The sequence below is a fragment of the Shinella sp. 838 genome, assembly GCF_029623935.1.
GTDB lineage: Bacteria > Pseudomonadota > Alphaproteobacteria > Rhizobiales > Rhizobiaceae > Shinella.
The window spans coordinates 226,135-279,336 of the sequence record NZ_JARSBQ010000007.1; the positions used below are offsets into that span (position 1 = coordinate 226,135).

Genomic DNA, 53,202 nt, shown 5'->3' on the forward strand with positions numbered 1-53,202 from the left:
AGCATTCATCACGCCGCGCAGCGATTCATTCAGACGCTTCACATCCTCATTGGTGTGGGCAAGCACCAGCATCTCGTCGCCCCGCAGCCGGCCGTCGTGACCTGCCGCGCGCGACCGCGCGATGACCTGCTCGCGCGCCGCGCTCCAATCCGCCACGATCCGCTCGACGACTTCGACGCGCTGCTCGGTCTCGACGATCCGGCCTCGCTGGGCATAGGCATCCAGCCCCTCCTCGACCTTGCCACGCGCGAAGAGACGCGAGGCATCGCGCGCCCAAGCTTCTTGCTGCCGGCGGACACCGGCAAGTTCGGCGGACCCGATCCGCTCCGATATCGCCCGGAAAGCGGCACCCGCCTGGATCGGCTGAAGCTGCATGGCGTCGCCGACCAGGACCGCCTTCGCGCCAGCGTCCTCGACCGCCTTCAACACACGCGCCATCTGCTGCGAGGGCACCATGCCGGCCTCATCGATAACGAAGACATTGCCGCGTTCCAGGAGATCGCGCCCGTTCTCCCAGGCCAATTCCCACGATGCGAGCGTCCGCGACTTGATGCCGGAGCTGTCCTCCAGCCCTTCGGCCGCCTTGCCCGAAAGGGCTGCACCAAACACGCGATGACCCTCGCCTTCCCAGGCAACTCGCGCGGCGGCAAGCAGCGTCGACTTACCCGCCCCTGCAAGCCCGACGATAGCCGCGATCGCACTGTCACCAGTGACGTGACGGACGGCGTCGACCTGCTCCTGTTCGAGCTTGAAGGGTTTTTCCGGATCGGCGGTTTCGACCTGACGCACGGCTGCGGCAACCTTCGCTTCCGCGATACCGAAACCGGTTCGCTTCGACAGGACTTCCGCCGACTGCGCCATGTCATATTCGATGCGCAGGATCTCGCGCGTGGTGAAGATTGCCGGCTCCGCCACCTTGCCGGTCTGGCGGTCCACCTGCTGCGGCTTCAACAGAACCAGATCGTCGGACGCCATCAGACGTGCGCGAATGTTTGCGAAATCCTCGGGGTCATCGACATAGCGATGCAGCGCTTTGGCAATATCCTTCTCGTCGAAGGTAGACCGTTCGTTGGCGAGTTGCTTCAGCAGAAGCGCGGGTTCGGCGAGCAGCCGGTCGGCCATGTCCTGCCGCCGCGCCAGATCGGCCGGCGCGAAATACATCTCGACGCCCTTGCGCGCGAGCGCGGCTTTTTCCGGGCCGAGATGTTTCTGGGCAATGCCATCGAGGCCCTGCTCGGCATAGGAGCGCCCGTCCAGACGGATGTCATGGCCGGCGAGCGCAAGGTGCCGATTGGCCGTTTCCGCCCAACCGATCTTCCAGGCCTTCATCGTGTCCTTGTCGCCGGCCCAGAGCTTGTAGACGATCTTGCCGTTCGGCCGGTCCGGCGTGACGACGCGCAGCGGCTCACCGTCTTCGCCGAGCACCGGCACCTTCTTCGGCCCGAAACCCTCGTCCGTCAGGGGTCGCAGCGCCGTCATCAGATGGATGTGGGGATTGCCGTCCTTATCGTGATAGACCCAGTCGGCGATCATGCCTTGCGAGGTCAGATTGTCCCGGACGAATTCCTGCACGAGGGCGATGTTCTCCGCCCGCGTCAGCTCCTCGGGGAGCGCAATGATCAACTCGCGGGCAAGCTGTGCGTCCGCTCGCACCTCGAAGGCCTCCACGGCATTCCACAGCGCCTCGCTCGCGCCCGCGACGCTCTTTCCTTCGATCGCGATCCGCAGCCAGGCCGGAACCTTGTCCGGTAGCGCCAACTCCTCATGCTTCAATTCGGCCGCGCCGCCGCGACAGCTGAAGGAGGTGCCGGCCTGTTCGTCCATCATGCGAGCGCGATGACGGTAAGCGGCGGCCGAGACGATGCTGCGTCCCGCTCCCCTGCTGATTACCTGCGCTCTGACGAACATGATCGCCACTGCCGTCTCCTGATCTCCCAAGCACGTCGCGCCAGCGACGTATATTGCGCCCTCAAACCGATCGGACCTCAGGTCCGATGCCGCTTTTCCGGAAGACGGCCCAGGCCGGAATTCCGGCATCGACATTTTGGGGACTTGCGCAAGGTAGCGCATTTTACTATCGTTTTCTAGTCAGTATAAATAAACAACAGCGATATTGCTTGAAGAGAGGGAACCGGGTAAATGGCCGCCAAATCGTCAATTCTGGATATCGATACGCAGATCGAGAAGCTTCGAGAGCGTCGAAAAACGCTGATAGTTAAATCAGCTGATCGCTTCTCCCGCGCGGCAATGAAGTCGGGTCTGGCGGAGATGGAGATCGACGACGAGGAGGTCGATCGCATCGTCGAAGAGATCGCCGCGCGATTTCGCAAAGCGGAGAAGAAAGGGGCTGGTGACGCAGCTGCTTCGCCGCGTGGACAGCCAGGTGGCGGGGCTGGAGCGACGACGGAGATTCCTCATGACGGCTGATCGCAAGAAGGAAACTCGCGAGAAATTCCTGCTGGGCGGGATCGTCGTCCGGGCCGGACTGTCGAAGGTCGACCGGGCGTTTCTGCTCGGCGGGCTCATCGAACTGGCGCGCGTCGGGTCCGGTTCGCCGGAATATCGTCGGCTGCGGGATGTCGGCGAGGAAGCCTTCAAGGCTCCCGTGCTCGATGGCGGCCGACCGATGCTGGAGGCAGCCGAATGACGACGATGGCCAAACCACATCCAAGCCTCTTGCTCGTCATGGTGCCGATCGTCGTCACGGCCTTCGCTGTCTATGTCGTTGGATGGCGATGGCCGTCGCTCGCCGTCGGCATGTCGGAGAAAACGGCATACTGGTTCTTGCGCGCCGAGCCGCTGCCGGCGTTTTTGCTCGGGCCGCTCGCCGGTCTTTTAACCGTCTGGGCATTGCCACTTCATCTGCGAAGGCCGATTGCCGTGGCGAGCCTCCTCAGCTTTCTGATCGTTGCAGGCTTCTACGGCCTGCGGGAATTCGCGCGGCTTTCGCCTTTCGTGAAGAGCGGCGTGCTGTCCTGGGATGGGGCGCTTTCCTATCTCGATAGGATCGCAGTGGGCGCGGGCATTGTCGGCTTCATTGCGGTAGCGGTCTCGGCGCGCATCTCAACGGTCGTGCCCGAACAGGTGAAGCGCGCCAAGCGCGGGATCTTCGGCGGCGCGAACTGGCTATCGATGGCCGCGGCCGGAAAACTCTTCCCACCCGATGGCGAGATCGTCATCGGCGAACGTTATCGGGTCGACAAGGACATCGTCTGCGATGTGCCTTTCGATCCCTATGATCGGTCGACATGGGGCAAGGGCGGAACCGCGCCGCTCCTCACCTACAAGCTGAACTTCGACTCCACCCATATGCTGTTCTTCTCGGGCTCAGGCGGGTTCAAGACCGTGAGCAACGTGGTCCCGACCACATTGCTTTACAGCGGCCCACTGATCTGCCTCGATCCTTCCACCGAGATCGCGCCGATGGTGGTGGAGCATCGCACCCGTGCACTCGGCCGGAAGGTCATGGTGCTCGATCCCATGAACCCGGTCATGGGGTTCAATGTGCTCAATTTCATCGAAACGTCGCGCAAGAAGGAAGAGGATATCGTCGGTGTCGCGCATATGTTGCTGTCGGAGAGCGTGCGCATCGACACATCCACCGGCTCCTATTTCCAGAACCAGGCGCACAATCTTCTAACGGGCCTGCTCGCCCATGTCATGCTGTCGCCGGAATACGAGGGGCGACGCAATCTGCGCAGCTTGCGGCAGATCGTTTCCGAGCCGGAGCCCTCCGTGCTCGCCATGCTCCGCGACATTCAGGAGCATTCCACCTCCGCCTTCATCCGCGAAACCTTGGGCGTCTTCACCAACATGACCGAGCAGACCTTCTCGGGCGTCTACTCGACGGCATCGAAGGATACGCAGTGGCTGTCCCTCGATGGATATGCCGCGCTCGTTTGCGGCAACGCCTTCAAGCCGAGCGATCTCGTTAGCGGCGAGAAGGACGTTTTCCTGAACCTGCCTGGTGACATCCTGCAGTCCTATCCTGGCATCGGCCGTGTAATCATAGGCGCACTGCTCAAGGCGATGGTTCAGGCCGACGGCGGGTTCACGCGACGTGCGCTTTTCATGCTCGACGAGGTGGACCTACTCGGCTACATGCGGGCGCTCGAGGAAGCGCGCGATCGCGGCCGCAAGCATGGCATCACCATGATGCTGCTCTACCAATCGGTCGGCCAATTGGAGCATCACTTCGGCAAGAACGGTGCGACATCGTGGATTGAGGGATGTGCTTTTGCGAGCTATGCCGCCATCAAGTCGATTGAAACGGCAAAGAACGTTTCGGCGTTGTGCGGCGTGATGACCATAGAGGTCAAAGGAGATTCGCGTGACGTCAGCTTCGCCACGAAGAACGGCTCGCCGCGAAAGTCAGAAAACATAACCTATCAGGCGCGACCCTTGATCCTGCCGCACGAAGTCACGCAGACCATGCGCCAGGATGAGCAGATCATCATCGTTCAGGGCCATAGCCCGATCCGCTGCGGCCGGGCGATGTATTTCCGTCGGAAAGACATGAACAAGGCGGCGAAGCCCAATCGATTTGCCAAGCGTTATCGCTGATCACAACAACGCACCGGTGCGCCGGTTCGGAACTGCGTTATCGACCGAGAGGGCGATAGCGCTCAGCCGGGTCCGTTTCGCCCGGAGGTGTGATCCAGTCGACGAACTTCGAATACACCATGGAAACGCCGACGAAGCCGGCGGCCATCAGGAGGAAAACCCAAAATGGCATTCCGTTGGCTGCCTCGGGTTTGACGAAAGCGACGAAGGCGACCAGCGGCATGATGAGGCCGCCCAGCATCAGCACGTTGACGACCGGCCGGAGCAGGCAGAGGACGGAATAGGCGAGACACCCGGCGCAATAGAGCACGCCGCGGACGATTGTGATGGCCAGCGTGGCGATCAACAGAACGGCGTGTCGCAGTAAACGAAACAGCGGGTTGCTTTTCGCAGCCTGTGCACTCGCTTCGTCGATGGGTTGCTCTTCGATCATCATGCCGACATCCTCACGCTGGAAGGGCGCGGCAAGCAAAGATCGGCGGGGAGCGTGAGGGACAGCCCCTTGCGGCAAGGCGGCCGGTCGATCCGGCCGTTTCGCCCCGCTAGAGTGAGCGTCACCGAAGGCCGGGCCGGCTCGGGGGAGCCACTTTAGAAGATAAGCGCCTGTTATCGTTGAGCAATCCGATGAGAGGCGCTTTCTTCGCCAGAAATCCTCTCCGCTTTTGAAGTCCGCTACATCTGAATGTGGAGTCGAACTCAATGCGTCCGCTTCGCCGCAGCAGCTAGGCCGACGACATCAACCTGATCTCGGCTCGCCTCTCCCGCTTCGTCCTTTTCTTGTATCTCCCGTTCTGCCTGGAGCCAGTGCCCAAGCGATCGGCCATCCAACGACCCTTCGCACTGCCAGAGTTCGAAGGCTCGCTCCTGGATGCGTCTCTCGCGTTCGTCGTCCATGATCAGCCGAGCCCAAAGAAGGACAGGACGGCGATCACGACTACGACCAGACCGACAAGATAAATAATATTATTCATAATGCGTCTCCTTTTCTGTTCGGGGTCAAACGTGCCCGCCGCCGTTCTTGTTCCCGTCGACTGGAACCACCGCGATCCGTAGTCGTTCCTCATGCCCCACAGGAGGACGCACAATGGCAATTGAGAACGCACCGAGGAGAAGGGCAAGGAAGGCGCCCGTGGCCTCCACAAGGCCGCACGAGCCGAAGAGCGCGAGGTTGAAGCTGAAAAGGGATCGGAGCTCGCAAAGGGCGCGGATCGCGTTGAGGAGCGCTCCAGGAGCTCTGACGGCAAGAGTGCTGGCGAGAAGCAGCGGTAAGTAGATGGGGCCGCCCAACAGCTGCCGGGCGGCCCTCTCAATGCGACTTACCAGGTCTGGCGATTATACCAGTCGTCAACGTCCCGCGTCGCACGATCCTTTTCGTAGCCGTAGCGCTCCTGGATCTTGCCCTCGAGCTGGTCGCGCTTACCTTCGATGACGTCCAGATCGTCGTCAGTGAGTTTACCCCACTGCTCCTTGATCTTGCCCTTGACCTGCTTCCAGTTTCCTTCGACACGGTTCCAGTCCATCTTGCTCTCCTCGTTTAGGATAGTGATGGATAGGAAACGCGCAGCCGGCGGAATTGATCCCTGATCAAGCATTCATTAATGGCGGCGTAGAGGGGCCGGAGCGGTGCCAAAGAGGCGAAAGCGCCTGTACGGGCATTCCTGCCTCAAGGCACGCCGAGACGAATGCCTCGCGTGCAACCGTCGCCGGCGTCCGGAACTGAAGGGCGGCACGGCATCTTTCACAGGCACGCTTGTAGCGATCGCCGGAGCGTAGTGGCCATTCATTTTCTAGGAAGTCGAGAGCGTCATGGACGCCTTGGAACAAACGGCTCGTCCCATTCGTGAACGTGACGGAGATAGGGGTCGCAAAGTAGATTTCTGCCAGCATCGATAATCCTCCTTCCAAAAGCTACCCTGGCGCCGAACGATATCGAAATCGCGTGCGGATTTTTCAAGGGTGCCGTTGGCTGCCGTACGAACTGCGATCCGGATCAAAGGTTCCGCGCGGCCGAGACGAATAAGAACGACCTAAATAAGAGAAGCGCTAGATGATCCGCTCGACTTGCAATTGTCGCATTGCGAGAGCACACTTCCTCGTACTGGCAGCCGATTATCAGGGCGCTGTCGGCTGTGAGGTGGCACCTTTCGCCCCGAACGAGAAAGGGAGTTCGCTATGGATCTCCCAAAAACCTTATCTCAGGCAGGAATATTCGAACCCGACGATCTCGCGATCATGCGAGATGTAATTGCGCGCTTGAAAAAGAATATGGACCGCGACCTCGATGCGGTTGCTCTTACTGTCATCCGGCTCTTTCAGGAAGAGCCGGGCGACGCTGAGCACCTTTGGAAACGCTGTCAGCCCCTCGTGGGCTGACGCATTGGGAGTTTAGGGTTGGCGCGGGAATGGGCCGACCCGATAGCCGCCGACCTTGTGCCGGCTGCGGAATTGTTCCTTGGGAAGAGGCGGTAGCCGTCACTCGTCCGGTGGCGCAACACCGCCCTCTACAATACGAACCCCGTCCGGAGAGATGAACTCCGCGAACCGCCACCGGCCGTTCTCGTCCGGAGCACCTTGCTCAAGTGCCGCCTGAATAGCATCCATTGTAGATTTTTTTGCGTCGGCGCCGTTTTCGATCCGGGTGATCGTGTTTGCGGTAACTCCGGCCCGCTCTGCTAGCTCCCGAACGCCCCACCCAAGGCCAGCCCGCGCCATCTTCATGGTAGTTGCGCGCATCATTTTTTGTACCTCGTCGCAATCAATGTTAACACTGTACAAACACAGTACGACAAACGCAACAGGAAGGACCACCAGCAATGGCCACCACGACGCACGACACAACTACGGACAGAAGGCTCGAACCGCGCAGGTTGCGTCCGAGAAGACAACCGCCGCACTTCCCCTATGACCGGGCCGGCGCCACCGAGATTCCACGCATGGCAGCTCTCGCTGAACAACTGCAGCCCATCATGCTCGAACTGCAGCCCATGCCCGATGAGGCTATGGACGGCATCAACAACGCACATACGGCCGTCGTGGAGGCGCTCGCCGTCGCGCCGGTCACTAAGTCCAGTGAGCTTGCCGATAAGCTGCGTGTGCTCGCCTACCTCGTCGAGAGCGACAAGGGCGGTGTGCTGAACCTCGAGACCCTGATGCTGCAGGCCGTACTGCACGACCTCGGCGCATTCCCGATCCGCAAGGCGATCGCTGAAGGGTTCGGCATCGTCGAAACGATTTATGGCGATCTGCTCCAATTGCGGGCTGGCTACTACACCAAGATCGATCGACCCAACTAAAATTTCCTGCCAGCCGTTTCCGCATGTTCCGGCAGGCCTTTGCCGGTGGCGCTTTGTAGCTGCCCCGGCCCTTTATTCGTAGACACCGGGGCGCGACCAGCACCACCTGCGACCACACCAGCAGGGGCGCTCCCGCACGGTCTTTGGCCGGCCGATCGCCATGCGAAAACCTTGAAACATCCGCCGGCTCAGCCGCCCGCCCCGTAAGAGACGGGCGGTTTTGTGTTTGTGAGGCCGTGACAAACTTCCCACGGTGGGAGGTCCATGCGCATCGCTAGAGAGATCGGAGACAAATTGCCAAGTATTGGCAATTTGGGGGCCACCGCCCTCTACGCACTCGCCGCCCCTCCACTCCCGAACCTGTTTGCGCCATCCCCTTGATTTCCCATCATAACTCAAAATTGCGTCACGAGGTCTCCCCAGTTTTGGGGACATCCCTCGACAACCCTGCATCGCGGTGCGACACTCAGCACGCGTTGCTTGGGAGGCTTTCATGGCTAAATGGATCGTTCTCGCAGTCGGGCTGCTACTCATGGCTAATGGCTTCTACACACGGACCTATGACTTCCCGAACGAAACGCCTGTCAGATATTGCTTCAACATGGATTACGTCGGCATCGATGGCTGCTTTCATAACGCCGCTGTCCCAACGCTAATGGCTTGGGTTCCGTTCTTGATCGGCGTCGGACTTGTTATCTGGTCAATCTTCCGGGCGATGGGAAGTTCCCGCCAGCGCAGTGATGCTCGGTGATTCTCGTCCAATGACCAGGTCACGTAAGAAAGTCCCCATCACCGGCATCACGACCGCAGACAGCGACAAGGCGTTCAAGAAGCGCGAACATCGCCGCGAGCGATCCGCGGTACGCGACGCCCTGGCCACCGGTTCGAAGCCGCCACACCCGAAAGGGTTCGGTGATCCGTGGGATGGCGACAAGGACGGGAAGCGTTACGTGACGGGCGATCAAGCAACCGTCTTGCGGAAATGAGGCGCCGCCCCTCGATATCCCAGGTAAATCATGTCCGCCAAGCCCATCCTCATCTACCGCCTCACGCCAGCCCAGATTGACCTCATCGATCGCTTGGCCTCCAGCGACGACGTCCATATGGACAGACTCGCCTACCCGGACTTGGTGGCGTATCAGGAATTGGAGAAACTCGGTTTCGTCGAAATGCGCGTTGAGCCCCGAAAGAAGATCAAGATTGCGATCACCGCCCAAGGGCGTCAGGTGCGGGCGGCCAGGTACATCTCCAGCAAGCCGGTCGTTCGCCTTACTGGACCGCAATTCCTTGCAATGTGCCTCCTCGCTGAAAGGCCGCGGTCCTACAACGATATCCCCGCCTCCATGAAAGACACTGTGCGCCGACTGCGGCTGCGCGGCTGGGCAACCGTGGAGGAGGATGCCGAGGGGCGGTTCTGGACCGCGTTGTCTGCTGAAGGATGGGAGATTGTGGATCTGCTGGACTAGGAACGCCTCGTATTGCCATGACGCAGATCAAACAACAGTGCCCTCAAAACGTGTATCTTTGGGTCTTACCACCGTGGGACCGGGAATGCGCGATTTGTCGATTGATGTCTTTGCCGCCGGGGAGAAGCGTCTCCTGGCGATCGTTCCAGTGAAGGTTCGGGCTTCGGGCCAAGGCGGCCAGCCGGCAAGCGACGCTGAAATAATCGCAGAAGCAATGTGCGCCCTCCGCGAAACTCGGCGATTTTCGAACAGGGAAATCGAATCGTTCCGCTACAAGATTAATAGGACTACGCCTGCGGCCGGTGACCCAGCCGATACCGACGCCCGGACAGATGCGGTGGTGAATTTGCCCAAAGAACGTGAGCCGGTCGAGGTTTATAGTCAGCGGCCTGCCCCCCACGCGGATCATGATGTTCATCGGGATCGATGAGGGCGGGCCGACTGGCCGGAGTAACATCGGTCCCCGAATACCCCCTCAGGCGCCGTCCGATTTTCCCCAGCCCAACTTACGGCACAGCTCTTCACCCGCGCCGATCGCTTCCTTTTGGGTCTTAAAGGGGCCGGCCAAGTAGTGCGACATGCCGCGGAATTCGACTTGGGCGCCCTTATTCAGCACGTCATAGACAATGTGCATTCCAATCTCATACTTCATCAAATCACCTCCTACCCTCAATACGGCCGGCGGCGTAATCGGATCAAATCAATCAGCTCGTTAACCCAATGAATTGAGGTTAATCAGGAAGAAAATGGGGCCTCTCCCGGCTTCACCTTGACCCCTCCTGAAGTGAGAACACAATAGGAACAAAGCCCACCGAGCGGACACTATTCCTATGAGGTGACGCATGTCGACCAAAGCCGCCCCACAACAAAAAGTAGACGCCGTCATTGAGGAAGACGCTGTCGCGCTGTTTCTCGACTGGCTGCCAGAGAGGCGTGCCCATGGATACCGGGTGAAGCGCGTTGAGGCACTGGCGCGAGGTGATGTTCGTCGATGATGGGATTGGGGACGCGGGCGTGAGGCGAAGCCTCGGGTCGGAGCGCCGGTCGACCCGGCGCATCGGCCCCATCGTGCAAGGCAAAAGCCTCCCTCAGTGGGGAGGCTCGGCGTCTTCGGCGGCGATGGGCGCGGCCAGTTCGGTGCGGGCCTGTTTCAGCTCGGCCTCGATCTGAGCGCGCTCGGCGGGGTCGCAGTGGTTCGCTTCGCGGCGCAGTTCTTCGATGTGGTTTTCGAGGGTCATCGTCATCGTCGTCATCTCCTTGATGATGTGAAAGATGACGCCCGGGGTCGTGAGGGTCGGGCCGGGTCAAGGATCGCCGCAGGCGACCGGCGGAGCCGGCGAGCGGAGGAACCAATTTTCTGACGGCGCCCTTCAGGGCGGCGGCTGAAAATTGGAGGTGCCGCGAAGTGCTTGAGGCGGCGCGGGCGTCACGGCATGATTGGCGTTCTGAGCAGACAGACCTTCCTCTCGTGGGGCACCCGTCAGGTGGGGATGCGGTTCGACGCCCGTTTTCGCGTCTTTGTCGCTAAGGCCGCTGAACTGGCCTGACGATGCCGGCCCCGATTGCTCGGGGCCGCTCGCTCATCGTTCAGTTCGGGTTGTTCCAGAGGATGACCTTCTTGGTCGGATCGCCGCCCGGAGCCTGGGCTACGTTTCCGAAGATCACGCCGATCTCGGGGGCTTCCAGTTTGACGGAGAGGTATTCCTCGCCGGTCTGGCGGGCCGTGCGGGCCCACGCGGCGCCGATCTCGAAACCCGTCTTGCGGTGGATGACGCGGAAGTCGGGGGCTTCTTCGCTCGACTTCTGGGCATTCGGGACGATGGCGATCGGGGCGTTGACCCGGATGGTGGCGAAGACGCCTTCGAGGATGCCGTCGTTCTTCTGGGTCAGGGTTGCGATCGTGGTGGCCATGGTGCTGTCTCCTTCGGTTCCATCGGGACCGTTCCCGATGGCGGCAAAGGAGAGGGCTGATCTGCTGCGGTCAGCTCGGCGGAAAATTTTGCAAAATTCGATTTGCCGCCAAAGCGGACAAACCGAAATCGAATTTTGCAAAAATTTCTGTCGAGTCTTACCCCTTCAGGGGTTGGCCGCAAAAGCAGGCAGTCCTCTACAAAGTCGGCATCAATGGGAACGGGCCGGATGGAACCGGAGCCGATGCCTGCCGTGGCGTCCCGACTTGCAGCCTCTCCGCCAGAGTCCAGTCCTGCTCGTGGATGCGCCTTTGCCTGTCGGTCTGCCGGCCATTACCTTCGCCGCTCTTCCCGCACGACCACCCCGCGAGGGCGCTCCGGGGTGCCGACGTCATCGCAAGCGCCCGGCGTTCGACGGCGTGGCTTGGGACTGGGGTGAGACGTGCAGCGGGTCCGATATGCCGCGTCTCGACCCGGATGGAGGTCTTCGAGACAGGCATTATCTTCCGCATCGGTCCAGGCCAGCGCCCCGGCCGCGAAGACGGCACGAAGACGATCTTTCTGCACACGACACCGGAGAGGCCGAGCGGACTGGCCGCGCAAGGGGTCGGCTTCCTTACGGGCGGCGGGAAGCCACCGGGATCATCGCGGCAAACGTCGGCGTGCTGTCGGCCGGCCGCGGGCGGGCACGACGTCCGCCGAACCGTCGCGTCATCGCCCATTGGCGAGATGGCGTTCCTCGTCGGTCATGCGCGCCTCGATCCGCCCCACGAGATCCCGGCCGGCGTTGCGCAGCATCTCCTGCCAATCGGAAACTTTTCGAAGCGTGAACTTCGCGCTGCGCATCGTGTCGTAGACGACGCAGGGCGAGCCGGCCGCCGCAAGGCGCAGCATGTTGAGGCAGGTTCCCGGCGAAGCGCCATCTCAGACCATCAGCCCGTAATCGGCGCGCCACGCCATCTCGCGGTCTTTCTCGGCATGGAAGGCGTAGCCATGCGCGCCTCCCGGCGCGGGCCGGTGATAGACCGCCCAGTCGCCGAGATTGTTGGGCGGCTCGCTGCCGGCATGGAAGACGCCGACATGCTCATAGCCATAGCCGGCGAGCAGGCTCTGCGCCTCCGCCTCGGCTCCGGGCGCATCGCCAACCAACACGCCATGCTCGGCGGCGATCATCGCACCGATGCGCGCGATCACCGGTTCCGGCAGTTCGAATATGTCGCGTGATCCGCCTACAAATATCATCGCCATGGTCGCTCTCCTTTTTCTACCAAAAGGCCTCCCCCTCCAGGCCCACCTCTCCCTCTAGGCCAGCGCATCGTCTCGAAGGAGCGGAACGGCGAAGCCGTTCCGCGGGCCGGCAGCACTAGGCCGATGTCAAATATTGACATTGAGGTGCTGGTGCGGGAAAATCCGCCTCGACAATTCCAACCGGGAGGGCGCTGCCATGACCAGCAGCCTGCATGTAAGTTTGCCCGATGAAATGCGCGCCTTCGTCGACATGCGCGCAAACGGCAAGAACCAGTACACGACGCCGAGTGAATATGTGCGCGCGCTGATCCGCGAAGACATGGCGCGCGAGGAAGACCGCCGTTATGCAGTTCGCTCCTTGCTGAAAGCGGAGGAAGAGTTCCGGCGCGGGCAGGTGCGGCCCCTGTCCGCCCTGGATGCCGTCGACGCGGAACTGGACGAAGAGCTGCGGTAGTGGCTCCCCACATCCTTATCCTGCCGACGGCGTTGGAAAACTACCGTCTGGCGATCCGCGAGACGGCGCGGATCTGGTCGCCGCAGCAGGCGAAAGCCTATGGACGCCTGCTTCGGAAAGGCTTCGAGGAGATCCCTGAAGCCTATGCCCGTGTGCGCATGAAGAAGGACGAGCGGGTGGGCCATTCCCTGTTCCGCCTCCACAAGATCGAGCATCACTATGCTGCCTATATCGTGGTGGAAGACGCGACCTTTGTCGTCGCCGCCGTTCTCCACGAACGGATGGACATTCCCGCGCAGCTGCGCATCGTCGAACGATTGACGGACCGCGAATACGAGGCCCTGATGGGGCACCCTCGCCCGAAACTTTAAAGCCGCTTCGACGCCGGGCTGAATGCCCGTCGGAAAGGAGCCTGAAGAGAGAGAGAGAGAGAGAGAAAGGGCGCTCACGCGCCCTCTCCCTTCAGTTCCCAGACGGTGATACCGAAGCGGCGGGCCTTGTCGCGCAGGTTTTCGGTGATCCCCGAGCCGGGGAAGATGATGACGCCGGCCGGCATCATGGAGAGCATCTCGTCGTTGCGGCGGAACGGGGCGGCCTTCGCGTGTTTGCTCCAGTTTGGCTTGAAGGCGATCTGAGTGACACCGCGAGATTCGGCCCAGCCCCCGCCGCGATGCGTTCAGCGGGCAACGTAAACTTAACGGAACGTGGAGCTTGATTGGCGATGAAGAGGCATGACAAACCGTGACCCGCTCTACCGCCGCCACCGCTTTCCTGCTGAAATCATCGCCCACGCGGTGTGGCTCTATTTCCGCTTGTTTCGTCACCGTTAAATTTACGATGCCGCCGATAGGCCTCTCGTCGATCGTGGCCCATGAATTGTACTTCGGGGCGCATAAGAGTGCGAAGGTCCAGCACAATCTGGAAACCCTACGTTTGCTGTTTGCGGATTTTCCGATCCTTGATTTCGATCAGCGCGACGCCTTTACAGCTGGGGAGGTCCGGGCAGTTCTCGCGGTAAAGGGAACCCCGATCGGCCCCTACAACGCCTTGATCGCCGGCCAGGCCAAGGCCCGCGGCCTGGTGCTGGTCACCAACAATCTCGACGAGTTCAACCGGGTGGATGGCCTGCGTGTGGAAGACTGGTCCGTCGATCAAGGGGCGCCCAGCTAAAATCGGCATCGACGGCGCGAACCTGCTGCAATTGACGTGCGCAATGTGCAACGCTGGCCTGCGCACAAAGGGACTTCTGCAGGGCGGAAGCGATTGGCATATTGAGCCCATGAGGTTCGCACCTCCTCCCGCGAGCCTCACAGCGCCGGCGATCCACTCCTCCTCCCGGGATCGCTTGCATCGGATCGGCGGCACTCCTCCTCCCAGTCGCCGGTCACAGTTTGAGAAGCCTGCCGCACCTCCTCCCGCGGCAGGCTTTTCTGTTTCCGGTTGTCGATTGGGGTTGGCAGGCGCAGCCATTGGCAGCCTGAACTCAGTCTAGCCTGCTGACGTGGCGGCTGGACGTGCGCGCACCTGCAAAGGCTGTTGCGATCTTCATCATGAACGTCTTGCTGAACCGGCCGATGGTGTTGCCATGAAACTGGTCAGGTCGCAGGGTCCGAGCAGGTGAAGAATGGAACACCGTAGAGGGGCACGTTCTGATCTTCGGAAACGAAATGCGCATCCCGGCGAGCGCCTGCGCCAGGAGGAGGTGATCGAACGGATCGCGATGATGAACCGGCAGTCCCGCCAGCGCAACCAAATGGGCGTCGGAAATATCGAGGCGCTGAAACCCTTGGCCCGGGAGAATGCCGAGAATCTCCTCGATGTCCGCATCGAGCTTGCCGATGCGCAGCTTCACGGTGATCTCCCAGAGCGAAACGGCACTGACAAGAACGTCGTTCGCGGGATCGCCGATCAGGCCGCGGGCGCGACCGCCCAGCTTCTCGTCGTCATTCAACCACCACAGCAGCGTGTGGGTATCGAGCAGAAGCCTCACGCTCCGTCTTCCATCGCCGTCAAGACGTCCGCAGGCAGACTGTCAAAATCATCGGCAAGCTTGATTTTGCCGCGCAAAGCACCCGGCTTGCGGATTGCAACATCGGAGGACGGCGGTCCAATCTCCGCAACTACCTTGTGATGGGACGTCAGGACAAAGCGCTGCCCTTCTTCGACCTGCCGCAGGAAGGATGTCAGGTTGCCGCGAAACTCCCGCACGCCGACGCGCCGCGGAGACGATGTGATGTGTCGAGGTTCAGCCATTGCGTCGCTCCATTTCCGAGGAAATGTGTACACAATTCCTCGGAAATGCAAGGCTTGAGATTTGCCAGCAGGAGGAAAACGGCGCTCACGCGCCGTCTCCTTGCAGATCCCAGACGGTGATGCCGAAGCGGCGGGCCTTGTCGCGAAGGTTTTCGGTGATGCCGGAGCCCGGGAAGATGATGACGCCGGCCGGCATCACGGAGAGCATATCGTCGTTTCGGCGGAACGGGGCGGCTTTCGCGTGCTTGCTCCAGTTCGGCTTGAAGGCGACCTGCGTCACGCCGCGGGATTCGGCCCAGCACGCCGCGATGCGTTCAGCGCCCTTCGGCGAGCCACCGTGCAGCAGCACCATGTCGGCGTGCCTGGCGAGCGCCTTGTCGAGTGCGGCCCAGATCCGGTCATGATCGTTGTAGTCCAGGCCGCCCCCGAAGGCGATCTTGGTACCGGCCGGGATCAGAATCTCGGTCTCGGCGCGGCGGCGGGCGGAAAGGAAGTCCCTGCTATCGATCATCGCCGCGGTCATGTTGGCGTGATTGACCTTGGAGCCGGTGCGCGGCCGCCATGTCGAACCGGTCTGCGCCTCGAAGAGGTCAGAGGCGAAATCGCGCATGAACTCGAAGGCGTTGCGGCGCTCGAGGAGCGTGATGCCCTCCATGATGTGCCGTTCGAGCTCGACGCTCTTGACCTCCGAGCCGTCCTGCTCGCGCTGCCCGTTTCGCTGGGCGTCCTCGTTGCGCTGCAGCTCGCGCTGGATACGCTCCCCCGCACGGTGGAAGAGATTGACGGTCGACCAGAGCATATCTTCGAGATCGGGTTCGAGCCGGGTGTCACCGAGCATCTCTACGAAGGCATCGAACATCGCGGTCAGTGCAGACTGGACGACCACCTCCTCCGGCAAGGGGCGCGGGTCCGGCTCGTCCTGGAAGGGACGATAACCATAGACCTGCATCTCGTAGATGATCCGGTCGGTCGGGGACGATGCGTGGTGGAGGTCGGTAGCGGCGTCGATGGGAAGCTGGACGTTCATGATGGTCTCCGTCGGTTGGGGCCGCGCCTCTCGCGGCCTGACGCCGATCCCTTCCATCCGGCGAGCGGACCGGAACCGCGGCGCTCGCGCCGCGGCCCAGCGCAGCGCCGGGCCGCCCGGGACAGGTTTTTTGCTCCGCGAGGAGCGCCGGCTCCGCCGGCGCGGGGAAAAAACCGGGCCTCCGGCGGTTGGAGGCCCGAACGCCTGATGGTAAGGGTCGCCTCTCGGCAGGCCCGCAGGCGCGCGCTTCTCCGTGCGGCGACCGGCATGGCCGCCCTCCCCTCCGACGCTCCCGCCCCGCCGCATCTCCCCATCACGGCCTCATCACGACGGCAGGAAGACGGTTGCGTCCTCCGGGGCGAGTTGTGCCCGGAGACTGGCGATGAGCCGGCTCGAGTCCAGCCGCAGATCGTCGTTGAAGTCGCCAAGATCAGGGGCGAGCACCAGCGGCAGGATCCCGCGAGCCTGCGCCCGGCGGCTCAATCGCTCGATGCCGTTCCGGCCGGCGGCATCTGCGTCCGCGGCGATGTAGAGACGCACGCAACCGGGCGGCAGCTCGAAGGCGGCGAGGTGATTGGCCGTCAGCGCAGAGACCATCGGCATGGCGGGCATGACGTGCGACAGAGACAGGATGCTTTCGACACCTTCGCCGGCTGCCATGACCGATACGGGACTGTGGACAGGAAAGGCGAAGCGAACGGCATTGCCGAGCAGACCACCGAGCGCGCGGCGCGGATCCTCGACCTGCGCCTTGCCGCCACCGTCGGGGTCGAGCCAGGTGCGATGAACGCCGGAAATCGTGCCGCCGGGATCGGTCACGGCCGCGATCAGCGCGGGGAAGCTGCTCGTCCGGCCCGTCACGAGATCGCGATAGTAGCAGGACGGATGATAGCGAAGCGCGGGGTGCAGGGATGCGCGCAGGATACCGCGCTTGCGCAGATAGCTGTCCGCCAAAGTCCCCGCCAGCGGCTGCGACATGCGAAACAGGCGCTGCGCGCGCTCATCTGCCGGTCTGTCGACCGGCGGATCGGTTCGATCGTCGCCCCTGCGGGACGCCGCCGGATCGGGACGGGGCTCGTTAAGGAAACGCCGAGCTTCGTCGGTAACGTCGCGGAAATCGACCAGCCCGCAGGTCTCGCGCACGAGATCGAGCAGGTCGCCATATTCAGCCGTTGCGGCATCGGCCCAGCGCCCGGCACGTGGACCGGACAGATGGACGTAGAGCGACTTGCCCTTGCTGTTGGCGGTGTCGCCGACGATCCAGTAATTGCCGGCCCTGCGGCCGGCGGAGAGGTAATGCCGGCAGACCGCCTCGGCATCGCGCGCGAGACGGTTCGCCAGTTCGGAAGCTGAGAGCATGGCGGTCCTCCTTCACTGCCGGCTGACGACATCGAGCAAGCGATGACGCTGCATCAGGCACGAAAGGATCGCAGCACCGTCATCGGTGACCGGAATGAAGAAGCGCAGCTTCCATGCGATCATCTCCGAGAACAGCCCGATGGAGCGCAACCAGTCGCGCATCCCGTCCGTGAAGCCGGTCAGTTCGACGCGGTTGTTGTTCATGACCCGGACGCGGCGCACCGTCATCTCGCCGGCAAGGCTGATGATGGAGGAGCCATCGACCACCGATTTCCACGCCTGCTCCGGGTTGAGCACATCGCTCCGGTCGATCCCGAAATTGTTGCACAGCCGAGAGAGGCCGGCCAGTGCGATCACCCGGCCGACGATACGCTCGCCATCGTCGGTTTGCAGGCGGTAGACCCGGCAATAGTCCTGCGGCAGCAGCTTCCAGATCGGCAGCAACAACCCACTGACGACGTGCAGCGTTGACGTCGAGAACTCGGGAACGCTGGCCACTTCGGTATTCCAGGCCGCTTCGAACACCTGTTCGTCCGCCTCCTCCCAGTTCGTCTCTTCGAGATGGCTGATCTCGAAGCGCAGTTCGTCCATCGGCCGGATCAGCGTCACACGCGGCTGGAGCGAGCCGTCTTCAAGCATGATGGAGCGCGTCGGGGCCATGACCGCGGCGCGTTCGGACTTTCCGTTTATCATCAGCTTTGCACGCGGGTCCTGCGCCACCAGACGGAGGGCATCCTCGATGAGCATCGGTCGATTGCGGTCCATGCGCTCGATCGTCAGGAGGTGCGACTGCGCGCCCGTGACCGGATGGGTGTAGACCAGCTTGCGATCCTTGAGCGTCATGCGATCGGCGGTCAGCGTTTCCAGGCCCTTGTCGTAGACGCCGGCGGCGATCGCCCCCTCTATACGGGCAGCCAGCAGTTCCTCGAAGGACTCGAAAAGGAGGTTTTGCATGGCGATGGTTAGCGCCAACATCCGATTGAGGAAGGTATGGATCGGCGGCAATTCATCCCTCAACCCACCATCCTCGTCTGAAAGGGAAAGCCCTGTGATCGCCTCGAAGGTCTCCAGCGAGCAGCCGGCGACCGCGCCGCTATGGACGCGCCTGTAGAATTGCCGCAGCGCATCGCGCGCGTATTGGGATTCGAGGTTATCCTCACTCCTGAACATGCCCTGACCACCGGTCTGGCGCTGGCCGCGGGTGATCGCGCCGAGCGTGTCGAGCCGACGAGCGATCGTCGACAAGAAGCGCCGTTCGGCCTTGACGTCGGTCGCCACCATCCGGAAGCGCGGCGGCTGGGCCTGGTTCGTGCGATGGCTGCGTCCGAGGCCCTGGATCGCCACATCGGCGCGCCAGCCGGCTTCGAGCAGGTTGTGCAGGCGCTGGCGCTGGTTCTTCGCGCCGAGATCGGCATGGTAGGAGCGCCCGGTTCCACCGGCTTCCGAGAAGATCAGGATCGGCTTCTGGTCGTCCATGAACGCGCGCGTTTCGTCGAGATTGGCGCTGCCAGGACGGCTCTCGACGGCAAAGCGTGCAAAGGCACCATCACCATCCCGGCGAACGATACGACGGGAGCGCCCGGTGATTTCGGCGACCTTCTCCGTCCCGAAATGCTGGACGATTTGGTCGAGTGCGGTCGGGATAGCCGGCAGGCTGCCGAGTTTTTCGAGCAATTCGTCACGACGGGCAGCGGCCTCGCGGCAAAGGACGGCATTGCCGTCGGCGTCATAGACCGGCCGGGATAAAAGCGTGCCTTCGCTGTCCGTGTATTCCTCGAAGAGCTGGGTCGGGAAGGAGTTCATCAGGTACTCCGCAACGATCTCGCGCGGGGTGACGTCGACCTGGATGTCGTTCCATTCCTCTGTCGGGATTTCCGCAAGCCGCCGTTCGGTTATCGCTTGTCCCGTCGAGATCAGCTGGACGATGGCGGCATGGCCGTCCGCAACGTCCTGGTTGATCGTGCCGATCAGCGTCGGCGTCTTCATCGATGTCAGGAGGTGATTGAAGAAACGCTGCTTCGTGCTCTCGAAGGCGGAACGCGCCGCGGCTTTGGCGTTCTTATTGAGCGTGCCGGTCGGCGAGGTGATGCTGCAAGCTTCCAACGCCTGATCCAGGCGATTGTGGATCACCTGATAAGCCTCGGCATAGGAGTCGTAGATGCGGACTTGCTCTTCTGTCAGCGTATGCTGGAGAAACTCATATTCAACGCCCTCGAACGACAACGAGCGGGAGGCATAGAGGCCCATCGCCTTGAGGTCGCAGGCGAGCACCTCCATGGTCGCAACGCCGCCATCCTCGATGGCGGCGATGAATTCGCTGCGGGTCGCGAAGGGGAAGTCGGTGCTGCCCCAAAGACCGAGCCGCTCCGCATAGGCGAGCGACTCGACCTCGGATGCCCCGGTTGCCGAGACATAGACGACGCGTGCATCGGGCAAGGCGCGCTGAAGGCGAAGGCCGGCGCGGCCCTGCTGCGAGGCGGCCTTGTCGCCACGGTCGGACTTGCCGCCGGCGGCATTGGCCATGGAATGCCCCTCATCGAAGATGACGACGCCATCGAAGATCCTGGCTTCATCGACCACGCCATCATGATCCTCGCCCTCGCAGAGCCAGTCGACGATCTGCTGGACGCGGGAGCGCTTGCCCTCGCGTTCGTCCGTGCGGAGCGTCGCGAAGGTCACGAACAGGATGCCCTCATCCAGCTTGATCGGCTTGCCCTGCCGGAAGCGCGACAGAGGCGTGACCAGCAGCTTCTCCTGACCAAGCGCGCTCCAGTCACGTTGGGCATCCTCGATCAGGGTCTCAGACTTGGAGATCCATACGTGCCGCCGGCGTCCCTTCAGCCAATTGTCGAGAATGATGCCCGCGGCCTGCCGACCCTTCCCGGCTCCCGTGCCGTCGCCCAAAAACCAGCCACGGCGATATCGCACCGCGCCTTCGGTTTCCGGGGTGACGGCCGTCAGATTGTCGAAGGAGGCATCGACTTTCCAAGAACCGGCGAGATGGCCCAAATGGGCTTCGCCGGCATAGATCACGCTTTCGAGCTGGGCGTCCGAAAGATCGCCGGCGGTGATCACGTTCCTGGGGAGATGGGGCCGGTAGCTCGGCTTGGGCGGGGCAACCGACGCCATGGCGACGGACTCGACCAGCTTGTCAGGATGCGGCTTGGCGTCCGGGATGTGGATCGCCCGGAGCTCGTAGGGTTCGTAGATGCCATCGGCGGCATCCAGCCGCGTCGACGGCGGCGCGTCTCGTAGCTCGTAGGCGAGTTCGACGATCTCGTCATGGGTAGGCGCGGGGGCCAATGACGCCCGGTTCGGTGAGCGGGGAGAGAGCGCGGGGCTCGGCCGCAATCCCGTGACGGCGGCGGGACGTAGCGTCTCGGCGGCCTTGCGGGCAGCCATTTTCGCGGCGCAGGCGCGAAGAAGGCCGTTGGACAGCGCGCCTATGGAGTTCGCTGCGGTCGACGGCGAGCGCGGCGGCAGGCCGGAGATCCAGGACAGCAATGTGGTGAGATCGGGTGCGACACCCGCGCTTGCGACCAGCTTCGTCGGATCGGCAGCCGCAATCTTGTCGATGACTGTCAGGCGGGTTTCCATCGTCGTGCCGTGGCGGGCGAAGACGCTGCCGGCGATCGCTGCGCTGAACGCGACCGTGCCGCGCTCCTGCAAGCGAATGAAGGCGTCACGCCACTTCGGGGTGTCGGGAGAAAGGCTGGAGCCGGTGATGGCGATAAGGCGGCCACCCGGAGCAAGACGGGCGAAAGCCGAGGTGAGATGCCGCCATGCTGCATCGGTCATACGGCCCTCGACATGCACCCCGGCGGAGAACGGTGGGTTCATCAACACGACGGTGGGGCGAGCGGCGCGATCGAGATAGTCGTCGATATGGGCCGCGTCGTGGTGCGTGACCGGTGCTCCGGGAAACAGATGCTCAAGGAGGGAATGGCGGACCGGAGCGTATTCGTTGAGTATAAGGCGCGCGCGGGCGATCTCGCCGAAGATCGCCATGAGGCCGGTCCCGGCGGAAGGTTCGAGGACGACGTCATCCGCCATGATGCCGGCGGCCCGGGCCGCGACATAGCCGAGCGGTACGGGCGTGGAAAACTGCTGGAGCCTCTGGCTTTCCTCGGATCGGCACGTGTGTGTCGGAATGAGCGCGGCGAGCCTGGTCAGGATGGAAAGGGCCGCCGCGGGTGTATTCGTCCGGGTTGAAATGGCCGAGCCGAACTTGCGAAGGAAAAGAACCTGGGCCGCTTCGGCCGCCTCGTAGGCGTCCTTCCACGACCAGTAACCTTCGGCATCCGAGCCGCCGAATTCAGTGGTAAGGATGGCACGCAGATGGCCGGATGTGATCGTATCGCCAGATTCGAGAAGCGGCAGGAGCACACCTCCGGCCGCAAGGATGCCGCTCGCACGGCTGCGTTCTTCTGGCGAGCGCGGCGCAACGGCGATCGCGTTCGCGCCGCGGGAGGATAAAGCGTTCATGGGAAACCTCATCGAGAGCGGGAAAGAGCCGGCCGCCGGGGCGCTCTCCAATCCCGCCAGGCCACCCCTTTCCGGCCTCTCTCTCCCTCTCGGCGGCAGAGGCGGCGGCGTCCGGCCTTCAGCCGGGCGCGAGCTTGAGGTTTCCGAAAGCCCCGACGCCGGCGACCGAGACTTCGTGCAGGACGGCGTTGCGGCCGGCGGCGATCCATGCGGCCGCCTGCTCAGCGGATAGCTCATGCACATGAACAAGGTTGCGCTCGGCGGCCGCGCGCTGGCGTTCGAACGCTTCCCCGTCCTCGAAGGCGTAGAGCGTGTCGCCCGGGCCGTCCCAGAAGACGATGGCGAATCGGGTCGGCTCGACGACTTCCGAACGAAAGTTCAGGAAGACTGGCGTTGCGGCGTAGGGCAAGGCGAGGATGAACAGGCTCATGTTGCTCTCCTGAATGCAGAAAGGCCGATGCTCCTTTCGGAGCACCGGCCTGATTGGGAGGATGGAAGGTGAAATGCTGGCTCCACCTGCGGCTATCGGGTCGAGACGACGGAAACCGCCTCGACGAAAAGATCGTCGATATCGACGAAGAGATGCGTCAGAATTCGGCCGTCAACGGCAACACGCTCGTTGATCCAGTTCCGGTCGAGCTTAGAGTGTCGGCCGAAGCTGTCAGCCAGCACATCCGCGCACGCCTACGGGATCTTCTGAGGCGCGGTCTGCGGATGTCGATATGGCGTCCTGCTTGAGTTCCGTTGAGGGATCGATGGAATCTTCGGTTCCGATCAGACGCCAAAGAGCGCGCGCCGCGGGGTCGTCGCACTGCGGCGCGCCAGTGTCGAATCCGACGTCATAGTATCCGGCTGAGGATCGATCAAACAAAGTGCCCAAGCGATCATAGACCTGCGATTTCCTTGCGATATCGGCGAGTTCGGTTGGAACCGTCTTCGCGATGTGAGCGTCGGCGAGCGCACGCAAAGCGGCCTGGGTGCGCAAAAGGCGATTGCCGTGGATCCAGGCAAGGGCTGCATAGAACCGCTGCATCGGCGTGTTGGTCGAGCGTTCTGCTAAGCTGGCTTCGATCTCGCACTCCATTTCGTCCGCCAAACCGCGTAGTTTCGTGGAAATGGAGGGGACCGGCTCAGGGGCGGTATCGGTTTCTTCTTTGTCGTCCGGGCCTGCGGGCTCGGCAAATCGTTCGGCCGCGGCACGATTCTTGAATGCGAAACCGCCCGGCATGCTTTTCCAGGGACGGGAGTACCATCCACCCTGCTTGCGCGCCTGAATTCGGAGTGCGTCGAATTCGGGGCGGTCGGCTTGGTCGCCAATAGCGCAAATGAAGATTGGGATGCCCCTCGAACTGTGCATATGCTCCTCAATGGTGAAGCGAGGGCGAGTCCTGAGTACGTTTGTCGCGATCTGCTGCATTGTTGAGTTCCTTTTTTAAGGAGGGGAATGCGAGAAGACCCGCTGTGCATCGGTACAAAATCCGGCGGCCGGACAGCGGGACCGGAGATGCGAAGCATCTCGCGGTTGTGAGGCGTCAAAGTCGGAAGGCATTGACGAGCTCGCGCCGGTCGAGCCGATGCTCTGCGAGCATCGAGCGCTAGAAGCGCTTGCGCGCGAAGCGGAAGGCAGGACCGTGCCGGATCCTGCGATCGAGTTCGCAGGCGGCGGCGCGCACGATGGCGCGCCAGTTCGCATCCGCGCAGATGCGAAGGCGTGGGTAGCCAGGATCATTCACGGCGATATTCCGTGGAGCGCGAGGGGATAAGCCCAAGCGACCGTGCACTCTCTCCACCTCAGCCGGGCCGCCCGGCCCGCAGCCGCCCTCTCCCTCGCGTCCAGATCTAGAGGGAGGAGCCCCGGCGCCGGATTATCCGAACTGGCGACCGGACGCAGTGAAGGTGTAGGCATTGGCCTCGATGGTCTCGTCGACCATTTCGTCGGAGGTCAGCGCGTTGTATTCGTTCTCGAGCTGGCGGTAGAGCCATCGGGCGAGATCGCGAAGAGCCTCGATGACCGTATCCTCAGCGTCAGCGGTCATGTCCTGATAGTTGAGACTTTCTCTCCTGACGGAGATCGCCATGCAATATTCGTGATAGTAGTTCCCGCGATGGCTGACATCGGCCCGAAGCTGGTAGAAGTTGCGGCGCTGGATTGCCTGCAGGCCGTCGGCAATCCCGTGCAGCGTCGTACCCTTCGGCGCATAGTCCCGGATCGCACTGGGCGCTCCCTTTCGCTAGGAATAGAGTGCCTGGAAAGACGCACCGTCTCCCTGAGACCAGAAACCCGTGAAATGTATTCTTGGCTCATCCCGTGTGCCGCCGCCAACAAGATGAACCGGCGACGTTTTAAGGCGAACGCCAAGGCATTCACATATTCGGCCGAAATCCTCGAAGACAAACTCGTACCACTCATAGTCAAAGCCGCCCTCTCGATACCAGGCGCGAGCGGTCTCCCTTGCTCTTACCGACAATTCCTCGAATTTGTAGACCGTGGTTTCAATGACTTCGGACATACGAACTTCCTGAATTACAGAAGCCCCGCGCGGGGCCGGGCTCGAGGGGAGTGGACAATGCCGGCGATTGCCAGCGGCTGGAATGGATGGCGGCCCGAAAGGGGCAGCGGAGAAACTTCTCCCAGCGGTGTGCGGCCGCGCAACAGCGCCAATCTCTTTCCCGCGGGACGTTCCTGCATGCGGACGGTCGCGCCGCGTCCATCATTCGGCCGATCAGATAAGCCTACGATGGAAGTTTTACTATACGGATTTTTGATAGTATAACGCAACCACGCCGCGCAGGATTGGGACCGAGATGGGGAGAGCGACAGTGCGAACATTCACGATCGGCGATGCGGTATACTCGGAAAATTCCCCGGAATTCCGCGCGCTTCTTCCGCGAGCCTATGAAGAGCGGCTCCGCCCAATGTGCATGTGCAGGCAGCCGGCTGTTGCGATGTACATCGCCCGAACGGACGACCAGTATCTTGTAAAACGCATGCCGCTAACCGGACGCGAGCACGATCCGGCCTGTCCTTCCTATGAACCGCCATATGAGCTTTCCGGCCTCGGGCCGCTCATCGGCAGCGCCATCCAGATCGACGCCAGCGGCAAAGCCGACCTGAAGCTCGATTTTTCCCTGACGAAACGGGGGCCCCGCGCTGCGGACGGTACGGCGGCGGAACAGTCGGAACCAGCTATTCGCAGCGAGCCGCGCAAGCTGTCGCTCAAGGCGATGCTTCACTATCTCTGGGAGGCGGGCGAGCTGACCGAATGGCGTTCTGTCTGGGCCGGACGGCGCGGCTGGGGCCGTGTGCGCATCAGCTTGATCAACGCGGCGTCGCAAATGACGGCAAGAGGTGGATCACTCAGCGACATGCTGTATGTGCCGGAGGTCTACCAGGCAGACGACAAGGACGGCATCGCCGCCCGGCGCGCCACCGCGCTGAAACCCGTGCAGGCTGCTGGTTCGGGACCGCGCAAGCTGATGATGATCGTCGCCGAGGTGAAGGAGTTTTCACCGGCCCGCGAGGGACAGAGAATCGTAGTGCGGCACATGCCGTTCCCCCTGATGATCGAGGATCGGGCCTGGCGGCGGCTGGCAGCCCGCTACGAAACAGAACTCGAATTGTGGCGCTCCAGCGAGACGTTCCACCTGATCGTCATCGCCACCTTCGGCATCTCGACCTCCGGCATCACATCGGTCGAGGAGATCGCGTTGATGGTGGTGAACGAGCACTGGCTGCCCTTCGAGGACATCAATGAATTGCGCCTGCTGGAGAAGCTCAGCCATCTCAAGAGGAAAAGCGTGAAGGGCCTGCGCTTCAACCTTCCGCGCGATGCGCCGATCGTGTCGGTGACGTTGCCGGAACAAAAGCCAGCGCCGGTGGCAATGTTCATCGTGCCGGCAAGCGCTGGCGACGACTACGAGCACGCACTTGCCGACATGATCGAAACGAGACCCGAGATCACACCTTGGGTCTGGCGTGTCGGGGATGGCGAAATCCCCCGGATTCCCTGATCGTGGACTTCACGACGCAGGCCGTTGACACGCTCCCGCGAATAAGAGCAGCTGATGGAAGACAGCCATCTGCCACATTCAGCCGGAGCATCATGAAGCCTGAGAAAAAGCCTTTCGTCGTCGAGTTCAAGAATCGGCAGCGCCTCCCCCGGAAAGAAACGCCGATCTGAGGGCGTATCGACCTGAAGGCCGCCAGCGACGTGGTCGAGGTCGAACAGATGGGCACCGAAGCTGTGTCGATGATCCACGGGCAGACGCCGGAATCCGAGGCGACGCCGGCCCCCGGCCGGGATCAGCGCCTGATCGCGTCATAGACTGGCGAAGTCCATGCATCAGGATTTTCGCGCGAGACGGTTCTCGCCGGAGAGTGCTTCAGCCGCAACGTCACGTCGGCGGCCAGCGACCGACGCCATGACGGTCTCGAGAAATTCCTCGGGTTCGCCATCCCGATGCGGCCCGTATTCAGACCAGTCCAACGCACCGACGACAGCGGGAATGAAATCGAAGGTAAATCCGCCTTCCTCCAAAGCGTCGGAGAGATCGGTGTAAGCTTGCTCTACAAGAGGCACGATCGCCAGGACATGAGCCCGCATCGCCTGCCAGCCGGTCGCGTCCCACAATTCGGACATGCGGACAACGCCATCGGGAACCGGGTGGTGGTCCTCGTGAAGGCCGCGGAAATAGAGCATCGCCTCCCAGATGCAGAGAGCCGTTTCCATCTCGCCAACGGTGAAAGATCGAGGCGCAACGACTGGAGCAGCGTCTAGCAGCGCAGGCGGCGAGACCGGCGGCATCAGCGCACGATCCTGTAAACGGAACCGCTTCAGCAGATCCTCGCTGGTCGCGTGATGGATTCCCTTGTCGGTGATGAGGGACACGCTGGCGCCATAAGTCTCCAGCCGCTGCGAGGGATGATTCATCCATTGGATCACCGTGACCTCCGGCAGGCCCGGTGACCGCGCGACAATATCCTGTACGACAAACTGCCAAGGGAATTCGCTCAGATCGATTTCCGCAGCGATATCACCACCGTCCGGCGAGGTCGGAATCAGCGCGAGAATGCGGCTGCCGATGAAGGCATTGAGTGCACTGTCTGCCTGTGGGGCAGAGGCGCCAAAGGCGTCGAGCAGCACCCGCCGTTTCACATTGATGGGGTTGATCGGGCCGACGTCGGTGAACAGGACAAGCCCAGCTTCGGTCTCGCTGCATTCGAGAACGTGGGTCAGCACGAGCTTTTCGAGCGGCGTGACATCGGCAAGCGGGATTGGCGGATAGGTGTAGATTCGGGTTTCGAGATTGGCCATGGGACTGCCTTTCAGTCGATACGACAAACCCGGCGCGATGGCCGGGTTGACGGGAGGAATGCTCGTTCGTTTCTTGATGGGGGCTATGTCGTTGCGCGCGGCGCCGACGACACACCGACAGGCGGGGAAAGACCTTCGACCGAGATCTTTCGATGTTCGATCCTGATCAGAATCGCGTCTTCGCGCGGCACGCGCCAAATCAGTTCGCGTTCGACGACACGCACGATCGCATTCAGATCGGCAGCGTGGGCCGTTTCCAGCAAAGCGATGCTCAGATCCTCTGCTTCGTCGGAAAACCACCGCTCTTGCTGCTCGTCGGAGCCGGCTTCCGCATCGTCCGAGGGAGAATAAAGCGCATCGACAAGGAAGGCCGTCAGCCCCGACGGGGTGATAGCCGACCGCTTGGTGACGAGAATCTCCACCTCGTCCAAAGCACCATGATCAGGTCCCTGGACAATCAGGTCGGTCTCCAGCACCCATTCCGTCTCTTCCGAGCCCGAAACGTCCAGAACGACTTCCAGGCGATCCGGCCGCCCGTTTGCGCCGAAGAGATCGAAGGGCTGATTTTCTTCGGTCGCGCCATCGATCTCCATTCTATAGGATCGGATCTGGATGCGCCGAAGCGCGTCGTACCAGGCATAGCCGGCAAAAGCCTGGTGCGGGTCGAAGAGCGCCGGAGCACTGTCTAGCCGCGCGATTGCCCGGGCAAACGTCTGATCTTCGAGCGGCCCCTCTCCTTCGAAGACAAACGCGTCTCTCTCGACCGACGCAGGCGCGAGGACAACACTCCGGTCCGTGTCTGCGCACGAAGGCGAATAGGGCCGCAATAGAGGCGCCGCCTCTTTCAGATCGATGCCCAGCGTCCGGCCAAGCTGGTAGTCCTTGAACCTCAAGCTGTGCGCACCGCCAGCCGCGATCATGCGAAAGAACAGGCGAGTGATCTCTTCGAGGAGCGCGACATATATCGCATCGCGCACGACATCCTTGCGGGCCGGAAGCACGAGCTTCAGATGGGCACAATCGACCACGTCGATGCGCGCGAAGTAGCTGCGATGCCAGGATTGCTGAAGCTCAGGCAAGGGAATCTTCAGCGTCACGCCATGGAAATTGGCGTTGTCATCGTGGTAGCGGGAGACATCCCGGCCAAAAAATGCCGATCCGAATTCCTCGCCACTCCTCGATATGATCCGCGCTCTCGAGGAAGTCACTGGACGGCATTTCCTCGCCGTTGAAGATGACGGGAACGGGGAAAAAGCGAGCAGCACGGCGGACCGCAGTCGTAAAATGCTCGCCCTTCTTCTCCGGGAAGATCAGGGTCAAGCGTTGATGCCCCTCCGGACCGACGTCGACCGTGACCGGTTCCTTGCCGTGAAAGGCATCCGGTGTCGCCGCGATGGCCCAGGCCTGGTCCGTGCCCTTCTGGCCGGCGACGATCATCGCTCCGCGATTGGCGAGGGAAAAGAAGCCCATGCCGGCAGCGTCTTCGGACAGAGACAGAGACTTCGACCATTCGCTCCTTCCGAGAGAAAAGAGCGAGCGGGGGTCGGCGAGGCCCGCGCCGTCATCGGCGATGCGGATTGCCTGCCCGAACCGCGAATCGTCGATCTGGTCGATCAAGATCTTCGTAGCACCGGCGCGCCGTGCGTTCTGGAGGAGTTCGTTGAGAATATCGTCGATCGAGGCGTTGAAAAGGCGGCCGCCTTTTCGATAGCCTCCGCGGCGACCTGTGCGTGAAAGGAAAAGCTGGTCATTCTGAGTTCTCCAAAATGGCGAACGCCCGGCACGGTGGCCGGGCGCCGATGGGACAGAGGGGTTGCGTTTGCGGGAGCGAAAAGCGGTTAGGCCGCGCTTTCGAGCAGCTTGCGCGCTTTGCCCTCCAGTTCCAGGCGGGTGTCCTGATGCGCTTTTCCACGCGCGAGGGCGGTGATGCCCTGCACGAAATCGAAGATGGACTCCGGCGGCCGCCCCTCCTCCGAGAGGACCGTGTCGATGATTTTGCCGGTTTCCGCCTTGGAGAATCCACGCTTGCGCAGGAAGCTGGACCGGTCCTCTTCGTTGCGGGCGACGATCTTCTCGCGGGCAGCACGGATGCCGTTGATAAACGGCGCGGGCGATGAGTTCGCAAAATTCATCAGTGCCGGGGCGGCCTCGTGTGCGAAGCGCTTTGCGGCGAATTTCGAGTGCCGAATGGTGATCTCCTCGAAATTTTCGCATCCCCAGAGGTTTCGATTCATGCACACTGCCCTCAGGTAAAAGCTTGCAATTCCAAGGGTTTTCGAGCCGACCTCCGAGTTCCAGGCATAAAATCCGCGGAAGTAGAGGTCCGGCTCGCCGTTCGGGAGACGGCCTGCCTCAATAGGGTGCGTATCGTCGACGAGAAACAGGAAAACGTCCCGGTCGCTGGCGTAGAGCGTCGTCGTGTCCTTGGTGATATCGACGAAGGGATTGTGGGTCATTGTCGACCAGTCGAGGACGCCAGGCACCTTCCAGATCGTGTCGCCGGTCCCATTGCCGGCAATGCTCATCACCGCCGCAACAAGTTCTTTATCCCAGATGCGGCCGTATTCGGGGCCGGTCACCGCGCGCAGCTCGACCCGCCCGTCGTCCATTTCCAAGGTCTTGACCAGTTCGGCGCTGTGGTTCAGCAGCCCATGCTGGAGATTGATCGCGGCAAGCGGCGCGGGAAGCTGGCGCATGTAGCTCGCCGGCGCGCCGACAAGGCTGCACAATTGCCCGTAGCTCCAATGGGTCGGCGCCAACGGCACACGGCTGCCGGGTACGACAAGGGAAAGGCGCTCGGCGTTGTCGCGTGTCGCCTCGACCCGGATGTCGGCACTCTCGACGGTGCGGACACGGGCGCGTTCCGTGCGCTCGCTGACCGCGCGATGGAGGTCGGAGAGCGAGAGGTAACGCTCGTCGTCCGGGCGAGAGAACCACTCGGAGGATACACGGCCGATGCGCTCGCCGCGCGAGATGTCGACCTTGAAGCCGGACGATACGGCGGACGGGCTGGAAACCATGGTATTCATAAGTCGTCTCCTGAAACGTGAAAGCCCGGCGCCAGGGCCGGGTCGGTGGAAAGAAAAGGGATGAGGCTCAGCGCGCTGGCGCCGGGTGGATGCGGTCGTCGTCAAACTCGACATTTTCGATGACGGGTTCCATCCCATCCGCTGTGACGCGATCGATGTAGATGATGGTGCCTTCACGCCGTTGATCGATCTCGATGTGTTCCGGCTGATCGGAGGCCTCTATGGCCACCGCGGCGGCTGCCTCGGCTTTCTCGATCGCCTCGGCATCGCTATCGGCCTCGAGAGCGAACCCGTCATAGGCACTCAGCCAGAATCCGATTTTGACTTTGTATTGGGTCATAGCCGCTCTCCCTCGGCGGGATCGTCAGGATCGCGAGCGCTTGCGAGTATCGCCTCGCCGCGCGCGACGGCAGAGATGGCACGCTCGATCCAGTCGTCCGATGCCGCCCGGCCGGCCTGGACGTCAGCGAGGAGAAGCTTCAGCAGGCCGAGCAGGATTTCGAAGTGCCTGACCTTTCGCTCGTTCGCTTCCGAAAAGTGCGAGGGAATAGGGATTGCCGGGCCGGAATAGGCAGCATCGGCCCCGTTCCATATGCCGGAAACGTAGGTCTCGCCGGCATCTTCGTAGCTCAGCTTCTCGCCGGACCAGTCATCGTCCTCAATGGCCTGCCGGCAGGCGAGCGCAGCGGTGTCGGCCTGGTAGGTGCGATGACGGTAGGCTGGCAGGCGGTAGCTTGTCTCAATGGTGTAGGCGGGCATCTCAAGCTCCTGAAACGAAAGAGCCCGGTCGTCGATATCGCGCCAACCGGGCCGGTGAAGTGGGAATGGTTTTGTGGGGCGCAGCTCACTGCGGAACGCCCGCGACCAGCAGTCATGCGAGTGGGCCTCAGTCGACTGCCTGGAAGATCTCCGAGGCCTCGGGATGATCCGCCGAATAGGCGTAGAGGCGCTCATAGCCTTCGACGAGTCGTTCGGTCTCAAACTGGAATGACAGGTGCGAGAAGGCGAACATCGTGGCGATGATGCCAGCCGCCTCGGCGGAGACCTCGCCCTGGAAGCAGGTGACATCGCCAGTAATCCGGAAACGTGTCCTGGATCTGGGTGCGAGGAAAAGCGGCTTGCTCTCGTGCTCGAAGAAGTCCCAGGAACCGCCACGATAGTCGAGAGGGCTAAGCCTTTCCATCCAGGCATAGACGGCATTCTCGGTGACGATCAGGTGCGAACGGCCGAAGAGGGTTGGCAGGAAATCCTGACGGGCTTCATCGGGGACGATCACCGCGCGCGGGGTATCGTTCAACATCACGCCACCCTCCCTTCGACAGCGTCCGCGCAGATTTCCTCGACGCAAACCTCCTCGAGGCGGATATTGATGTGACCGCTTTCCTCGACCCAGCGACGGGCGTCGGCCATGTTTGCGGCAAGGTAGAGCAGGATGCTGTGGGCGCCGTATTCCTGAAGGACACGGACTTCGCCGGCGACGGGGCGATGGACAACCTCGAACGAGAGATCGCTATCGAGTGGGAAGGCTTCGCGCGCGGCGATCGCAGCATCGAGGTCCATCTGAAACTCGCCCGGTAGAAGCGTGATCGCGCCTGCCGTCGACCAGATGATGCTGGAACGAGGCGGCGTGCATCGCACGAGCCAACCGGCGCCATTGCATTTCTTCCAGGCGGCGAGGGCTTCGGCGTCCTCGTCGGATGGCCGCGGAACCGAATTGCGAAAGGAGATCATTGCGCCGATCGGCGCGCATTCGTAGATGGTCATGACGGACATGTTCGTCTCCGAGTTTCGAGAAACAGAAAGGCCCGGCGCGAGGGCCGGGCCTTGGATCGATCGTTGTTGGTCCGAGGATTTATTCCGCGGCCTCGAGATGCCCGCCGTGATCGTCATCAGCGTCGGCGGCAGTCTGCTCGCCATCCAGCTCGTCAGTCAGGAAGGCCGGCAGCACGACGTCGCCGGCTCCGACGTCCTCGTCGTCGACGGTCACCGCATCGTTCGTCTCGGCAGTCCCGACCTCCTCAGCGACTTCGTCGGCGGGATAGCGCAACACTTCGGGGAGCCATCCGCTACCGTCGAGCAGCCGGGCTGCTTCGCGCGCCATGTCCTGCTTCTTCAGGTGATCGATAAGCTGGACCGACTGATCGCCCTTTGCTTCGCGAACGGCCTGCAGGATGTGCGCCTTGGTCACGCGGCCCAGATAGTTCTCGACCGTCGGCGTCCAGCCCGCACCCACCATGCCGAACCCGATCGTCTGGGCCAGCTGCACGGCATGCTGGTTTTCCCTGGTCCGGCGGTTCCATTGCTGGATCGTGGCGTTCAGCGACGTCGACGCGCAATGCGCAAACAGCGCCATCCGGCTGTCATGATCGAGGGCGATCAGATAGGCCCAAACCGCATCGGCGTCGCCAGGGAGATCGTGTCCCCAGTTCTCCTGGCGCTGTTCGATCTCCTTCGCCCAGACCGTGTCGGAAAGGCCCTGCGTCTTGGTCGAGACCGAATGCTGCACCGTGATTTCCAGGCAAGATGCCGTGCGGAAGTGATAGAAGGTGTTCAGCACGAGCAGGTGCAGCACGGTGATGAAGGCCATCATCGGCTCATTGGCGAGCGCATTCCTGAGCGCAAGCGTGCGGGCGGCGGTCAGGTCCTCGATGAGGCGTTCAGACAGCGGCCGGATCTTGCCGTCGTCCTCGTCCGGTTCCTCGACACCAACGGGCTTGCCGTTGATCGTCACACCACTACCTTCCGCGGCGGCCTCGTCGCCATCATCGCCATCGTCACCATCCTGCTCGTCACTATCGCCTTCTTCCGCGTCGACGACGGGTTCGTCTTCCGGCCGGACGAAGCCGCGCTCGATTCTGACTTCGCCGTTGCCGGCCAGCGAGATGAAGGCGCCGCCGCGAGCGACATCCTCGGGATCGAGGATAAAGGGTCGCTCCTTCAGCGCCGTCAGCTGGGCGCCGAGATCCTCGAGATGCGCTTCCGTCTCCGCCGAATAGTCGTCGGCAGCTTCGTATTCTGCGTTGAGCTTTTCGAATTCTGCCGTCAGGGCGTCATGAAGCGTCAGCTCCTCCTCGGTGAGCTCCGGCTGCTTTCCGTAAAAGCGGCGAAGGCCGGCTGCGTGGCCGAAATGGAAGTCGATGGCGGAGTCGACCCACTTCCAGCCCTCGTCGGTCTTCAGCGCTTCGGCATCAGCCGTCAGCTTCTCCAATACGAGCTGTTCGAGCAGCGCCGGATCCTGGAGCCATCCGCCGTTGTCCTGCTCGAAGAGATCACGCATGACAATGCCGCCGGCGGCCTCATAGGCTTCGATGCCGACATAGACCGCACGGCGATCGCTCGCGCGGATCGCCGTTTCGGTGAGCAGCCGGCGGATATAAAAGGGGTCGGTGTTTTGCGTGCGCGAAACCGTCTCCCAGACCTGCTCCTGCCGGGCATGATCCTTGGTGATCGAAAACGCCATGACTTGGCCGAGTTTCATCTGGTCATCGCCATAGAGTTCGAGCAGGCGGGGCGACACCGAGGCCAGGCGGAGGCGCTGCTTCACCGTTGCAACCGAGATGTGGAAGCGAGCGGCGATCTCCTCCTCGTCGAGCCCCTGCTCGCGCAAAACCATCATCGCGCGAAACTCGTCCAGCGGATGAAGTTCGGTGCGCTTGACGTTTTCGGCGAGCGAATCCTCGGCTTCGAGCGTTGCGCCTTCGCTAACGATGCAGGGAACGCCCGTGGTCTTCGTCATTTGCTTCCGATCGACCAGCAGCTTCAGCGCACGGTAACGACGGCCGCCGGCAGGAATGCGATAGATGCCGGTCTCCTTGCCCTCGGCGTCAAGTTCCGCGCGCACGTTGATGCTGGTCAGCAGCCCGCGGCGAGCGATGTCGTCGGCAAGTTCCTCGATAGAGACGCCGGCCTTGGTCTTGCGCACGTTCTGCTGGCTGAGGACGAGCTTGTTGAAGGGGATATCGCGCCCGACGTTGAGCACGATTTTCTGAATGGCCTGTGCCATGTCAATTCTCCGCGGCGGACCGGCCGGAGCCTCTCTCCAGCCACCTCAATCCGCCACGAACGCCCCTTCCCACCTCTCCCTCTTTTTCCGGCCCGCCACCCTCACCGTCTGCCGCCAGCGCCCACGTCGCTGCTGGCGTCTCGCATGGACCTGTTCAGCCAGATCGCCATCTGCTGCCGCGTGATGGCGGTCGGCGCATGGACTTCCGTGATCGACGCACTGGCTGTGTCCTTGCCGCCCGAAACGCCGATGGCGGCGGTTGCGCCTTGCTCAAGACGTGCTGAAATCGAATGAAGGATGGAGATCGACGGGAAAGCGCGGGCAATCGATATCGCCGGCTACGTCTTTGGGTGCAATTCGTTGACGCACGGCATCCACATTCGGATTGTGACGCTTGGTGCGGCTCCATGGCGAGCGACCGGAGCCTCTCTCCAGCCTCTCAACACGCCGCCGCCCCTCCGCCCCTCTCTCCCTCTTCCGTCGCCGCTCCCCTTTCCCATTCCCGACGCCCGCGCCATCGACACGGTTCGGAAAATGGCGCGTTACGCACGGGGCTATTGAGGATATGAAAATAGGATATTATAGTATCCTCAAAAGGATATGCTCCATGCCGCTCTATATCAAAGACCCCGAGGTCGACCGGCTCACGCAAGAGCTTATCAGCATCACCAAATCCAGCAAGGTCGATGCGGTCAAAGATGCTCTGAAACACGAGATTGCAAGACGCCGTGCCGCTTTGCCGCTCCGTGACCGGCTTGCAAAGTCCCTTGCCATGGCCCGCGAAGCTGGACCCTTTGCACCCGGGGATCACAAACGGGAAACCGATGAGATGTGGGGCGAAGACTGATGCTCTTTATTGATGCCTCCGTTGTCGTGGCGATTCTCTCCGAGGAAGAAGATGCCGCTGCCTTGATCGATCGGCTTGAGCACGACGGCGGCCCCTACTACGTCTCGGCCGTCGTGCGCATGGAGGCGACCTTGTCACTTGCGCGTCGGCTTTCTGAGGCTTCTGGACGAGACAAACCGGCTACCTCCGAAATGATGGGAAACGCACGTCGCCTTGTCGAGCAGTTCATAGCCGACCTGGACTGCAAGGAAGCAATGATTTCCGATGACGTGGGCACCATGGCCCTCGATGCCGCGCAGCAGTTCGGTAAGATCCTAAACCATCCTGCCAAGTTGAACATTGGCGACTGTTTCACCTACGCCTGCGCACGGGCTTATCGAGCTCGAATTGCCTACAAGGGCGACGATTTCACCTACACCGATCTTGGCTGGCACAACCATTAGGCTGGAGGCGTACCCCAGCCTAAGATGAGGTTCGCCGCCTCTACAAACTACATCGGCTAATGAGAATTCCGGCCTTCACCTTCATCCGGTTGATTAGGAGGTCGGGCACTTATCCCGAGCCTGAGACTATGCCGAGCCCGTTCCCCAAAGCCCGGGATTTCCGGTAGGTCGGGATCGTAGTCTCGGCATAATAGCATAGCCCCCGCGACAGCAAGATAGCGGAGGTATCCATGACTGCCACTCTACTGAAGAAGACCAGCCTCAGATGGCCGATCGAAGACTGGGCGCATCGAGCGTGTGTTGCATCCCTGATCGAGGCGATGAAGACGGAGGGATATGCTGCCAGAAGCATATGCTCTGCCCTTCGGGTGATCAGCGCATTCCTCCTTTGGAAGGATCACGGCGCCGAAGGCAATCCGAAGCGCCTCGACGATCGTGTCCCATGGAGTGGTGTAGCTGGAATTCATAGCCATCGGTGATTTCCGGTAGGGTCGGGTTGCTTAGAGCCAACCTGAGGGACACCACCGATGACCGACGACATGATGAACTTGCGCTCACTCGTTGAGAAGAGCGCCGACGCCGATTTGCTGCGGGAGATGATCGGCTTTGCTGCGGAGAAGTTGATGGCGCTGGAGGTCGGCACAAAGACGGGCGCGGGTTATGGCGAGAAGAACGGCTTCCGACTTGCCCAGCGCAACGGTTACCGCGATCGGGACTGGGAGACACGGGCTGGCACCGTCGAGCTGCGCATTCCGAAGCTTCGCACCGGCAGCTATTTCCCGAGCTTTCTCGAACCACGCCGCATGGCAGAGAAGGCCCTGACGGCGGTGATCCAGGAGGCCTACATCCAAGGTGTGTCAACCCGATCCGTCGATGATCTCGTCAAGGCCATGGGCATGTCGGGCATCTCCAAGAGCCAGGTGTCGCGGCTCTGCGAGGAGATCGACGAGAAGGTGAAGGCCTTTCTCGACAGGCCCATCGAAGGGGAATGGCCCTACCTTTGGATCGATGCGACCTACCTCAAGGTCCGGCGCGGCGGGCGCATCGTCTCTGTCGCTGTCATCATCGCAGTAGGTGTGAACACCGACGGCCGACGCGAGGTGCTCGGCATGGAAATCGGCACGTCCGAGGCCGAGGCGATCTGGACTGAGTTTCTTCGAAAGCTGACCAGACGGGGACTGCGCGGCGTCAAGCTCGTCGTCTCCGATGCGCATGAGGGCTTCAAGGCCGCAGTATCGAAGGTGCTCTGCGCGACCTGGCAGAGGTGCCGTGTTCACTTCATGCGCAATGCGCTCGCCCATGCCGGAAAGAGCGGTCGGCGCGTCGTCTCCGCCTTCATCGCCACGGCCTTCGCCCAAGACACAGAGGAGGCTGCCAGCACTCAGTGGCGCAATGTCGCCGACCAGATCAGGCCGAAGGTGCCGAAACTCGCCACGCTGATGGATAGCGCCGAACAGGATGTGCTCGCCTACATGACCTTTCCCAAACAGCATTGGGCCAAGCTTCATTCGACGGATGACATCGACAAGCGTTTCTTCAAATCATCTGCTATTTTTCTCCTGCACGGACGACCACGTGGCCAAGAGCGGCACTCGAGGATGCAAGTGCCGCCACGCCGCCATCATTGTCGTTCCTCGCTTTTGGCGTCCGTGCGCCCTTTTGGCCTTGTCCCCTGTGTGCGCCAGTGCCGCACCATTTGCTCATAGGCTTTCTCTGCCCGCTCCGATCCCTCCCGTTCTCGGGTTCTCAGGTCCTTGAGATTGTAGGCGTAGGCCGCGCCACGCCGGCCCTTACCCTTTTCTGACGGCGCACCGGCCTTCAGTTCGAGCTGTCTCCGTTTGGCGGCGACGAGCGAAGGGCGCAGCCAGAGATAATCCTGCTTCTTGATCAGGAGGTGCCAGATCAGAACCACAAGTTTGCGGGCAGTTGCGACAGCAGCGACTTGATGACCACGCCGATTGCGGATGCGCAGGAAGAACGCCCGCAGCGGACCTGGCGCTTTCGAGGCGGCCCAGGCGGCCTCCACCAGCAGGCCCCGGGCATGCGAGCGCCCGTGTTTACTGATCCGGCCATATTGGGCGAGGCCGAGGCCGGACTGTCGAACCCGGGGATTGAGGCCAAAATAGCTCACAAGCTTCTGCGGCTCGCTGAAGCGAGAGATATCGCCAATCGCAGCCACAATGCCGGCGGCGACCACGGCATTGACCCCGGCAATCGTCAAAAGCCGCTGGACATCGGCATCGTCTACCGTGTCTTTCGCGATGTCACCGTCCAGATCGGCAAGGTCGTCAGCGAGACGGTCGATCTCGCGCACGTGGCGGGTGATCGCCGTCCGTTCGTCGTCGGGCACCTCCTGTCTTGAAAGCCAGTCCCGACCGCGCTTGTTGAACAGATCGGCATGCGGGCACTTCGGCACGAGATGAGCCTGAAGGATCGCATGCACCTCGTTCTTCACGCGTGTTCGATGCCGAACAACTTGACTACGGCGGGCGACAAGCCGCCGCAGTCTTTCGGTCCTTTCATCCGGCACCCAGACTTCCGGCAGAAAGCCGCTCGCCTGAAGTTGCGCCAGAACGCCGGCGTCGATCTTGTCGGTCTTGATCCGCGCATGAGCGATCGCCTTTACTTGCATCGGGTTGGCGACAATCACGCGTGCCGCGAAGGGCGACAGCACCCTGACAACCGACATCGTGTTGCCGGTCGCTTCGACGACGATCTCTTCATTGCCTTCAAGGCTGCGGCCGAACCCTTCCAGGCCCGATCGCGTCATGTCGACCCGACCGTGGTGTCGCAGTCTTCCTTCTTCCCAGAACACCACCTCCGCAAAGGTGCGATGGATGTCCATTCCAATCACCCGCCTCATCGGCTCCTCCTTCCTGGTTAGGAAACGGGAGCGGCGGGCGACACGACACCTACGGATCCGCGCTCTCGGCGCAACCGGGCAGGTCGCAGGGGCGGCCAGCTACTAACACGAGCTCTCAGCTCATCGAATATATCGGCCTGCCCGCACTTCACGTGCTCCCGGTGCCCCTGTCCCGGATGGTCTCACCATACGCCGCAGTTTCGAAAACTGCAGCCGGGTCGGAAGGCACCGCCACCGTCATACCGGTTACAAACCCGATCGAGCGTCTCAACGGCGAGATCAAGCGGCGGACAGAGGTCGTCGGCATCTTCCCTAACGACGATGCCATCGTCAGACTGGCGGGTGCCTTGCTCCTCGAACAGAACGATGAATGGGCCGTCCAGCGGTCCCGCTACATGACACTGGAAACCATCGCCACAATGAGCGATGATCCGCTGATCAGCTTGCCAGCAGCAAGCTGATACTCATCCGGCCCTCCGGGATGAGCCGTGGTCGTCCAAGCTACACCACGTCCGGGGACACGATCGCCTCGACCACTACAATATCGACAAATTCCTCAACGAAAGCACCGCCGCAGGTACGCTGCGGAACGGTGAGCGTCGTGCCCTCCAACGCTTGCAGGCGATGTTATTGGAGGCGGGCATTTTATCCCGGCCTCCAGTGCCCGATGATCCAATCGGTGACACTTTAGCCTCATATGCAGCAAGCCTGCGTCGGAGGGGTTATGCGATGCGATCGATCGCATCCCACGTTTGGTTCGGCCGTCGGTTCCTGGAATCAACTTGGGACAAGAGCGCTGGCATTTCTCACATCACACTCAATGACGTCCGCGAGTACCTTGCCGATGGCATCGACGGTTACAGCAGCAGCACTGTCAACATAATGTGCTCGCGGCTGCGCTGCCTGCTTCGATTTCTGCAGACGGTCGGGCTGACAGAGGAAGATCTCGCTCGAGCAATTCCGGGCGCGAGGAACATCCGCCTGAGAACGCTGCCGACATTCCTGACTCCGGAGCAGTTGGAACGCGTCTGAATGGCGTGTGATCGAACAACCATCGCTGGTCGTCGGGACTATGCAGTCCTTTTGCTGCTCGCACGTCTTGGGTTGCGCGCCGGTGAGGCAGCATTGCTCACGCTTGACGACATCGATTGGCGGGCGGGATTACTCCGAGTGAAGGGAAAGTGCGGACGGATCGCATCCATGCCTCTGCGACAAGAGGTTGGAGAAGCAATTTCGGACTACATCCTGAACGGACGCCGGCCTTCGGCAGGTAGAACCATCTGTCATAGGGTCGAGACGCCCAGTACCCCTTTCCGGTCCGCTTCGACCGTATCACTTATCGCCGGACGAGCGCTGAAGCGCGCGGGGGTTTCGGGGCTGCGGTCGCAACATACGCACGTATTCAGGCACACATTTGCGACCATCGCGATACGAGCAGGAGCCAGCCTGACCGAAGTCGGGCAGGTACTTCGCCACATGGAACCCGACACGACGCGTATCTACGCAAAGGTGGATCTGGAGGGACTGCGTTCTCTGTCGCGGCCTTGGCTGGGAGCAGTGCTATGCCAGATCTTAAGGAAGCCCTCGAACAATACCTGTCCTTGCGTCGCTCTCTAGGATATCGGTTGGCGACCCAGGAAAGGCGACTTGGCAATTTTGTCGAGTATGCTCGGGTACGCGGGGAATCACACATCACGTCGAAGCTCGCGGTGGAATGGGCAGGTCATCAATGCGGACCCGCAAGTTGGTCACCGCGCATATCAACAATCCGTTCCTTTGCGCGCCACCTCGCTGTGGTCGAGCCCAAGACAGAAGGACCGCCATCCGGGATTTTCCCACCCCATCGTCGACCACGACCCTACATCTATTCGGACGATCAGATTTCGGACCTCCTCGCGACGATGCTCGTCTTGCATCCAAAAAGCCTGCGTGGTCGCACGCTCCATTGCTTTTTCGGTCTGATCGCATCAGCCGGTCTGCGTTTCTCGGAAGCCTTCCTGCTGGAGCGAGACGATTTGGATCTTGATGCCGGCGTTTTGACGATCCGACAGGCCAAGTTCGGAAAGAGCCGCATGGTGCCCTTGCATCCCACCACGAAAGAAGCCCTTGCCTGCTACGCAACCGAGCGTGATGTCAGCCCGGCGCGACGCGCTGGCACGCGCTTTTTCACAGGTGTTCACGGCCGCGCCCTTAACCATTGGAATACCTGCGACGCCTTCGTCGTCTGGACGCGGCGAGCTGGATTGCGTGAGCCCAATGTACGGCAAGGACCACGGATTCATGATCTTCGGCATACCTTCGCAGTACGCACCCTGCTGAACTGGTATGAACAGGGAGAAGATGTCGAGCGTACGCTGCCCCAGCTCACGGCGTATCTGGGACACACTCATGTTCGGGACACCTATTGGTACTTGTCGGCGCATCCGGCTCTGCTCAATCACGCGAAGCTGCGGCTCGAAGCAAGCTGGGAGGCGAACGCATGACCAACCTCCTTCCCCGCCTGATTGAACGCTTCTTCACCCACCGCCTCATACGTCAGCGAAACGCCAGCCCGCATACGGTCGCCGCCTATCGAGATACCTTCAAACTCTTCCTGAAGTTTGCTCATCGCCGGACCGGCCTTTCCCCTTCGAACCTGTGCCTCGATGCGTTCAATGCTGACCTCGTGGTCGCGTTTCTTGACGATTTCGATCTGGAACGTCGCGTCAGCCCGACGACCCATAACCTCAGGCTCACCGCCATCCGGGCATTTTTTCGCTATCTGGCCTTTGAGGAGCCAACCTACAGCGAACAGATACAGCGGGTTCTGGCCATTCCTGGCAAGATCGGCTCGAAGCGGGAAGTTCAATTCCTTGTCCGAAGCGAGATCGAAGCCATCCTGGCAGCGCCCGACCGACATTCATGGGTTGGCCGGCGCGACCATGCGCTGCTGCTTACTGCCGTTCGGACCGGAATGCGGCTGTCCGAGCTTGTAGGACTCGATCGCAGCGCGGTCACGCTCGGAGCCGGCGGTCAGGTCCGGTGTTTCGGGAAGGGGAGGAAGGAGTGCGTCACGCCGATCACGAAGCTTTTGAACGGAACACTCAAAGGCTGGATCGAGGAGCCGCGACGGCGCAACAGCGACGTACTGTTCCCGACCGTTCATGGTTCTCGGATGAGCGCCGATGCGGTGCAGTATCTTTTGTCGAAGTACGTCTCGAAGGCCGCCGAGCGCTGCCCTTCCTTGCGGGCAAAACGTGTCTCCCCGCACGTCTTGCGACACAGTGCTGCCATGGAGCTGTTGGGTGCGGGCGTCGACACGACGGTGATATCGCTATGGCTTGGACACGAATTTACGCGCTCAACGCAGCCATATCTTCATGCCCATCTCGCCATCAAGGAAGCGGCGCTCGCGAAGGTCCAGCCATTCGAGGGAGCCACTTTCCGCCGATTTAGGGCAGATGACACGCTATTGTCGTTCCTCGACAAGCTCTGATTATCTCGACTGAAGATGCCGCGGTGTGCCGCGGCATCATGCCGATCTTCAAAAGATCTCCAGGATTGTGCTTCAAGGAGTTGAATGAGCGAACTGGCGCCCCGCCCATAGCAGCACTTTCACCTACAACATCAACCGCCACCCAATCCCGAGCGCGGCCGATATTCCCAGGACCGTTATCACCGATAGCTTCAGCCGAAAGATGGCGACCCCCGCCAGCAGGGTTAGCACCAGCGACGGCAAGAGCAGCGATCCGAGGACGGGCATGTCCAGCGTGAGCGGACCAATAACGACAGGGTCGACCTCGGCGAACAGCACGTGAAGCCCGAACCAGACTGCGAGGTTGAGAATGACCCCGACGACCGCCGCTGTGATCGCCGACATCGCACCGCCGAGCGCGACGTTGCCGCGCATTTTCTCGATGAAAGGCGCGCCCGCGAATATCCAGAGGAAACTCGGCAGGAAGGTTACCCAGGTCGTCAGGATCGCGCCCAGCGTCGCCGCCGCCAGCGGAGACAGCGCCCCCGGATCGCGATAGCCCGCGAGAAAGCCGACGAACTGCGTCACCATGATCAGCGGCCCGGGCGTCGTCTCGGCCATGCCAAGGCCGTCGAGCATTTCCCCCGGTCGAACCCACCCGTAGTTTTCCACCGCGGCCTGGGCGACATAGGCGAGCACGGCGTAGGCGCCGCCGAAGGTCACCACGGCCATCTGGCTGAAGAACAGGCCGATCTTCGAGAACACGTTGTCCCAGCCGAGCACCAGGATCAGCGCCGCAACGGGGATGAGCCAGAGTGCTGCCAGGGCGCCGGCGATTTTGAGCGACCAAGCGAGGTTGGGCCTGGCATGAGGCGGGATGTCCTCGCCGAGGACGGAATCCCTGTCTTCAAGTATCTTGCCCGATTCCGACTTGTGCCCGCCGCCCGCCTTGAACGTGGCAAGCCCCGCCCGTCCTCCGCCGTAGCCGATAAGCCCGGCCGCGATGATGATCAGCGGAAAGGGAACCTGCAGGAAAAAGATCGCGACGAACGCCGCCGCCGCCATGGCGACCATGACGTTGTTTTTCAGGGCCCTGCCGCCGATGCGGAAGACCGCCTGAACGACGACGGCAAGGACCGCGCATTTCAACCCGAAGAACATGCCCTCGATCGCGGTGACGTCGCCGAAGATCACATAGATGTAGCTGAGCGCCAGGATGGACAGGAACCCCGGCAGGACGAACAGCAGGCCGGCGATCATGCCACCCTTGGTCTTGTTGAGGAGCCAGCCGATATAGATGGCAAGCTGGTGGGCCTCCGGTCCCGGCAGCAGCATGCAATAATTGAGCGCATGCAGGAAACGGTGCTCGCCAACCCAGCGCTTCTCGTCGACGACGATGCGGTGCATGACGGCGATCTGGCCGGCCGGGCCTCCGAAGCTGAGCGCCGCCACGCGCGCCCACACCTTCACGGCTTCAGAAAGAGGAACGATGTCGCCTGCACCCGCATCCAGGCGGGCGTTGGCCTTTGCGAGGTCGGTCATGATGTTCATGCCTTCCTCGGGTTGGGCCAGTTGTGTGTCTCCTCGGTCGCGTCACGGCACCAGCGGTAGAAGGCGTCGTAGAGCGTCATGCCCGCGGCGAGCTGTTCTAGATCGTCGTTGAACATGCGCGACAAGCCGAGCGATGCCGCGAGCAGTCCCGCCACCTCGGGGGCAAGGTCCGGCCTGGCCGTATCGGCTCCCCGGATGATGGTCGCGAGGCGGAGCATGGGGTCGGTCCCGAGGCCGAATTCCTCGATCATGACGTCGAAGGTGCAAAGCGCGCCGCGATGGCTCCAGTAGACGTCCTCAATGTCGAAGGGCGTGGCGCTGAAGCGGTCGGCAACAGCCGATACTTCGGCGGCAGGTACAAACAGGAAGACCGCCGACGGATCGACGAAGCGCCGGATCAGCCAAGGACAGGCAATGCGGTCGATCTTCGGCCGGGAGCGCGTAACCCAGACCGTTCTCCCCCGGCCATCGCGCGGCGGCAGCTTTTCTTCGGGGACAAGGGCGGCCCTCGATGCACGCCAGGCCTCGAAGCCGCCTTCGAGAACCTCGGCGGCCTTTCCGACCGCACGAAGATGCGCGGCAACGCCGTGGCCGAGCTTTTGGCCTTTCTGGCAGAGGACGACCGATGGCCCTGTGAGGTCTTCGGCCCAGTCCGTCACAACGCGGTAATCGCGCCGTACCGATCCGGGTATGAGGCGGGGATCGGCAGCGAAGTCCTCGTCGTTGCGGACGTCGATAATCGTCGGCGCGTTCGGCGTGCCGATGATGCGGTTGAGTTTTTCGGGTGTGATTTCAAGAAATGACGGCATAGCGCGTCCCTCCGGTTTCTCGGGTTCAAAGGACGCGATTCTTCGGCCGTGGCCTCGTGGGGCGATCGCTACCCCATGCGCGAGAATTTGCACCGCGGCCCGGTGATGTCAAGGGCAGGCAATCGTGGTCAAGCTCACTTCAATAGTTCGGTGGCCGCGACAGCGAGCAGGACCAGCCCCGCGAGGACCTCAAGGGTTTTCGACATAAATCCGAACAGCCGCGGTTGTCGCTCCAACAAATGACCCACCTGTTTCCGGAAGAGCACCGACGCAAGGGCGACCGTGCCCAGCGTCAGCGTGATGCCGAGCATCATGGACACCGCAAACAGGATGCCGACGGGAACGACCTTATGCAGGACGGCGTAGTTCATGATGAACAGGGTTAGCGGACAAGGGATCAGCCCCGCCATAAACCCGAAGGTGAGACCCTCCCGGTGGTGATGGGCGTGCGTATGGCGAGACAGCGCGCGCCAGATCATCCAGAGACCGATCACCCCGAGCAATCCGCGGCTGAGGTTTTCGAGAACAGGTGCCGATCCGGGGCCATTGCCGCCGAACATCACGTTGACCAGCGGAAGCGAGAGCAGGACGATCGCCACCGACATGAACACATGGGTCAGAGACAACGCCATCGACGTCAGTAGCGCCCGCCAGGCGCCTGCGGAGGAACCGGCGAGGTAGGTCGCGAGAAGCGCCTTGCTATGGCCGGGCGTCATCGCGTGGACGGCGCCGAAGGCTATCCCCATGGGCAGGAAAGCGAGGAACGCCACAAGGCTCCCGCCCTCGGCGAAGCTGCGGATATGCCCCGCGAAGGCGAGGTAGATATCCCTCTGGAAACCGATGATCCAGGCCCACATTCAAACAATCCCGATCGTTATGGCGGCAAGGATAGCGTAGCGGGCTGTCTTGGCGAGGCCGACCAGCAGAACGAAGACCAGGAGCGGCTCCCTCATGATCCCGGCGACCACAGTGATCGCATCGCCGACGACGGGAAGCCAACTTCCGAACAGGGACCACTTCCCGTAGCGTTGATACCAGGACTGTGCCCGCGCCAGAGTGTCTACCCGAACAGGAAACCAGCGTCGGTCCTTGAGGCTTTCGATGCCCCGGCCAAGGAACCAGTTCACAACCGAGCCAAGCGTGTTGCCGATCGACGCAACGGCGACAAGCGCGGAGACGGGATAGCGGTCCCCAAAGATGAGCCCGACGAGAACGGCCTCGGATTGCTCGGGAAACACGGTCGCGGCAACGAACGCCGCGACAAAAAGGGCGAGATAGCCGGTCATTTCAGGATTGCGCCTGCTGACCGCACGTCATCTGCCGTTATTTGGAACGGGCCAATCAGTGTGATGGCTGTCAATGACGAAGGTATGGCTGTGCCGGCGTCCTCCGCCGTGAAGGTGCGGATGGTCGAGCTCCAGGTCTTCATGGGAATGCTCAAGTTCATCCGGGTCTTTAGCAGGCCAGACTCGGGTCGCGACAAACACGGCTCCGGCGGCGAGCAGCGCGAGCACCCCGAATGTCGCGGGAAGCCCGATCCTGGCACCGAGCCATCCCGCGGCAGGATATGTGATCAGCCAGCAGGCATGCGAGAGAGCGAACTGGGCCGCGAACAATGACGGTCGGTCTTCGGGTTGCGACGATCTGCGGAGCAGACGACCGGATGGCGTCTGGGTCAGCGAATAGCCAAGACCGAGCGTGAACCACAGCGGAAGTAGCATGATGTAGCTCTGGACCATGATGCCAACGCACAAGCCCACGATCAGAACAATGGCTCCGCTCAGCATGGCTTTTCGGTCAGTGATGTCTTCGAGGATACGTGGCAGAAGAAGTGCTGCCACCATCGATCCGCCGCCAAACGCTGCCAGCGCAAGGGCGGTGGCGCGCTGCGTGAAGCCGAACTCCGCCTGCACGATGACCACCGTGTTGACGATGACCATTGCTCCGGCAGCCGACACGGCGAGACTGAGAGCGAGGAGGCCACGCAGGCGGGGCGTTGCCAGATAGATGCGCAGGCCGCGTGTCGTGCGGTCGTAGATTCCACGACGCTCGGTGGCCTTCGGGCTTGGGAGAAGAACAGAGACGACGAGCGCCGCCGAGGCCAGGAAGCCGACGACGGTTCCGGCAAACAGGTTGTGGAAGCTCATCACGGTCAGAAGCGCGGCCGCCAGCATTGGGCTTATGACGCTTTCCAGGTCATAGGCGAGCCGCGAAAGCGACAGCGCCTTCGTGTAGTCCTTCTCCTCCAACAGGACGTCCGGAATGGTCGCCTGGAACGTCGGTGTGAAAGCGGCCGAGGCCGACTGGAGCACGAAGATCAGCAGGTATACCTGCCAGACCTCGGTCACGAACGGCAGACAGATCGCCACCGCAGCGCGGATGAGATCGAGCGCCACCAGCAGCGGCCGACGGGGCAGAACCTCGGCAAATGCCCCGGCGATCGGCGCGACACCGACGTAGGCGATCATCTTGATCGCCAGCGCCGTACCGAGGACGGCGCCTGCTTGCGCGCCCGCGATATCGTAGGCCAGCAGACCGAGCGCCACCGTCGCAAGGCCCGTGCCGACGAGTGCGATGACCTGTGCCAGAAACAGGTGTCGGTAGGTCCGGTTCTTGAGGACATCGAGCATGGCTTGGCCTTACAGATACTTGGCGATGGCCTTGAATTCGTCGATCGACTGGCGCTGGTCGCGGGGAAGCGCTCCGAGCTTGTCTTCGAGGCAATGGTCGAGGTGATCCTGGATCAAGGTCCGCTTGGCGTTCGTGATCGCCTTCTCGACAGCGCTAAGCTGCTGGGCGATGTCGAGACATGGCCGTCCGCCTTCGATCATCGCGATGACGCTCTTCAGGTGTCCTTCGGCCCGCTTGAGCCGCTTGACGATGTCGGGATGGGATTCGTGACGGTGTTCATGCTGTGTCATGTGCCTTGCCTATCCCCCTGGAGGGGATATTTCAATCGCCAATCTTGCGTGCTTTGGCGAAGCTGGCTATCAGGGGGATCATGTTGCTTCGCCCGCGCCGCCGATTCATGAGCCTTGTCGCCGCCTTTTTAGCGTGCGTTGCAATGCTCGTCTACGCGACCGCGGCGCCGGCGGCGCACGCCCCCGCTTGCATGCCGCTGAGTACGTCGTGGCCAATGAATTCCATGACCACGATCACGGGCACTCCCACGATTGGGACGTCGAAGATAACATCGGCGATCCGCAGGTCGACCATCACCATGCCGACCACTCGCACGAGAAGGCGGGGCTTTCGCCAGTTATGGGTATATCGCGGATTAGCGACACCATCGACACCAGGGTTCCGCTCTACGCCCGTCTGGTCGGTGAGCCGCCCTTCCTGATCGAGCGTCCCCCTCGCACCATGGCGTGATCCGACGCCGCTTCGGCGGCTGGCTCAACACGCACATGGAAATTGATTATGAAAGCACCTCCCCTCGGAGGCGTGCTGACCGGGCAATCCCGGCAGCTCACGCTCCATCTGACGCTTGCTGTCCTGTCCCTGCTCGTGATGGCAGGAACGGCCGCTGCCCACGCCGTCGCCGAAGGCGACAAGGGTTACATCCAGGAGATCACGGGTGTTCACCTGGTCCCCTTCATTTACCTCGGTGCAAAGCACATGGTGACCGGATACGACCACCTGCTGTTCCTCTTCGGGGTGATCTTCTTCCTCTACAGGCTGAAGCACATCGGCATCTATGTCAGCCTTTTCGCCGTCGGTCATTCGACGACCATGCTGCTCGGCGTCTACTACGGCTGGAATGTCAGCTCTTACCTGATCGACGCCATCATCGGACTGTCCGTCGTCTACAAGGCGCTCGACAATCTCGGGGCCTTCCAGCGGTGGCTTGGCTTCCAGCCGAACACCAAGCTGGCAACATTGATCTTCGGCTTCTTCCACGGCCTCGGTCTTGCGACCAAAATCCTGGAGTACGAGATCGCTGAAGACGGGATGATCCCGAACCTTCTCGCCTTCAATGTGGGCGTGGAGATCGGCCAGCTCATCGCCCTCGCCATCATCCTGATCGGCATGAGCTACTGGCGCAAGACGTCCAGCTTCCTGCGCCATGCCTACACCGCCAACGTCCTCATGATGACCGCCGGGTGGGTGCTGATCGGATATCAGCTCACCGGTTACTTCGTCTCCTGATCCCGAAAGGAAACCACATGTTCAATTCCCAGGCACCCAAGTCCGACGACCTACCGTCTTCGGCGCAGCTCTTGAAGTCGACCATCATCTCGGCGGTGGTCGCCGGAGTGCTTCTCGTAACGGTCGTTCTGCCCTCCGAATACGCCATCGACCCGACCGGTATCGGCGCAACGCTCGGCCTGACCGCAATGGGCGAGATCAAGACTCAACTCGCCGAGGAGGCGGAGATCGACCGGCAGAATGCCGGAACGCCGACTGTTGGAAACGACAAGCCAGTCCAGACGGGGACGACCCCTTTGGAAGGATCGAGCCTGCTTGACCGCATCGTTCGCGAGTTCGGCATCTCGGCCGCCTATGCGCAGGAAGTCCGCAAGGACGAGATATCGGTCACCCTGCAACCTGGTGAAGGCGCGGAAGTGAAGCTTGCCATGAGCAAGGGCGCGAAGGCGAATTTCACCTGGACCGCAACGGACAAGGTCAACTTCGACCTACACGGCGACGGCGGCGGCGAAAGCACCAGCTATGAGAAGGGCCGCGGCGTTGCCCAAGACAACGGCGTCCTCGAAGCCGCCTTCGACGGCAACCACGGCTGGTTTTGGCGCAACCGAACGAGCGCGCCGGTGACGGTGACGTTGAAGGCTGACGGCGCGTATACCGACATCAAGCGGGTGATGTAACCTCAGCTTGGACGGTGTGGATACTTGTCCGCACCGTCCTTCCGGACCACCTCGCCATCATGTCGCGTGCCGCCAGAACCACAGGGAATGTAAGGAGAACGGAAGGTTTCCTATGCCGAGCCTCCTCGCAAATTTCATCGGAAATCCCTGGCTTTGGGGAACGGGCTCGGCATAGTCTCAGATTCGGGATAACTACCGTTATGCCGAGCGCGGCATAACGGTACAAAGATACCACCCGCCGCCGCTTTCGGCCGCTCCGCGACGTCCTCGTGGGCAAATTCGTCACGCCAACCATAGGGCAAGGGAAATCGCCCGTCCCGTTCTCACAACCGCCGAGATCATCGGAGCGGCCAAACAGCCATTATACGACCAGATGTACGACGTCCCTTTTCTGCTGAATCATGCCATTGATCGCCATCATCGACGCGGAGAGAACAATGCGGCACCGACGCTCGAACAACGTCGGCCAAACCACGTCGGCCAAACCACCGCATTGACGCTGCCGGTTTCGTCCTCGAGAGTAAGAAGCTTGACGCCCTTGGCTGAGCCCAACCGCTAACGTACGAACACGAGCCCACTGGCCAGTTTCGGTCGAACTGGTGCGCGGCGCGATCACCGGTATCGCCGGTGAAAGTGGCAGCGGCAAGAGCACGATCGGCCGTATCATCGCCGGGTTGGAAACCGCTAGAGCACATCCGGGGATCGATGAATCAATTTTGACGTGACACACAGGCTGATTTCTGATTCAACATGCGCTTTGGCGGAGGTTGATGATGGCCAGAGCGCTCAGCAAGGACTTGCGGTTGCGTGTCTTGAAGGCTGCTGACGAAGGTGCATCGGCCCGGCAGGCGGCAGCACGTTTTGGGGTTGGAATATCGAGTGCCATCCGCTGGATCGCGCGGGCGAAAATCGGGGAACAGATGCCACGCGCCCAAGGCCGTCGTCGTGGTTCGAGCCTCGACGGATATGCAGACTTCATCGTCGGGATGATCGAGGAACGCAAGGACATTACATTGAACGAGATGGTCGAGCGTCTCGATACGGAGCGCTCGATGCACATCGGTCGGAGCGCCTTGAGCGACTGGCTGCGCGGGCACGGCTGGGCATAAAAAAAAGTCCGCACATGCACTGGAGCAGGACCGCCCCGACATCCTGAAGCGCCGACGCGCCTGGTTCGACGGCCAGCCCGATCTCGATCCGGCCAAGCTGATGTTCATAGACGAGACCGGCCTGTCGACCAAGATGGCGCGCCTGCGCGGCCGTTCGCCCTGCGGCAAGCGCTGCCGGGCTGGCGTGCCGCACGGCCATTGGAAAACCACGACCTTCACGGGCGCACTCAGGCTGTCCGGCATGACCGCACCGTTCGTCTACGACGGTGCGATGAACGGCAACGTGTTCCGCGCCTATGTCGAGCAGGTGCTGGCCCCATCCCTTGCGCGCGGCGACGTCGTCATCATGGATAATCTGCCCGCCCATAAGGCCGCCGGTGTGCGCGACGCCATCGAAGCGGCAGGCGCGAGCCTGCTCTACCTGCCGCCTTACAGCCCCGACTTTAATCCCATCGAAAACGCATTCGCAAAGCTCAAGGCGTTCATGCGGGCAAGGGCCGAACGAACCGTCGCCGCTCTCTGGAACTCTGCCAGTTCCATCGTCGAGCTCTTCACGCCAGTCGAATGCGCAAACTACTTCAGGGCAGCAGGATACGAACCAGATTAAACCGGACGTGCTCTAGCGCTGGCAAGCTCGGTATCGATGGCAGGCAGTTTGATATTTCTCGCCCCGGGCGTCGGAGCGGGCTGCTCGGAAAGGTCCAGATGATCATTCAGGACCCCGCCCTGTTGCTGAACCCGCGCCTGTCGATCGGCGATACCTTGGCAGAAAGTGTGCGGTTCGCCAGTCGGCAATCGCACGGCCGCAAACAGGACGTGCTTTCGATAATCGACTGTCACGGGCTGGCACGAACCCTCCTCACCCGCTACCCTCATCAGCTGTCCAGCGGACAGAAGCAACGCGTCTGCATCGCCCGCGCCCTTCTTGCCGGCCCGCAGATCATCATCGCGGACGAACCCACCTCCGCACTCGATGCCTCTGTCCAGGCCGAGATCGTCATGCTTCTGAAAGAGATCGTCACCGAGCAGGGCATCTCGATGCGCTTCATCTCACATGACCTGGCCTTGGTTCAGGAGCTCTGCAGCCTGATCTACATCTTTCAGGACGGAAGGGTGGAAGATGCCGACCCGTCACAGTTCATTTTTGGACTCCCGCAAAACCCGTACACGCGCAGCCTGATCGAGGCTCGCCCACGACGGTTCACGCACGGACGGCAGTGACGCGCTGAACCTGCGAGGCGACGCCTCCCCAAAACGTTTCTCCACCTCATCCACATACAGGCGGCGCTCAGGCGCTGCACGGGAAAGATCTGTCATGGCGAATACCTTCACTATCGCCGTCACCGGGCAATCTCTGATCAAGCATGACATTCGCGGCGTCGAAACACCCGGGTTCGTCCGTGTGCGGGAGCTGCTTGGCCAGGCCGATTTTGCTTTCACGAATTTCGAGAGCACGATCCTTGGCAGTCATGGAGGATGGCGGTTCAAGGGCGTCGTCTTCGGCTGCAGCCAGCCCGTCGTTCTCGACGCGCTCCAGGCGATGGGCATTCACGGTCTCTCGCTATCGAACAATCATGCCTTCGATCTCGGCCCCTCCGGCATCCTCTCACCCTTGAGGAAGTCGAAAGGCGCGGCATGCTTCATGCCGATATCTGGCAATACATCATCAAGGGTCTCGTCATCGTCGTTGCCGTGGCGCTCGATCGCTTCAGGCTGCAGGGCGGCCGCACCTAACCTTCAAGCATTATCGCCCATAATGCCGCGGTGGAGCGAGCGATAAAAGCAATTTCTTTCGCTCACTACCGTACGCATCCGAGGTGGGCCGCCTCGTAGGAATTGTCGGATTAGGCACTGGCTGTCCTTGTTGACGTCAACAAGGACAGTGCGGCTAGCCCCGACCGAAAAGGCCTGCATCCGGCTGATCACCTCGCAAACTTCAGCGGTGTGATGCATGCCGATGGCTATGGTGGTTACAAAAGGCGAGGCTCTACGGCAACCAGATCGTCGAGGCCGCCTGCATGGCACGCTCGAGCACTCACACAGTGCCAATATATTCCCCGCGCGCCGGATAGTCGTTTTTGATGGCGAAATCCAAGGCTTGAACCATCTCGCCGAAATTCGGTCGCGCGAATGGCATGGACTGCACCGAGAGCCAATAGACCGATTGGTCTGGCTTGATCAAAAACACGCCTGGCTCGGAGAACAATTTTGGCTCTTCGATTCCAATCGATGTTTTTCCACGTGACGCCGAAATGTACAGGCCCCAGTGCTTCGCCGCGCCCAAAGACAGTCCGTAGCCAATGCGAAGATGCTCGGCACCTATCTTATCCGCCATTTGTCGCGCGCGCTCCTCTCCATCAGAGCTTATTGCAATGGTGTTGACGCCCCGTTCCAAGAGGGATGGTGTCAGTCGTTCGAGCTCCTTTAGATAGCCTGCACAAATGGGGCAGTGGAGACCGCGGTAGAAGCAGACGAGCGTCATAAGCCTGGGCGCTTCGTCGGCGAGGACGAACTCTCCGTGATCGAGAGTCTTCACCACCAAATCCGGGGCCGACATTCGAGGGACTAACATTGATCAACTCCATCTTTCTGAACATGACAACGTCGTTGCGTTGACGTCGGAGCTTTGAGATATCATACACAGGGCAATCAAGGATCCATAAAACATGATCGAAAATCTGATGGCCACTCAAAAGGTCGACCGGCTCTCGGCATTCTTCGATGTATTCGAGCTTTCGGCGTCATTGGACCCGGCACTCACCGCCGACAGTCATGCCAGGCTGCTCGTCATCGGGCCGCTGGGTGGGCCTGCGGAAAAAATCGTCCTTCGCCTGCGCGGTGAAACACACCCCGCCCCGTCCATTCTGGTCACCGCAGCTGTCGATTTCGGCGGGG

The 53,202-nt window shown here is 61.7% G+C and carries 63 protein-coding genes and 10 pseudogenes (2 of these 73 cut by a window edge); 33 read left to right on the plus strand and 40 right to left on the minus strand.

Annotated features, from left to right (window positions below; genetic code table 11):
• Positions 1-1,917 carry the beginning of a Ti-type conjugative transfer relaxase TraA gene (traA, locus tag P9A16_RS21205; RefSeq protein WP_023512148.1) on the minus strand. Its footprint begins 2,703 nt before the window's first position, so 1,917 of the gene's 4,620 nt are visible here — the first part of the coding sequence; it begins with the start codon at positions 1,915-1,917; the stop codon falls past the left edge of the window.
• A 222-nt stretch (positions 1,918-2,139) separates the two neighbouring features.
• On the opposite strand from traA, the gene P9A16_RS21210 reads away from it, so the two are divergent.
• From P9A16_RS21210 to traG, 3 genes are read left to right on the plus strand one after another with little or no spacing between them, the layout of a single operon-like run.
• The gene (locus P9A16_RS21210; RefSeq protein ID WP_037406236.1) at positions 2,140-2,427 is read left to right on the plus strand and encodes a TraC family protein; all 288 of its coding nucleotides are present in this window, start codon (positions 2,140-2,142) and stop codon (positions 2,425-2,427) included.
• Positions 2,417-2,647, plus strand: coding sequence for a conjugal transfer protein TraD (locus tag P9A16_RS21215; RefSeq protein ID WP_023515110.1), 231 nt, complete (start codon positions 2,417-2,419; stop codon positions 2,645-2,647). Before P9A16_RS21210 ends, P9A16_RS21215 begins: the two co-directional genes overlap by 11 nt.
• Positions 2,644-4,563 carry a Ti-type conjugative transfer system protein TraG gene (gene traG / locus P9A16_RS21220; protein ID WP_024270306.1) on the plus strand — a complete coding sequence of 640 codons (1,920 nt, stop codon included), beginning with the start codon at positions 2,644-2,646 and terminating at the stop codon, positions 4,561-4,563. The genes P9A16_RS21215 and traG overlap by 4 nt, the downstream gene beginning before the upstream one ends.
• 37 nt (positions 4,564-4,600) lie before the next feature.
• On the opposite strand, the gene P9A16_RS21225 is transcribed toward traG, so the two are convergent.
• A complete protein-coding gene (locus P9A16_RS21225; protein ID WP_156031931.1) occupies positions 4,601-4,999 on the minus strand; it encodes a hypothetical protein in 399 nt (132 codons plus the stop codon).
• Positions 5,000-5,259: 260 nt separating this feature from the next.
• Complete coding sequence (locus P9A16_RS21230) at positions 5,260-5,457, minus strand: DUF2934 domain-containing protein (protein WP_037406234.1); 198 nt, start codon at positions 5,455-5,457, stop codon at positions 5,260-5,262.
• Between the two features lie 190 nt (positions 5,458-5,647).
• Here P9A16_RS21230 and P9A16_RS35795 point away from each other — a divergent pair.
• Positions 5,648-5,832 (plus strand): annotated as a pseudogene (locus P9A16_RS35795) (hypothetical protein).
• 47 nt (positions 5,833-5,879) lie between these two features.
• On the opposite strand, the gene P9A16_RS21235 reads toward P9A16_RS35795, so the two are convergent.
• Together P9A16_RS21235 and P9A16_RS21240 are read right to left on the minus strand one after the other, a co-directional pair.
• Positions 5,880-6,083: a CsbD family protein gene (locus tag P9A16_RS21235; RefSeq protein ID WP_023517627.1), complete on the minus strand. Its 204-nt coding sequence runs from the start codon at positions 6,081-6,083 to the stop codon at positions 5,880-5,882.
• A 64-nt stretch (positions 6,084-6,147) separates the two neighbouring features.
• Entirely contained in the window at positions 6,148-6,450 is a 303-nt protein-coding gene (locus tag P9A16_RS21240; RefSeq protein WP_023517628.1) for a DUF982 domain-containing protein, read from the minus strand.
• 285 nt (positions 6,451-6,735) lie between these two features.
• On the opposite strand from P9A16_RS21240, the gene P9A16_RS21245 reads away from it, so the two are divergent.
• Positions 6,736-6,936 carry a hypothetical protein gene (locus P9A16_RS21245; RefSeq protein ID WP_024270304.1) on the plus strand — a complete coding sequence of 67 codons (201 nt, stop codon included), beginning with the start codon at positions 6,736-6,738 and terminating at the stop codon, positions 6,934-6,936.
• Between the two features lie 99 nt (positions 6,937-7,035).
• On the opposite strand, the gene P9A16_RS21250 is transcribed toward P9A16_RS21245, so the two are convergent.
• Positions 7,036-7,371: a helix-turn-helix domain-containing protein gene (locus tag P9A16_RS21250; RefSeq protein WP_245290360.1), complete on the minus strand. Its 336-nt coding sequence runs from the start codon at positions 7,369-7,371 to the stop codon at positions 7,036-7,038.
• Between the two features lie 5 nt (positions 7,372-7,376).
• Here P9A16_RS21250 and P9A16_RS21255 point away from each other — a divergent pair, with 5 nt between their 5' ends.
• From P9A16_RS21255 to P9A16_RS21270, 4 genes are all read left to right on the plus strand, one after another.
• Positions 7,377-7,856, plus strand: a complete 480-nt coding sequence (locus P9A16_RS21255) for a hypothetical protein (RefSeq protein ID WP_023515107.1) — start codon at positions 7,377-7,379, stop codon at positions 7,854-7,856.
• Between the two features lie 493 nt (positions 7,857-8,349).
• Positions 8,350-8,607, plus strand: a complete 258-nt coding sequence (locus tag P9A16_RS21260) for a hypothetical protein (protein ID WP_024270303.1) — start codon at positions 8,350-8,352, stop codon at positions 8,605-8,607.
• 10 nt (positions 8,608-8,617) lie between these two features.
• Positions 8,618-8,842 (plus strand): hypothetical protein, encoded by a 225-nt coding sequence (locus P9A16_RS21265; RefSeq protein WP_050746531.1) that lies wholly within the window; start codon positions 8,618-8,620, stop codon positions 8,840-8,842.
• Positions 8,843-8,872: 30 nt separating this feature from the next.
• Entirely contained in the window at positions 8,873-9,322 is a 450-nt protein-coding gene (locus tag P9A16_RS21270) for a hypothetical protein (RefSeq protein WP_024270302.1), read from the plus strand.
• Positions 9,323-9,365: 43 nt separating this feature from the next.
• On the opposite strand, the gene P9A16_RS21275 is transcribed toward P9A16_RS21270, so the two are convergent.
• Positions 9,366-9,740: a hypothetical protein gene (locus P9A16_RS21275; protein ID WP_156031925.1), complete on the minus strand. Its 375-nt coding sequence runs from the start codon at positions 9,738-9,740 to the stop codon at positions 9,366-9,368.
• Between the two features lie 57 nt (positions 9,741-9,797).
• A complete protein-coding gene (locus tag P9A16_RS21280) occupies positions 9,798-9,974 on the minus strand; it encodes a hypothetical protein (protein WP_024270301.1) in 177 nt (58 codons plus the stop codon).
• A gap of 190 nt (positions 9,975-10,164) precedes the next feature.
• Between P9A16_RS21280 and P9A16_RS21285 the strand changes: the two genes are divergently transcribed.
• On the plus strand, positions 10,165-10,317 hold the full coding sequence (locus P9A16_RS21285; protein WP_156031922.1) for a hypothetical protein: 153 nt from the start codon (positions 10,165-10,167) through the stop codon (positions 10,315-10,317).
• A gap of 93 nt (positions 10,318-10,410) precedes the next feature.
• On the opposite strand, the gene P9A16_RS21290 is transcribed toward P9A16_RS21285, so the two are convergent.
• The 4 genes from P9A16_RS21290 to P9A16_RS21305 form a co-directional block, all read right to left on the minus strand.
• Positions 10,411-10,566 (minus strand): hypothetical protein, encoded by a 156-nt coding sequence (locus P9A16_RS21290; RefSeq protein ID WP_023517349.1) that lies wholly within the window; start codon positions 10,564-10,566, stop codon positions 10,411-10,413.
• A gap of 343 nt (positions 10,567-10,909) precedes the next feature.
• Positions 10,910-11,233 carry a DUF736 domain-containing protein gene (locus P9A16_RS21295; RefSeq protein ID WP_023517350.1) on the minus strand — a complete coding sequence of 108 codons (324 nt, stop codon included), beginning with the start codon at positions 11,231-11,233 and terminating at the stop codon, positions 10,910-10,912.
• A gap of 710 nt (positions 11,234-11,943) precedes the next feature.
• The gene (locus P9A16_RS21300) at positions 11,944-12,126 is read right to left on the minus strand and encodes a hypothetical protein (protein ID WP_023517351.1); all 183 of its coding nucleotides are present in this window, start codon (positions 12,124-12,126) and stop codon (positions 11,944-11,946) included.
• A 30-nt stretch (positions 12,127-12,156) separates the two neighbouring features.
• Complete coding sequence (locus P9A16_RS21305; RefSeq protein WP_023517352.1) at positions 12,157-12,480, minus strand: hypothetical protein; 324 nt, start codon at positions 12,478-12,480, stop codon at positions 12,157-12,159.
• A 196-nt stretch (positions 12,481-12,676) separates the two neighbouring features.
• Between P9A16_RS21305 and P9A16_RS21310 the strand changes: the two genes are divergently transcribed.
• Positions 12,677-12,934 (plus strand): ribbon-helix-helix domain-containing protein, encoded by a 258-nt coding sequence (locus tag P9A16_RS21310; RefSeq protein WP_023517353.1) that lies wholly within the window; start codon positions 12,677-12,679, stop codon positions 12,932-12,934.
• Complete coding sequence (locus P9A16_RS21315) at positions 12,934-13,305, plus strand: type II toxin-antitoxin system RelE/ParE family toxin (protein ID WP_023517354.1); 372 nt, start codon at positions 12,934-12,936, stop codon at positions 13,303-13,305. The genes P9A16_RS21310 and P9A16_RS21315 overlap by 1 nt, the downstream gene beginning before the upstream one ends.
• Positions 13,306-13,379: 74 nt before the next feature.
• Here P9A16_RS21315 and P9A16_RS21320 read toward each other — a convergent pair.
• Positions 13,380-13,592 (minus strand): annotated as a pseudogene (locus tag P9A16_RS21320) (hypothetical protein); the annotation flags it as partial.
• 73 nt (positions 13,593-13,665) lie between these two features.
• Between P9A16_RS21320 and P9A16_RS21325 the strand changes: the two are divergent.
• A pseudogene (locus P9A16_RS21325) lies at positions 13,666-13,746 on the plus strand (IS6 family transposase); the annotation flags it as partial.
• On the plus strand, positions 13,739-14,104 hold the full coding sequence (locus P9A16_RS21330) for a type II toxin-antitoxin system VapC family toxin (protein WP_051758617.1): 366 nt from the start codon (positions 13,739-13,741) through the stop codon (positions 14,102-14,104). The pseudogene P9A16_RS21325 and the gene P9A16_RS21330, both read left to right, overlap by 8 nt.
• 425 nt (positions 14,105-14,529) lie before the next feature.
• On the opposite strand, the pseudogene P9A16_RS21335 reads toward P9A16_RS21330, so the two are convergent.
• The 10 genes and pseudogenes from P9A16_RS21335 to P9A16_RS21380 form a co-directional block, all read right to left on the minus strand.
• Positions 14,530-14,924 (minus strand): annotated as a pseudogene (locus P9A16_RS21335) (type II toxin-antitoxin system VapC family toxin).
• Positions 14,921-15,187, minus strand: coding sequence for a type II toxin-antitoxin system Phd/YefM family antitoxin (locus tag P9A16_RS21340; RefSeq protein ID WP_023515798.1), 267 nt, complete (start codon positions 15,185-15,187; stop codon positions 14,921-14,923). The pseudogene P9A16_RS21335 and the gene P9A16_RS21340 overlap by 4 nt, the downstream one beginning before the upstream one ends.
• 85 nt (positions 15,188-15,272) lie before the next feature.
• Positions 15,273-16,214, minus strand: coding sequence for a DUF2493 domain-containing protein (locus P9A16_RS21345; RefSeq protein WP_023515797.1), 942 nt, complete (start codon positions 16,212-16,214; stop codon positions 15,273-15,275).
• Positions 16,215-16,538: 324 nt separating this feature from the next.
• Positions 16,539-17,573 carry a DUF7146 domain-containing protein gene (locus P9A16_RS21350; RefSeq protein ID WP_023516659.1) on the minus strand — a complete coding sequence of 345 codons (1,035 nt, stop codon included), beginning with the start codon at positions 17,571-17,573 and terminating at the stop codon, positions 16,539-16,541.
• A gap of 12 nt (positions 17,574-17,585) precedes the next feature.
• Positions 17,586-22,058 carry a bifunctional class I SAM-dependent methyltransferase/DEAD/DEAH box helicase gene (locus tag P9A16_RS21355; protein ID WP_024271591.1) on the minus strand — a complete coding sequence of 1,491 codons (4,473 nt, stop codon included), beginning with the start codon at positions 22,056-22,058 and terminating at the stop codon, positions 17,586-17,588.
• Between the two features lie 118 nt (positions 22,059-22,176).
• Entirely contained in the window at positions 22,177-22,488 is a 312-nt protein-coding gene (locus tag P9A16_RS21360; RefSeq protein WP_023516288.1) for a hypothetical protein, read from the minus strand.
• 92 nt (positions 22,489-22,580) lie between these two features.
• Entirely contained in the window at positions 22,581-22,730 is a 150-nt protein-coding gene (locus tag P9A16_RS21365) for a hypothetical protein (RefSeq protein ID WP_156032113.1), read from the minus strand.
• Positions 22,720-23,475 carry a hypothetical protein gene (locus tag P9A16_RS21370; RefSeq protein WP_278025926.1) on the minus strand — a complete coding sequence of 252 codons (756 nt, stop codon included), beginning with the start codon at positions 23,473-23,475 and terminating at the stop codon, positions 22,720-22,722. The genes P9A16_RS21365 and P9A16_RS21370 overlap by 11 nt, the downstream gene beginning before the upstream one ends.
• 178 nt (positions 23,476-23,653) lie before the next feature.
• A complete protein-coding gene (locus tag P9A16_RS21375) occupies positions 23,654-23,791 on the minus strand; it encodes a hypothetical protein (RefSeq protein WP_245290287.1) in 138 nt (45 codons plus the stop codon).
• Between the two features lie 132 nt (positions 23,792-23,923).
• A pseudogene (locus P9A16_RS21380) lies at positions 23,924-24,568 on the minus strand (antitoxin of toxin-antitoxin stability system).
• A 310-nt stretch (positions 24,569-24,878) separates the two neighbouring features.
• Here P9A16_RS21380 and P9A16_RS21385 point away from each other — a divergent pair.
• A complete protein-coding gene (locus P9A16_RS21385) occupies positions 24,879-26,069 on the plus strand; it encodes a DUF1173 domain-containing protein (protein WP_037409586.1) in 1,191 nt (396 codons plus the stop codon).
• 332 nt (positions 26,070-26,401) lie between these two features.
• On the opposite strand, the gene P9A16_RS21390 is transcribed toward P9A16_RS21385, so the two are convergent.
• The 9 genes from P9A16_RS21390 to P9A16_RS21430 all read right to left on the minus strand — a co-directional run bounded on the left by P9A16_RS21390 (position 26,402) and on the right by P9A16_RS21430 (position 34,405).
• A complete protein-coding gene (locus tag P9A16_RS21390) occupies positions 26,402-27,373 on the minus strand; it encodes a hypothetical protein (RefSeq protein ID WP_024271595.1) in 972 nt (323 codons plus the stop codon).
• An 83-nt stretch (positions 27,374-27,456) separates the two neighbouring features.
• On the minus strand, positions 27,457-28,470 hold the full coding sequence (locus P9A16_RS21395) for a hypothetical protein (protein WP_024271596.1): 1,014 nt from the start codon (positions 28,468-28,470) through the stop codon (positions 27,457-27,459).
• A 19-nt stretch (positions 28,471-28,489) separates the two neighbouring features.
• Entirely contained in the window at positions 28,490-28,990 is a 501-nt protein-coding gene (locus tag P9A16_RS21400; RefSeq protein WP_023516275.1) for a hypothetical protein, read from the minus strand.
• Positions 28,991-29,211: 221 nt separating this feature from the next.
• Positions 29,212-30,402, minus strand: coding sequence for a hypothetical protein (locus P9A16_RS21405; protein ID WP_023516276.1), 1,191 nt, complete (start codon positions 30,400-30,402; stop codon positions 29,212-29,214).
• A gap of 67 nt (positions 30,403-30,469) precedes the next feature.
• Positions 30,470-30,742: a hypothetical protein gene (locus P9A16_RS21410; protein ID WP_023516277.1), complete on the minus strand. Its 273-nt coding sequence runs from the start codon at positions 30,740-30,742 to the stop codon at positions 30,470-30,472.
• On the minus strand, positions 30,739-31,161 hold the full coding sequence (locus tag P9A16_RS21415; RefSeq protein WP_023516278.1) for a hypothetical protein: 423 nt from the start codon (positions 31,159-31,161) through the stop codon (positions 30,739-30,741). Before P9A16_RS21415 ends, P9A16_RS21410 begins: the two co-directional genes overlap by 4 nt.
• A gap of 127 nt (positions 31,162-31,288) precedes the next feature.
• Entirely contained in the window at positions 31,289-31,702 is a 414-nt protein-coding gene (locus tag P9A16_RS21420; protein ID WP_024271597.1) for an antirestriction protein, read from the minus strand.
• Positions 31,702-32,175, minus strand: coding sequence for a hypothetical protein (locus tag P9A16_RS21425; protein WP_023517522.1), 474 nt, complete (start codon positions 32,173-32,175; stop codon positions 31,702-31,704). The genes P9A16_RS21420 and P9A16_RS21425 overlap by 1 nt, the downstream gene beginning before the upstream one ends.
• A gap of 79 nt (positions 32,176-32,254) precedes the next feature.
• The gene (locus tag P9A16_RS21430; RefSeq protein WP_024271598.1) at positions 32,255-34,405 is read right to left on the minus strand and encodes a ParB/RepB/Spo0J family partition protein; all 2,151 of its coding nucleotides are present in this window, start codon (positions 34,403-34,405) and stop codon (positions 32,255-32,257) included.
• 144 nt (positions 34,406-34,549) lie between these two features.
• On the opposite strand from P9A16_RS21430, the gene P9A16_RS21435 reads away from it, so the two are divergent.
• The 4 genes and pseudogenes from P9A16_RS21435 to P9A16_RS21450 form a co-directional block, all read left to right on the plus strand.
• The gene (locus P9A16_RS21435; RefSeq protein WP_156032114.1) at positions 34,550-34,699 is read left to right on the plus strand and encodes a hypothetical protein; all 150 of its coding nucleotides are present in this window, start codon (positions 34,550-34,552) and stop codon (positions 34,697-34,699) included.
• Positions 34,700-35,012: 313 nt separating this feature from the next.
• Positions 35,013-35,252, plus strand: coding sequence for a type II toxin-antitoxin system VapB family antitoxin (locus P9A16_RS21440; protein WP_024271599.1), 240 nt, complete (start codon positions 35,013-35,015; stop codon positions 35,250-35,252).
• Positions 35,252-35,695 (plus strand): type II toxin-antitoxin system VapC family toxin, encoded by a 444-nt coding sequence (locus P9A16_RS21445; protein WP_024271600.1) that lies wholly within the window; start codon positions 35,252-35,254, stop codon positions 35,693-35,695. The genes P9A16_RS21440 and P9A16_RS21445 overlap by 1 nt, the downstream gene beginning before the upstream one ends.
• Positions 35,696-36,222: 527 nt before the next feature.
• Positions 36,223-37,224: pseudogene (locus tag P9A16_RS21450) on the plus strand (IS256 family transposase); the annotation flags it as partial.
• A 92-nt stretch (positions 37,225-37,316) separates the two neighbouring features.
• Here P9A16_RS21450 and P9A16_RS21455 read toward each other — a convergent pair.
• On the minus strand, positions 37,317-38,540 hold the full coding sequence (locus tag P9A16_RS21455) for an IS110 family transposase (protein ID WP_156032115.1): 1,224 nt from the start codon (positions 38,538-38,540) through the stop codon (positions 37,317-37,319).
• Positions 38,541-38,797: 257 nt separating this feature from the next.
• Between P9A16_RS21455 and P9A16_RS21460 the strand changes: the two are divergent.
• The 5 genes and pseudogenes from P9A16_RS21460 to P9A16_RS21475 form a co-directional block, all read left to right on the plus strand.
• Positions 38,798-39,019 (plus strand): annotated as a pseudogene (locus tag P9A16_RS21460) (transposase); the annotation flags it as partial.
• A gap of 268 nt (positions 39,020-39,287) precedes the next feature.
• Positions 39,288-39,590 (plus strand): hypothetical protein, encoded by a 303-nt coding sequence (locus P9A16_RS21465; RefSeq protein ID WP_024271604.1) that lies wholly within the window; start codon positions 39,288-39,290, stop codon positions 39,588-39,590.
• Positions 39,591-40,175, plus strand: coding sequence for a tyrosine-type recombinase/integrase (locus P9A16_RS35800; RefSeq protein ID WP_024271605.1), 585 nt, complete (start codon positions 39,591-39,593; stop codon positions 40,173-40,175).
• 8 nt (positions 40,176-40,183) lie between these two features.
• On the plus strand, positions 40,184-41,041 hold the full coding sequence (locus P9A16_RS21470; RefSeq protein ID WP_306414964.1) for a tyrosine-type recombinase/integrase: 858 nt from the start codon (positions 40,184-40,186) through the stop codon (positions 41,039-41,041).
• On the plus strand, positions 41,038-42,033 hold the full coding sequence (locus P9A16_RS21475) for a tyrosine-type recombinase/integrase (protein ID WP_024271607.1): 996 nt from the start codon (positions 41,038-41,040) through the stop codon (positions 42,031-42,033). Before P9A16_RS21470 ends, P9A16_RS21475 begins: the two co-directional genes overlap by 4 nt.
• Before the next feature lie 123 nt (positions 42,034-42,156).
• On the opposite strand, the gene chrA is transcribed toward P9A16_RS21475, so the two are convergent.
• The 6 genes from chrA to P9A16_RS21505 form a co-directional block, all read right to left on the minus strand.
• Complete coding sequence (gene chrA / locus P9A16_RS21480) at positions 42,157-43,554, minus strand: chromate efflux transporter (RefSeq protein WP_037409614.1); 1,398 nt, start codon at positions 43,552-43,554, stop codon at positions 42,157-42,159.
• Positions 43,555-43,559: 5 nt separating this feature from the next.
• On the minus strand, positions 43,560-44,372 hold the full coding sequence (locus P9A16_RS21485) for a chromate resistance protein ChrB domain-containing protein (RefSeq protein WP_024271608.1): 813 nt from the start codon (positions 44,370-44,372) through the stop codon (positions 43,560-43,562).
• Positions 44,373-44,506: 134 nt separating this feature from the next.
• Positions 44,507-45,229: a HoxN/HupN/NixA family nickel/cobalt transporter gene (locus P9A16_RS21490; protein ID WP_024271609.1), complete on the minus strand. Its 723-nt coding sequence runs from the start codon at positions 45,227-45,229 to the stop codon at positions 44,507-44,509.
• Positions 45,230-45,658, minus strand: a complete 429-nt coding sequence (locus P9A16_RS21495) for a YqaA family protein (RefSeq protein WP_023517169.1) — start codon at positions 45,656-45,658, stop codon at positions 45,230-45,232.
• A 27-nt stretch (positions 45,659-45,685) separates the two neighbouring features.
• Complete coding sequence (locus tag P9A16_RS21500; RefSeq protein ID WP_024271610.1) at positions 45,686-47,002, minus strand: MFS transporter; 1,317 nt, start codon at positions 47,000-47,002, stop codon at positions 45,686-45,688.
• A 9-nt stretch (positions 47,003-47,011) separates the two neighbouring features.
• Positions 47,012-47,293 (minus strand): metal-sensing transcriptional repressor, encoded by a 282-nt coding sequence (locus tag P9A16_RS21505; protein WP_023516363.1) that lies wholly within the window; start codon positions 47,291-47,293, stop codon positions 47,012-47,014.
• A gap of 208 nt (positions 47,294-47,501) precedes the next feature.
• On the opposite strand from P9A16_RS21505, the gene P9A16_RS21510 reads away from it, so the two are divergent.
• The 8 genes and pseudogenes from P9A16_RS21510 to P9A16_RS21550 all read left to right on the plus strand — a co-directional run.
• Positions 47,502-47,744, plus strand: coding sequence for a hypothetical protein (locus P9A16_RS21510; RefSeq protein ID WP_156032116.1), 243 nt, complete (start codon positions 47,502-47,504; stop codon positions 47,742-47,744).
• Between the two features lie 48 nt (positions 47,745-47,792).
• Positions 47,793-48,521 (plus strand): HupE/UreJ family protein, encoded by a 729-nt coding sequence (locus P9A16_RS21515; protein ID WP_024271612.1) that lies wholly within the window; start codon positions 47,793-47,795, stop codon positions 48,519-48,521.
• Between the two features lie 17 nt (positions 48,522-48,538).
• Complete coding sequence (locus P9A16_RS21520) at positions 48,539-49,198, plus strand: hypothetical protein (protein WP_024271613.1); 660 nt, start codon at positions 48,539-48,541, stop codon at positions 49,196-49,198.
• A 599-nt stretch (positions 49,199-49,797) separates the two neighbouring features.
• Positions 49,798-49,923: an ATP-binding cassette domain-containing protein gene (locus P9A16_RS21530; protein ID WP_245290470.1), complete on the plus strand. Its 126-nt coding sequence runs from the start codon at positions 49,798-49,800 to the stop codon at positions 49,921-49,923.
• Positions 49,924-49,971: 48 nt separating this feature from the next.
• Positions 49,972-50,914 (plus strand): IS630 family transposase gene (locus tag P9A16_RS21535; RefSeq protein ID WP_245290471.1). Its coding sequence is split into 2 segments (ribosomal slippage): positions 49,972-50,304 and positions 50,306-50,914, totalling 942 coding nucleotides; the frame shifts between segments, so codons are not numbered across the junction.
• A 20-nt stretch (positions 50,915-50,934) separates the two neighbouring features.
• Positions 50,935-51,528 (plus strand): annotated as a pseudogene (locus P9A16_RS21540) (ATP-binding cassette domain-containing protein); the annotation flags it as partial.
• Between the two features lie 94 nt (positions 51,529-51,622).
• Positions 51,623-51,960: pseudogene (locus P9A16_RS21545) on the plus strand (CapA family protein); the annotation flags it as partial.
• 237 nt (positions 51,961-52,197) lie between these two features.
• A pseudogene (locus tag P9A16_RS21550) lies at positions 52,198-52,331 on the plus strand (IS66 family transposase); the annotation flags it as partial.
• A gap of 11 nt (positions 52,332-52,342) precedes the next feature.
• On the opposite strand, the gene P9A16_RS21555 reads toward P9A16_RS21550, so the two are convergent.
• Positions 52,343-52,879 (minus strand): peroxiredoxin-like family protein, encoded by a 537-nt coding sequence (locus P9A16_RS21555; RefSeq protein ID WP_024271616.1) that lies wholly within the window; start codon positions 52,877-52,879, stop codon positions 52,343-52,345.
• Positions 52,880-52,973: 94 nt separating this feature from the next.
• Between P9A16_RS21555 and P9A16_RS21560 the strand changes: the two genes are divergently transcribed.
• On the plus strand, positions 52,974-53,202 hold the 5' end (the start) of the coding sequence (locus P9A16_RS21560; RefSeq protein WP_024271617.1) for a helix-turn-helix transcriptional regulator. The gene runs 536 nt beyond the window's last position; only the first 229 of its 765 coding nucleotides appear in the window; the start codon lies at positions 52,974-52,976; its stop codon lies off the right edge, out of view.

Bases quoted from the DNA above. Each gene is read 5' to 3' on its own strand.
- P9A16_RS21255 (WP_023515107.1), top strand. From the start codon at position 7,377: ATGGCCACCACGACGCACGACACAACTACGGACAGAAGGCTCGAACCG.
- P9A16_RS21240 (WP_023517628.1), bottom strand. From the start codon at position 6,450: ATGCTGGCAGAAATCTACTTTGCGACCCCTATCTCCGTCACGTTCACG.
- P9A16_RS21405 (WP_023516276.1), bottom strand. From the start codon at position 30,402: ATGAATACCATGGTTTCCAGCCCGTCCGCCGTATCGTCCGGCTTCAAG.
- P9A16_RS21485 (WP_024271608.1), bottom strand. From the start codon at position 44,372: ATGCCGTCATTTCTTGAAATCACACCCGAAAAACTCAACCGCATCATC.
- P9A16_RS21270 (WP_024270302.1), top strand. From the start codon at position 8,873: ATGTCCGCCAAGCCCATCCTCATCTACCGCCTCACGCCAGCCCAGATT.
- P9A16_RS21290 (WP_023517349.1), bottom strand. From the start codon at position 10,566: ATGACGATGACCCTCGAAAACCACATCGAAGAACTGCGCCGCGAAGCG.
- P9A16_RS21425 (WP_023517522.1), bottom strand. From the start codon at position 32,175: ATGTCCGTCATGACCATCTACGAATGCGCGCCGATCGGCGCAATGATC.
- P9A16_RS21345 (WP_023515797.1), bottom strand. From the start codon at position 16,214: ATGAACGTCCAGCTTCCCATCGACGCCGCTACCGACCTCCACCACGCA.
- P9A16_RS21500 (WP_024271610.1), bottom strand. From the start codon at position 47,002: ATGCTCGATGTCCTCAAGAACCGGACCTACCGACACCTGTTTCTGGCA.
- P9A16_RS21265 (WP_050746531.1), top strand. From the start codon at position 8,618: ATGACCAGGTCACGTAAGAAAGTCCCCATCACCGGCATCACGACCGCA.
- P9A16_RS21300 (WP_023517351.1), bottom strand. From the start codon at position 12,126: ATGCTGCGCCTTGCGGCGGCCGGCTCGCCCTGCGTCGTCTACGACACG.
- P9A16_RS21465 (WP_024271604.1), top strand. From the start codon at position 39,288: ATGCGATCGATCGCATCCCACGTTTGGTTCGGCCGTCGGTTCCTGGAA.
- P9A16_RS21555 (WP_024271616.1), bottom strand. From the start codon at position 52,879: ATGTTAGTCCCTCGAATGTCGGCCCCGGATTTGGTGGTGAAGACTCTC.
- P9A16_RS21295 (WP_023517350.1), bottom strand. From the start codon at position 11,233: ATGGCCACCACGATCGCAACCCTGACCCAGAAGAACGACGGCATCCTC.
- P9A16_RS21505 (WP_023516363.1), bottom strand. From the start codon at position 47,293: ATGACACAGCATGAACACCGTCACGAATCCCATCCCGACATCGTCAAG.
- P9A16_RS21280 (WP_024270301.1), bottom strand. From the start codon at position 9,974: ATGAAGTATGAGATTGGAATGCACATTGTCTATGACGTGCTGAATAAG.
- P9A16_RS21495 (WP_023517169.1), bottom strand. From the start codon at position 45,658: ATGACCGGCTATCTCGCCCTTTTTGTCGCGGCGTTCGTTGCCGCGACC.
- P9A16_RS21285 (WP_156031922.1), top strand. From the start codon at position 10,165: ATGTCGACCAAAGCCGCCCCACAACAAAAAGTAGACGCCGTCATTGAG.
- P9A16_RS21430 (WP_024271598.1), bottom strand. From the start codon at position 34,405: ATGGCACAGGCCATTCAGAAAATCGTGCTCAACGTCGGGCGCGATATC.
- P9A16_RS21445 (WP_024271600.1), top strand. From the start codon at position 35,252: ATGCTCTTTATTGATGCCTCCGTTGTCGTGGCGATTCTCTCCGAGGAA.
- P9A16_RS21420 (WP_024271597.1), bottom strand. From the start codon at position 31,702: ATGTTGAACGATACCCCGCGCGCGGTGATCGTCCCCGATGAAGCCCGT.
- P9A16_RS21215 (WP_023515110.1), top strand. From the start codon at position 2,417: ATGACGGCTGATCGCAAGAAGGAAACTCGCGAGAAATTCCTGCTGGGC.
- P9A16_RS21310 (WP_023517353.1), top strand. From the start codon at position 12,677: ATGACCAGCAGCCTGCATGTAAGTTTGCCCGATGAAATGCGCGCCTTC.
- P9A16_RS21490 (WP_024271609.1), bottom strand. From the start codon at position 45,229: ATGTGGGCCTGGATCATCGGTTTCCAGAGGGATATCTACCTCGCCTTC.
- P9A16_RS21475 (WP_024271607.1), top strand. From the start codon at position 41,038: ATGACCAACCTCCTTCCCCGCCTGATTGAACGCTTCTTCACCCACCGC.
- P9A16_RS35800 (WP_024271605.1), top strand. From the start codon at position 39,591: ATGGCGTGTGATCGAACAACCATCGCTGGTCGTCGGGACTATGCAGTC.
- P9A16_RS21440 (WP_024271599.1), top strand. From the start codon at position 35,013: ATGCCGCTCTATATCAAAGACCCCGAGGTCGACCGGCTCACGCAAGAG.
- P9A16_RS21225 (WP_156031931.1), bottom strand. From the start codon at position 4,999: ATGATGATCGAAGAGCAACCCATCGACGAAGCGAGTGCACAGGCTGCG.
- P9A16_RS21245 (WP_024270304.1), top strand. From the start codon at position 6,736: ATGGATCTCCCAAAAACCTTATCTCAGGCAGGAATATTCGAACCCGAC.
- P9A16_RS21390 (WP_024271595.1), bottom strand. From the start codon at position 27,373: ATGGCCAATCTCGAAACCCGAATCTACACCTATCCGCCAATCCCGCTT.
- P9A16_RS21360 (WP_023516288.1), bottom strand. From the start codon at position 22,488: ATGAGCCTGTTCATCCTCGCCTTGCCCTACGCCGCAACGCCAGTCTTC.
- P9A16_RS21355 (WP_024271591.1), bottom strand. From the start codon at position 22,058: ATGAACGCTTTATCCTCCCGCGGCGCGAACGCGATCGCCGTTGCGCCG.
- P9A16_RS21210 (WP_037406236.1), top strand. From the start codon at position 2,140: ATGGCCGCCAAATCGTCAATTCTGGATATCGATACGCAGATCGAGAAG.
- P9A16_RS21410 (WP_023516277.1), bottom strand. From the start codon at position 30,742: ATGACCCAATACAAAGTCAAAATCGGATTCTGGCTGAGTGCCTATGAC.
- P9A16_RS21305 (WP_023517352.1), bottom strand. From the start codon at position 12,480: ATGGCGATGATATTTGTAGGCGGATCACGCGACATATTCGAACTGCCG.
- P9A16_RS21515 (WP_024271612.1), top strand. From the start codon at position 47,793: ATGAAAGCACCTCCCCTCGGAGGCGTGCTGACCGGGCAATCCCGGCAG.
- P9A16_RS21435 (WP_156032114.1), top strand. From the start codon at position 34,550: ATGGACCTGTTCAGCCAGATCGCCATCTGCTGCCGCGTGATGGCGGTC.
- P9A16_RS21520 (WP_024271613.1), top strand. From the start codon at position 48,539: ATGTTCAATTCCCAGGCACCCAAGTCCGACGACCTACCGTCTTCGGCG.
- P9A16_RS21370 (WP_278025926.1), bottom strand. From the start codon at position 23,475: ATGCAGCAGATCGCGACAAACGTACTCAGGACTCGCCCTCGCTTCACC.
- P9A16_RS21415 (WP_023516278.1), bottom strand. From the start codon at position 31,161: ATGCCCGCCTACACCATTGAGACAAGCTACCGCCTGCCAGCCTACCGT.
- P9A16_RS21350 (WP_023516659.1), bottom strand. From the start codon at position 17,573: ATGCTCTCAGCTTCCGAACTGGCGAACCGTCTCGCGCGCGATGCCGAG.
- P9A16_RS21275 (WP_156031925.1), bottom strand. From the start codon at position 9,740: ATGAACATCATGATCCGCGTGGGGGGCAGGCCGCTGACTATAAACCTC.
- chrA (WP_037409614.1), bottom strand. From the start codon at position 43,554: ATGACCGACCTCGCAAAGGCCAACGCCCGCCTGGATGCGGGTGCAGGC.
- P9A16_RS21260 (WP_024270303.1), top strand. From the start codon at position 8,350: ATGGCTAAATGGATCGTTCTCGCAGTCGGGCTGCTACTCATGGCTAAT.
- P9A16_RS21455 (WP_156032115.1), bottom strand. From the start codon at position 38,540: ATGGACATCCATCGCACCTTTGCGGAGGTGGTGTTCTGGGAAGAAGGA.
- P9A16_RS21340 (WP_023515798.1), bottom strand. From the start codon at position 15,187: ATGGCTGAACCTCGACACATCACATCGTCTCCGCGGCGCGTCGGCGTG.
- P9A16_RS21235 (WP_023517627.1), bottom strand. From the start codon at position 6,083: ATGGACTGGAACCGTGTCGAAGGAAACTGGAAGCAGGTCAAGGGCAAG.
- traG (WP_024270306.1), top strand. From the start codon at position 2,644: ATGACGACGATGGCCAAACCACATCCAAGCCTCTTGCTCGTCATGGTG.
- P9A16_RS21230 (WP_037406234.1), bottom strand. From the start codon at position 5,457: ATGGACGACGAACGCGAGAGACGCATCCAGGAGCGAGCCTTCGAACTC.